This is a genomic window from Aeromicrobium sp. (assembly GCF_032084975.1).
Taxonomy (GTDB): domain Bacteria; phylum Actinomycetota; class Actinomycetes; order Propionibacteriales; family Nocardioidaceae; genus Aeromicrobium.
Genome location: NZ_DAMDLR010000006.1, coordinates 1 through 57,671, shown reverse-complemented (window position 1 = coordinate 57,671; position 57,671 = coordinate 1). Strand labels below are relative to the sequence as shown.

Annotated in this window: 50 protein-coding genes (1 of these 50 running past the window's edge); 23 read left to right on the top strand and 27 right to left on the bottom strand. The window is 69.0% G+C overall.

Features of this window, described 5'->3' with window-relative positions; all coding sequences use genetic code 11:
- Both RT323_RS02710 and ccsA read left to right on the top strand, forming a co-directional pair.
- On the top strand, positions 1-984 hold the 3' portion of the coding sequence (locus RT323_RS02710) for a cytochrome c biogenesis protein ResB (RefSeq protein WP_313404794.1). It extends 474 nt beyond the left edge of the window; the window shows 984 of its 1,458 coding nt (coding positions 475-1,458); its start codon lies beyond the left edge, outside the window; it ends in the stop codon at positions 982-984.
- Positions 981-1,901, top strand: a complete 921-nt coding sequence (gene ccsA, locus RT323_RS02705; protein ID WP_146825596.1) for a cytochrome c biogenesis protein CcsA — start codon at positions 981-983, stop codon at positions 1,899-1,901. Before RT323_RS02710 ends, ccsA begins: the two co-directional genes overlap by 4 nt.
- Positions 1,902-1,940: 39 nt before the next feature.
- On the opposite strand, the gene lnt is transcribed toward ccsA, so the two are convergent.
- The 13 genes from lnt to RT323_RS02645 form a co-directional block, all read right to left on the bottom strand.
- The gene (lnt, locus tag RT323_RS02700; RefSeq protein ID WP_186813787.1) at positions 1,941-3,455 is read right to left on the bottom strand and encodes an apolipoprotein N-acyltransferase; all 1,515 of its coding nucleotides are present in this window, start codon (positions 3,453-3,455) and stop codon (positions 1,941-1,943) included.
- 10 nt (positions 3,456-3,465) lie between these two features.
- Positions 3,466-4,179, bottom strand: coding sequence for a DUF3152 domain-containing protein (locus tag RT323_RS16680; protein WP_222593362.1), 714 nt, complete (start codon positions 4,177-4,179; stop codon positions 3,466-3,468).
- A 100-nt stretch (positions 4,180-4,279) separates the two neighbouring features.
- Entirely contained in the window at positions 4,280-4,900 is a 621-nt protein-coding gene (locus RT323_RS02695; RefSeq protein WP_146825601.1) for a TlpA disulfide reductase family protein, read from the bottom strand.
- A 14-nt stretch (positions 4,901-4,914) separates the two neighbouring features.
- The gene (locus RT323_RS02690) at positions 4,915-5,691 is read right to left on the bottom strand and encodes a cytochrome c biogenesis CcdA family protein (RefSeq protein WP_146825603.1); all 777 of its coding nucleotides are present in this window, start codon (positions 5,689-5,691) and stop codon (positions 4,915-4,917) included.
- A gap of 7 nt (positions 5,692-5,698) precedes the next feature.
- On the bottom strand, positions 5,699-6,310 hold the full coding sequence (locus RT323_RS02685; RefSeq protein WP_146825605.1) for a vitamin K epoxide reductase family protein: 612 nt from the start codon (positions 6,308-6,310) through the stop codon (positions 5,699-5,701).
- A 2-nt stretch (positions 6,311-6,312) separates the two neighbouring features.
- Positions 6,313-6,966 carry a thioredoxin domain-containing protein gene (locus tag RT323_RS02680; RefSeq protein WP_222593363.1) on the bottom strand — a complete coding sequence of 218 codons (654 nt, stop codon included), beginning with the start codon at positions 6,964-6,966 and terminating at the stop codon, positions 6,313-6,315.
- 118 nt (positions 6,967-7,084) lie between these two features.
- A complete protein-coding gene (locus RT323_RS02675; protein ID WP_313404787.1) occupies positions 7,085-7,711 on the bottom strand; it encodes a copper resistance protein CopC in 627 nt (208 codons plus the stop codon).
- Positions 7,712-8,028: 317 nt separating this feature from the next.
- Entirely contained in the window at positions 8,029-8,991 is a 963-nt protein-coding gene (locus RT323_RS02670) for a M56 family metallopeptidase (RefSeq protein ID WP_146825610.1), read from the bottom strand.
- A complete protein-coding gene (locus RT323_RS02665) occupies positions 8,988-9,353 on the bottom strand; it encodes a BlaI/MecI/CopY family transcriptional regulator (protein ID WP_146825612.1) in 366 nt (121 codons plus the stop codon). The genes RT323_RS02670 and RT323_RS02665 overlap by 4 nt, the downstream gene beginning before the upstream one ends.
- 90 nt (positions 9,354-9,443) lie before the next feature.
- Positions 9,444-10,511: a Dyp-type peroxidase gene (locus RT323_RS02660; RefSeq protein WP_186813788.1), complete on the bottom strand. Its 1,068-nt coding sequence runs from the start codon at positions 10,509-10,511 to the stop codon at positions 9,444-9,446.
- Between the two features lie 230 nt (positions 10,512-10,741).
- Complete coding sequence (locus RT323_RS02655) at positions 10,742-11,242, bottom strand: copper chaperone PCu(A)C (protein ID WP_146825615.1); 501 nt, start codon at positions 11,240-11,242, stop codon at positions 10,742-10,744.
- A gap of 9 nt (positions 11,243-11,251) precedes the next feature.
- Positions 11,252-11,881 carry an SCO family protein gene (locus RT323_RS02650; RefSeq protein ID WP_146825617.1) on the bottom strand — a complete coding sequence of 210 codons (630 nt, stop codon included), beginning with the start codon at positions 11,879-11,881 and terminating at the stop codon, positions 11,252-11,254.
- A gap of 275 nt (positions 11,882-12,156) precedes the next feature.
- Entirely contained in the window at positions 12,157-12,528 is a 372-nt protein-coding gene (locus RT323_RS02645; RefSeq protein WP_146825619.1) for a helix-turn-helix transcriptional regulator, read from the bottom strand.
- Positions 12,529-12,706: 178 nt separating this feature from the next.
- Here RT323_RS02645 and arsB point away from each other — a divergent pair, with 178 nt between their 5' ends.
- Together arsB and RT323_RS02635 are read left to right on the top strand one after the other, a co-directional pair.
- Complete coding sequence (gene arsB, locus RT323_RS02640) at positions 12,707-13,813, top strand: ACR3 family arsenite efflux transporter (RefSeq protein WP_146825621.1); 1,107 nt, start codon at positions 12,707-12,709, stop codon at positions 13,811-13,813.
- Positions 13,806-14,225, top strand: coding sequence for an arsenate reductase ArsC (locus RT323_RS02635; protein WP_313404779.1), 420 nt, complete (start codon positions 13,806-13,808; stop codon positions 14,223-14,225). The genes arsB and RT323_RS02635 overlap by 8 nt, the downstream gene beginning before the upstream one ends.
- Positions 14,226-14,286: 61 nt before the next feature.
- Here the strand turns inward: RT323_RS02635 and RT323_RS02630 are convergent, their stop codons facing one another.
- On the bottom strand, positions 14,287-14,634 hold the full coding sequence (locus tag RT323_RS02630; protein ID WP_313404776.1) for a metalloregulator ArsR/SmtB family transcription factor: 348 nt from the start codon (positions 14,632-14,634) through the stop codon (positions 14,287-14,289).
- A 90-nt stretch (positions 14,635-14,724) separates the two neighbouring features.
- Between RT323_RS02630 and RT323_RS02625 the strand changes: the two genes are divergently transcribed.
- Positions 14,725-16,059 carry an FAD-dependent oxidoreductase gene (locus RT323_RS02625; protein WP_313404774.1) on the top strand — a complete coding sequence of 445 codons (1,335 nt, stop codon included), beginning with the start codon at positions 14,725-14,727 and terminating at the stop codon, positions 16,057-16,059.
- A gap of 474 nt (positions 16,060-16,533) precedes the next feature.
- Here the strand turns inward: RT323_RS02625 and RT323_RS02620 are convergent, their stop codons facing one another.
- Positions 16,534-16,959 (bottom strand): DUF309 domain-containing protein, encoded by a 426-nt coding sequence (locus RT323_RS02620; protein WP_313404772.1) that lies wholly within the window; start codon positions 16,957-16,959, stop codon positions 16,534-16,536.
- 220 nt (positions 16,960-17,179) lie between these two features.
- Here RT323_RS02620 and malQ point away from each other — a divergent pair, with 220 nt between their 5' ends.
- From malQ to mgtE, 9 genes are all read left to right on the top strand, one after another.
- Positions 17,180-19,126 carry a 4-alpha-glucanotransferase gene (gene malQ, locus RT323_RS02615; protein ID WP_313404770.1) on the top strand — a complete coding sequence of 649 codons (1,947 nt, stop codon included), beginning with the start codon at positions 17,180-17,182 and terminating at the stop codon, positions 19,124-19,126.
- A gap of 28 nt (positions 19,127-19,154) precedes the next feature.
- Positions 19,155-21,266, top strand: a complete 2,112-nt coding sequence (gene glgX / locus RT323_RS02610) for a glycogen debranching protein GlgX (protein ID WP_313404768.1) — start codon at positions 19,155-19,157, stop codon at positions 21,264-21,266.
- The gene (gene treY, locus RT323_RS02605) at positions 21,263-23,545 is read left to right on the top strand and encodes a malto-oligosyltrehalose synthase (protein WP_313404766.1); all 2,283 of its coding nucleotides are present in this window, start codon (positions 21,263-21,265) and stop codon (positions 23,543-23,545) included. Before glgX ends, treY begins: the two co-directional genes overlap by 4 nt.
- On the top strand, positions 23,542-25,227 hold the full coding sequence (treZ, locus tag RT323_RS02600) for a malto-oligosyltrehalose trehalohydrolase (RefSeq protein WP_313404764.1): 1,686 nt from the start codon (positions 23,542-23,544) through the stop codon (positions 25,225-25,227). Before treY ends, treZ begins: the two co-directional genes overlap by 4 nt.
- Before the next feature lie 99 nt (positions 25,228-25,326).
- Positions 25,327-27,303, top strand: coding sequence for a maltotransferase domain-containing protein (locus RT323_RS02595; protein WP_313404763.1), 1,977 nt, complete (start codon positions 25,327-25,329; stop codon positions 27,301-27,303).
- A gap of 1 nt (position 27,304) precedes the next feature.
- The gene (gene treS / locus RT323_RS02590) at positions 27,305-29,140 is read left to right on the top strand and encodes a maltose alpha-D-glucosyltransferase (RefSeq protein WP_313404762.1); all 1,836 of its coding nucleotides are present in this window, start codon (positions 27,305-27,307) and stop codon (positions 29,138-29,140) included.
- Entirely contained in the window at positions 29,137-30,516 is a 1,380-nt protein-coding gene (locus tag RT323_RS02585; RefSeq protein WP_313404760.1) for a maltokinase N-terminal cap-like domain-containing protein, read from the top strand. The genes treS and RT323_RS02585 overlap by 4 nt, the downstream gene beginning before the upstream one ends.
- 4 nt (positions 30,517-30,520) lie before the next feature.
- Positions 30,521-32,455, top strand: a complete 1,935-nt coding sequence (gene glgB / locus RT323_RS02580) for a 1,4-alpha-glucan branching protein GlgB (RefSeq protein ID WP_313404759.1) — start codon at positions 30,521-30,523, stop codon at positions 32,453-32,455.
- Positions 32,456-32,585: 130 nt separating this feature from the next.
- Positions 32,586-33,923: a magnesium transporter gene (mgtE, locus tag RT323_RS02575; RefSeq protein WP_313404757.1), complete on the top strand. Its 1,338-nt coding sequence runs from the start codon at positions 32,586-32,588 to the stop codon at positions 33,921-33,923.
- A gap of 13 nt (positions 33,924-33,936) precedes the next feature.
- Here mgtE and RT323_RS02570 read toward each other — a convergent pair whose 3' ends face one another.
- Entirely contained in the window at positions 33,937-35,286 is a 1,350-nt protein-coding gene (locus tag RT323_RS02570) for a hypothetical protein (protein WP_313404756.1), read from the bottom strand.
- Positions 35,287-35,299: 13 nt separating this feature from the next.
- On the bottom strand, positions 35,300-36,946 hold the full coding sequence (locus RT323_RS02565) for a S8 family peptidase (RefSeq protein ID WP_313404755.1): 1,647 nt from the start codon (positions 36,944-36,946) through the stop codon (positions 35,300-35,302).
- A gap of 203 nt (positions 36,947-37,149) precedes the next feature.
- Between RT323_RS02565 and RT323_RS02560 the strand changes: the two genes are divergently transcribed.
- Positions 37,150-38,751: an FAD-binding oxidoreductase gene (locus tag RT323_RS02560; RefSeq protein WP_313404752.1), complete on the top strand. Its 1,602-nt coding sequence runs from the start codon at positions 37,150-37,152 to the stop codon at positions 38,749-38,751.
- A 35-nt stretch (positions 38,752-38,786) separates the two neighbouring features.
- Here RT323_RS02560 and RT323_RS02555 read toward each other — a convergent pair whose 3' ends face one another.
- The 5 genes from RT323_RS02555 to RT323_RS02535 all read right to left on the bottom strand — a co-directional run bounded on the left by RT323_RS02555 (position 38,787) and on the right by RT323_RS02535 (position 44,041).
- Positions 38,787-39,599 carry an ABC transporter permease subunit gene (locus RT323_RS02555; RefSeq protein WP_313404750.1) on the bottom strand — a complete coding sequence of 271 codons (813 nt, stop codon included), beginning with the start codon at positions 39,597-39,599 and terminating at the stop codon, positions 38,787-38,789.
- On the bottom strand, positions 39,596-40,516 hold the full coding sequence (locus RT323_RS02550) for an ATP-binding cassette domain-containing protein (RefSeq protein ID WP_313404749.1): 921 nt from the start codon (positions 40,514-40,516) through the stop codon (positions 39,596-39,598). The genes RT323_RS02555 and RT323_RS02550 overlap by 4 nt, the downstream gene beginning before the upstream one ends.
- Positions 40,517-40,619: 103 nt before the next feature.
- Positions 40,620-41,537 (bottom strand): HAD family hydrolase, encoded by a 918-nt coding sequence (locus RT323_RS02545; protein ID WP_313404748.1) that lies wholly within the window; start codon positions 41,535-41,537, stop codon positions 40,620-40,622.
- On the bottom strand, positions 41,534-42,487 hold the full coding sequence (locus RT323_RS02540) for a formylglycine-generating enzyme family protein (RefSeq protein ID WP_313404744.1): 954 nt from the start codon (positions 42,485-42,487) through the stop codon (positions 41,534-41,536). Before RT323_RS02540 ends, RT323_RS02545 begins: the two co-directional genes overlap by 4 nt.
- 21 nt (positions 42,488-42,508) lie before the next feature.
- Positions 42,509-44,041: an arylsulfatase gene (locus RT323_RS02535; protein WP_313404741.1), complete on the bottom strand. Its 1,533-nt coding sequence runs from the start codon at positions 44,039-44,041 to the stop codon at positions 42,509-42,511.
- Positions 44,042-44,150: 109 nt separating this feature from the next.
- Here RT323_RS02535 and RT323_RS02530 point away from each other — a divergent pair, with 109 nt between their 5' ends.
- The 5 genes from RT323_RS02530 (at position 44,151) to RT323_RS02510 (ending at position 50,720) form a co-directional block, all read left to right on the top strand.
- A complete protein-coding gene (locus RT323_RS02530) occupies positions 44,151-44,981 on the top strand; it encodes a hypothetical protein (protein ID WP_313404740.1) in 831 nt (276 codons plus the stop codon).
- 157 nt (positions 44,982-45,138) lie between these two features.
- Entirely contained in the window at positions 45,139-45,780 is a 642-nt protein-coding gene (locus tag RT323_RS02525) for a hypothetical protein (RefSeq protein WP_313404739.1), read from the top strand.
- Positions 45,777-47,150 carry a glutamate decarboxylase gene (locus RT323_RS02520; RefSeq protein WP_313404738.1) on the top strand — a complete coding sequence of 458 codons (1,374 nt, stop codon included), beginning with the start codon at positions 45,777-45,779 and terminating at the stop codon, positions 47,148-47,150. Before RT323_RS02525 ends, RT323_RS02520 begins: the two co-directional genes overlap by 4 nt.
- Before the next feature lie 29 nt (positions 47,151-47,179).
- Complete coding sequence (locus tag RT323_RS02515) at positions 47,180-49,456, top strand: helix-turn-helix transcriptional regulator (protein ID WP_313404737.1); 2,277 nt, start codon at positions 47,180-47,182, stop codon at positions 49,454-49,456.
- Between the two features lie 43 nt (positions 49,457-49,499).
- The gene (locus RT323_RS02510) at positions 49,500-50,720 is read left to right on the top strand and encodes an MFS transporter (RefSeq protein WP_313404735.1); all 1,221 of its coding nucleotides are present in this window, start codon (positions 49,500-49,502) and stop codon (positions 50,718-50,720) included.
- Positions 50,721-50,727: 7 nt separating this feature from the next.
- On the opposite strand, the gene RT323_RS02505 is transcribed toward RT323_RS02510, so the two are convergent.
- The 5 genes from RT323_RS02505 to RT323_RS02485 all read right to left on the bottom strand — a co-directional run bounded on the left by RT323_RS02505 (position 50,728) and on the right by RT323_RS02485 (position 55,186).
- Complete coding sequence (locus RT323_RS02505; RefSeq protein WP_313404733.1) at positions 50,728-51,417, bottom strand: hypothetical protein; 690 nt, start codon at positions 51,415-51,417, stop codon at positions 50,728-50,730.
- 61 nt (positions 51,418-51,478) lie between these two features.
- Positions 51,479-51,931 (bottom strand): hypothetical protein, encoded by a 453-nt coding sequence (locus RT323_RS02500; RefSeq protein WP_313404731.1) that lies wholly within the window; start codon positions 51,929-51,931, stop codon positions 51,479-51,481.
- Between the two features lie 49 nt (positions 51,932-51,980).
- A complete protein-coding gene (locus RT323_RS02495) occupies positions 51,981-52,397 on the bottom strand; it encodes a hypothetical protein (RefSeq protein WP_313404729.1) in 417 nt (138 codons plus the stop codon).
- A 34-nt stretch (positions 52,398-52,431) separates the two neighbouring features.
- Entirely contained in the window at positions 52,432-52,941 is a 510-nt protein-coding gene (locus tag RT323_RS02490; protein ID WP_313404726.1) for a putative immunity protein, read from the bottom strand.
- A gap of 112 nt (positions 52,942-53,053) precedes the next feature.
- On the bottom strand, positions 53,054-55,186 hold the full coding sequence (locus RT323_RS02485; protein WP_313404724.1) for an MMPL family transporter: 2,133 nt from the start codon (positions 55,184-55,186) through the stop codon (positions 53,054-53,056).
- 132 nt (positions 55,187-55,318) lie between these two features.
- On the opposite strand from RT323_RS02485, the gene RT323_RS02480 reads away from it, so the two are divergent.
- The 3 genes from RT323_RS02480 to RT323_RS02470 form a co-directional block, all read left to right on the top strand.
- Positions 55,319-56,464 carry a histidine kinase gene (locus tag RT323_RS02480; RefSeq protein WP_313404721.1) on the top strand — a complete coding sequence of 382 codons (1,146 nt, stop codon included), beginning with the start codon at positions 55,319-55,321 and terminating at the stop codon, positions 56,462-56,464.
- 23 nt (positions 56,465-56,487) lie between these two features.
- Positions 56,488-57,129: a response regulator gene (locus RT323_RS02475; protein WP_396171776.1), complete on the top strand. Its 642-nt coding sequence runs from the start codon at positions 56,488-56,490 to the stop codon at positions 57,127-57,129.
- 224 nt (positions 57,130-57,353) lie between these two features.
- Positions 57,354-57,671: hypothetical protein (locus tag RT323_RS02470; protein ID WP_313404719.1), on the top strand; the 318-nt coding region annotated here is incomplete at its 3' end.

Below are 57,671 nucleotides of genomic sequence, written 5' to 3'. Positions count from 1 at the left end.
GTGCTCCTCGTAGGCGTGGCCGGCGGCAAACTGTTCGGCTTCGAAGGTCGTGCAGCTTTGGTCGACGGTGCGACCTTCACCAATCTTCGGTCGTCGTACGACGAGTACTCCCCAGCCGCACTCACGCGAGCGGACGCGTTCACGCCGTTCTCCGTCACGTTGGACAAACTGCAGGCAGAGTTCGAGTTGGCCGGTCCTCGTGCGGGCGAACCACGCGAGTTCGACGCGGAGGTGACCTACACGCTGGGCGACGGGACCACTGGGTCAACCAGCATCAAGCCGAACCATCCGATGGACGTTGATGGCACCAAGCTCTTCCTCACCGGGCACGGGTACGCCCCGGCGGTCACGGTTCGCGACGGCACGGGGGAGACCGTCTTCTCGGGTCCTGTAATCTTCTTGCCGCTCGAGAACAACTTCACGAGTGATGGGGTCGTCAAGGTGCCGAATGCCGAACCCACGCAGCTGGGGTTCGAGGGCCTGTTCCTCCCGACCGCGCCGACTGGGGATGGAGACCGATCACAGTTCCCCGGATTGATCGCCCCACGCTTGGATCTCACCGCGTACACCGGCGACCTGGGCATGAACGAAGGTGTTCCGCAGTCTGTCTACAAGCTCGAGCGCAGCGGCCTGGAAGAGGTCGCGGTGGGGAGCTTGCGCGTCGGCGAAACGATGGCTCTTCCCGAAGGCGCCGGCAGCATCACGTTCGATGGCGTCTCGCGGTTTGCGAACTTCCAAATCGCGTATGACCCCGGCAAGGAGATCTCCTTGGTGGCGGCGATCGCGCTTCTGATCGGTTTGACGGCGTCATTGGTCATTCGCCGGCGACGGCTATGGCTCCGCGTCACGAAATCAGATCACGGACTCACGGCCGAACTTGCGGGTTTGTCCGTCACTCGACGAGAACTCCCGACGAGCGATCTGGACCATCTCGAACGGGAACTACTCGGACTCAATGAATCGCCAGAACGGAGCATGTCATGACCTGGGCTCGTCTCTCCGACGATCTTGTGATCGCCGCAGTCATCATTTTCGCCATCGCTTTCTGCCTCTACGCCGTGAGCCTGGCGCTTCACAGCGCCGGGAAGCGGGGGAAGTCGGTGACATCGTCCGCCACCCGAGTCGGCTCGCCGTCCTCGGGTGGATCAGGGACGGGTGTGAACGATCTGCCAGCCGAGCCTTCGCACGGGTATCGGTTGACCACACGCATCGCCTCCGTGCTGGTCGTCATGGGCTTTCTGCTGAACGTGATGGCGGTGGTGGCACGCGGGCTTGCTGCCGACCGCGCGCCATGGGGGAACATGTACGAGTTCGCGATCGTGGGAGCCGCAGCGATCACTGGCGCCTATCTCGCGGGACTGCGCAGATATCCCATCGAACGACTGGGCATCTGGGTGGTGGGTGTGGTGCTGGTGGCACTCGGCTGTGCTGTCACCATCCTGTACACCCCGGTGGACGCATTGATCCCCGTTCTCAAGTCCTACTGGTTGGCCATCCATGTTGGTGCCGCGATCATCGCGGGCGGGGCGTTCACGGTGGCGGCGGTGATGTCGGTGGTGCAACTGGTCGGCCGAGGCCGAAATGGTGAGCGCGACGCACTGATGGAGAGAGTGTCCTATGGACTGATCGTCTTCGCCTTCCCGATTTGGACATTCGCCGTCATCGCAGGTGCGGTGTGGGCTGAGGCGGCCTGGGGCCGGTACTGGGGTTGGGACCCGAAGGAGACGTGGGCCTTCATCACGTGGGTGTTCTACGCCGCTTACCTTCACGCTCAGTCGACCGCTGGCTGGAGAGGGCGTCGGGCAGCGTGGTTCAGTGTGCTCGGATATCTGGCGTTCCTGTTCAACTTCGTGGGCGTCAACATGTGGGTGGGCGGACTGCACTCGTATGCAGGTGTGTGAGGAGGTCCCTGGGTAGTTGAGGCGGTGGAAGCCGAGGTATCAGAGCCGACGTGGACGTCGTCCGTGCGACGCGATGACCCACGCCCAGCCAAGCCCCAAGAGGGTTCCCGCAGTGATCACGAGATCCCGGGGCATCCGGTAGCGGACGGCAGGTGTGAGCGCATCGTGCAGGTCCACATCGTCGACGAGCACGCTTGCACTGTTGGAGGTGGTCTGGGCTCGGACCTCGCCGTTGGCGTCGATGATCCCCGAGATCCCATTGGTAGACGCCACCACGACGGCGCGTCCGAGTTCGACTGCTCTCGCACGAGTGATCTGGAACTGCTGCGCTGGCTGCGAGGTTCCAGTGAACGTCGCATTGCTCGTCTGGACCACGACCAGACGCGCCCCGTCCTGGACCTGCGAGGGCAGCACATCGTCGTAGGCGACATCGAAGCAAATCGCATCGGCGATCGTCAATCCGTCGACCTCCAGCGGTCCTTCGTCGTTACCAGCCAGCATGTCGCGCGGTATCTCATCGAATCGTGGGAACCAGTCGCCGATGACCTGTCGCCACGGGATGTACTCACCGAATGGCACGGGGTGGGACTTGGTGTAGAAGTCCGAGGCCGAACCATCAGGAAGCCAAAGGATGCCGCGATTGAAAGCGGTCTGTTCGTTCGGTCCCTCGGTGATGGCACCGGCAAGCAGCGGCGCCCCAACCGCTCGTGCAGCACGTTGAATCTCGCCACGGGCGATGGAGTCGTCGAAGGGATCCACTGCCGTCGCATTCTCCGGCCAGACCACCAAGTCGACCGTTCGGGCCTGCATGGTCAGCGACTCCGCGAGACTCTGCGTAGCCTTCGTGTGGTCGCGCGTCACCTCCCGGTGGTGTGCGGCGAGATCGGTGCCGTCACCCGGCACACCGCCTTGGACGGCCGCCACGGCCGCGGAACCGACTACAGGGAGTCGGACGGGGATGCTGATGGCGAGAAATGCTCCGGTGGCCAAGACCACCAGGGAGCCCCATGTGAGCGCAGTCCGTTGGGACACGATCTGCGCCGTCGCAAAACCCACGCTGGCGACCAGCACACCGGTTCCGGAGATCCCTGCGTACGCGAGTAGCGGCGCCCATGGTGTGTCAATGGCAGTAATGCCCAGTCGGCCCCACGGCATCCCGCCCAGTGGCCAGTTGCTTCGGAGCGTCTCGACGGTGACCCAGACGAGGCCTCCCCAGAGCGGTGCGCCCGGGATGGCACGGACCGAGTGGAGCCCCACGGCACCCGCGGCAAGCATCAGCGCCTGGGCACAGCCGAGCGCGAGCCACGCGGCGAAACCGATGGACGCTCCCAGCCACCACATCAGCGGGAGCATGAACGCAACACCGAAGCAGAGGCCCACCGCAGCTGCCCCCCGGGCGGTTTCGCGCTGAATGCTCCACCACAGCAGCCCCATGGCCAGCGGAGCGGCGACGCCGAAGCCCACCGGCTCGAAGGAGGCTGCTGCGACCAATCCACCTGCGAGAGCTGCAAGACGAGAAGCGCCGACGCGGCCGCGAAGCGTCCTCAGAGTCATGGCGAACCGTTCAACCACCGCTGGGCCAGACATTCCGGCGGCATCCGTCGAGTCCGTACGTCTGTTGCTGCATGACCGGGGCTGGCAATCCTTGACCAGGGCACTCCTCATGGCCGCGTCCCAACAGATGACCGACCTCATGGTTCACCAAGTAGATCCGGTAGGACAGGACGTCGTCGCGGTAGCTGTCAGTGGCATGTGCCCAACGTCGAGCGTTCAGGACCACAAGGTCACCGTTGCGGCAAGAGACCTTTCCTCTCGTCTCCAAGGGAGCGCACAGCTTGTCGGTCGTCGCCGGACTTGCGAGGAGGATCCGCGCAGCGCCGTCTCTGGATACTCGATGAAGAGGACGATTCTCGATCGCCCCCCAGCTTCGGGAGTCCGCCAGGATGTCGTCGATGGTGAGCGCGGTCTCGCGAGGAGGAAGAGGAAGCTCTCGCTCCACTTCGACCGTGTAGGTGAGTGGGCTGGATCCAGGGTCCGGGGGAGTGGGGCTCTGGGCTTTCACCACCCGGAACGTGCCGGATCCAGCGTCCGGAATTCGTACGCGTTGAGCCTCAAGACCTTTCGCACCCTTCGGCGGGCGCGAAGTCGGGCCGCGCCGCGTCGGCGGTATCGCCGGAGGAGTCGATTTGTCGGCCGGCAACGTGAGATCGATCCGGCCCGATCCGCCGGCCGAGGGGCCAGGTGAGAGGCCGTCCGGATCAGTTCCCGAACTGCTCATGTCGACACCGACCCACGCAGCGAGGGCCAAGGCACCAAGGGATACGCCGGCCCGTCGCCAGCGTCGTCCGGTGGTGCCGGGCGGGAGCGGAGCGCGGCGACTACCGCGTCGAGTTCGCACTGTCATCGGACTCGGCCAATACCGGCGCGATCAGACTCCGCAACGTCGCTGCCGTCACCTTTCCGATGACACGAGCGGCAACGCGCCCCTGCCGGTCCACGACAAGCGTCGTCGGCACAGCGGCTGAAGACAGAGCGCCGTTGAAGGAGAGGGTCGCTTGGGCAGAGTCGTCTGCCACCGCACTGTCGTAAGGGACCTCGTACTCGCGCTCGAACGCTCTGGCGGCGGCCTCGTTGTCGCGGATATTGAGGCCGACGAACGTCACGTCCGACTCGAACTGGTTCGCCACCTCGACCAGATCTGGTGCTTCCTCCGCACAAGGAACGCACCAGGAACCCCAGACGTTGTAGACCACGACCGCGCCTCGCAAGCTAGTTGTGTCGAGCGTCTCGCCACTCAGCATCTTCGCTGTGAAGGACCGCGTCTGAATGCGGCGGTCGCCGTCGAACTCCTCGATCACCGCGCTTCCATCTCCTCGAGCCTGGCTCTTCTCGGACGTTGGGTTCGTCAGGAACAAAGCCAGGCCCACGCCGATCAACACGACGACGAGACCGACGAACAGTCGTTTGCCCGAGACGCGGGGACGGACGAGTTTGATCACGTGCACATTCGCTTTCAGATGGGAGGTTGCCAAGAATTCATCAGGCCTTGCGTTGCTGCCATCAACTCGGACCAAACGCCCGTGAGTTGCAGGATGCCAAGCAGGATGAGGAATCCGCCGCCGGTGCGTGCGACGAGGGACGCATGCTGGCGTGCCCAGGCGAAGCGGCGCATCCACTTGGTGACCGAGAGGCCTGCCAGTAGGAACGGAATTCCCAGTCCGAGGCTGTAGGCGAACGCCAACATGGCTCCTCGTCCCGCAGTGGCCGAGGTCGTGGAGAGCGCCAACACGGCAGCGAGGGCCGGTCCGATGCAGGGGGTCCAACCCACACCGAACACGACACCGAGCAGGGGCGCTCCCACCAAACCAACCTTCGGACGATACGAGAGGCGGAACGAACGATTGAACAGCAAGAGACGAGAACCTGAGAACGCGAAGACCAGCCCTAGAAAGACCGTGAGGATCCCCGAGTAGCGGATGATCTCGTCCTGGTATTGGACGAGACGCGACCCAAGCGCTCCGAACAGTGCCCCATAACTTGTGAAGACCGCCGCGAACCCCAGGACGAAGAGCCCGGCCCCCAGAAGGGACCGTCGGCGACCGGTCGTGGCCTCGCCTCGCAGTTCGCGCACGACCGACGACTCTTGGCCGTCCACGCCGGCAACGTAGGACAAGTATGCGGGCACGAGGGGAAGTGAGCAGGGGGAGAAGAAGGAGACGACCCCGGCGACGATCGAGACCAACAGTGCCGGGAGAAGCGAACCCGACAGGATCAGTTCTTGGAGGTCCATCAGGTCTTCACGATCCGACCAGGGTCGACCAGTAGAACCAGAACTGGTGGGCGATCAAGCCCACAATCGACAGGTAAGCGATGGTCAGGATGAGCGATTCCCACCTCCACAGCGTTTTGAAGAATGGCGACTCGGCAACCCATCGGCCCAAATCACCTGACGTCGCGTTCCGTCGGGTGACGAACCAGAAGACGGGCAACATCACCGCCCACACGACCATGCAATAGGGGCACAGGGCCCCGATCCTGAAGATGCTCTGGAAGATGAGCCAGCTGACGAAGGCCAACCCGAAGAGGACGCCGCCCTGTAGGCAGACCCAATACCACTTGGCGAATCGTGCCCCCGCGAGGAGCGCCGCACCGGTCGTGGCGACCACGGTGAATCCCACGATGCCGATGAGCGGATTGGGAAAACCGAAAGCAGAGGCCTGCGAGGTCTCCATGACCGAACCGCAACTCACCAGTGGACTGAAGTCGCAGGAAGGCGTATGGCTCGGGTCGGTCAGAAGGGCCAGCCTTTCGATGATCAGCGCGAGAGCCGCGACGCAACCCGCGATCCCAGCACCCAGTAGGAACGTAGCCAGGACGCGTCCGTTGTCATGTCGAGTGCGGTTGTCCATGGCTATTCAGCGAGGGCTTCGTCGATGGCGGTGCTGAAATCCTCCACGGCGGCCGGCTCGAATCGTTCACCGTTCAGAAAGAAGGTCGGTGTGCCTTGGACGCCGAGGGCGAGACCATCATCCACGTCGCGTTGGACGCGGGCAGCGACCTCGGGCGACGCATAGTCGACGTCGTACCGGTCCATGTCGAGTTTCAACTGCACTGCGAACTTGCGGAAGGTGTCGTCGGCGGGCTCTTGCTTCTCACCCCAACTGGTTTGGGTCTCGTACATGAGTCTGTACATCTGCTCCAGCTTGCCCTGCCGGGCAGCCGATTCCACGGCTCGCGCCGCGCGCTCGGCGTTGAAGTGCCCGGGCAAGGGAAAGTAGCGTGCGACGAAGGTAACCCGACCGTCATACTTCTCGCGAAGATCCTCGACCACGGGATAGGCCGCGCCGCAGGCTTCGCACTCGAAGTCCAGAAACTCCGCGAGGACGACGTCGCTGCTGCCCTTCTTCCCGAGGATGCGGCTGTCCTCACGAACCGTCAGGTCCGCGGCGCCCGCGCCATCGGCCGTTCGGCTCGGTGTGTCGCGGCCGGCAGTCAGAAGTAGTGCGCCGAGAACGGCCATGAACACCACGACGGCCAGTACAGCCAATTTGGATTGGATCCGCACGGGGACTCCTCGCATCAGACAGATACTAACTAGGTTAGTAGAAGGTGTGCAACTCGCCGACGGTGGGTGGTGGTGAAGTGGGCCGATCAACAACCGCACTCGACGTGACACCGGACATTCAGGCGTCCGGAGAACGGTCCTTGGGGCGTCGCCGCCGCAGAATGCCGGCCATCAGCACGCCGAGCGAGACCGCGCCGATACCCACGAGCGCGAGCGTGAGGCCTGGGCCGGCGCCGCTGCTCTCGTCGTTAATCTCGCTTGGCTGCCGTGATTGCTCGGTCGAGGAGTCGGTCGGCTGTCCCAAGGATGACTGTGGCTGCGCGGTGCCCGTCGGCTCGGTCGGCGAGGGTGCCGGTGCCTCGAAGCTCAGTTCTCCAGCGACCGGGTGTCCGTCGGCCGAGACAACGCGATAGGCGATCTTCCACGTCACCACTGCCGGCGACGCCGAAGTGCCCGGGAGTACGGCAGGAATCACAGCGCTCACCTCGTTTCCGTCGGTGTCCGGCGTGAGAGTCACCGCTTCGCGGTCGCCAACAGTGAGACTCAGGGAGCTGAAATCCGCCGACATCTTGTCGGTGAATGCCAGTGTGACCTCGTTCGGAGGTTCTGCGAGCGACGCTCCGGGTGCGGGATCGGTGGATGTCAGTTCGGTGTGAGCACTTGCCGGTGGGGCCGGTGCGAGCAGTACCGCCGCGGTTGCCATCGCCGTCAGCAGGGCGGAACGAGTGATCGATCGTGTGACCAAGATTCTTCTCCTGTGGATCTGGATGGGGCACGGCGCGCCGCCACGCTAGAGAGATCGCTGCTGAGTGATTGGTCTTGTTGCTTCGCCCTCCACTGATGGGCGAAATCGCAGGAAGACTTGTTCATTCGCTTTCTCCCAGTGTCGAGCTGAGTTTCATCACCAACACGATCTACTAAGCAAGGTAGTACATGGCGATCGGGGCCCGTCGGCGGGTCAGTGCGCGTGTGGTGAAGACGCCGAAATGTCTCGAATCCCCGGGCTCAAGCCACCAGACTTGCTATGCCACATCGATCGAACGGTTGTGGCGTCGCCGACGACTACTGGACGCAGCAATTGTGGAAGAGAGTGTCATCAGAAGGAACCAGCGCGAGGGCTGCCGGTGCAGCACCCACGGCGACGATCGCAGCGACGACCAGCGCGGCGCTGGTGCGCTTCAGGGGTACGTACGGCAACACCAGCCTGCGTGCCCGCATCGTGGCTCCGGCACCGCCGGCGCCCAGCGCTCCGGACGGTGCTCCCGCGATCCCGCCCCCAGCCAATCGAAAGAGAGCCACTGCCAGTGTGGGTCGATCCTTGGGTGCGACGGCGTCGTCTGCATGCATTTCGACCAGGTTGCTGATCTGCTCGTGAACCGTTCGGAAGAACGGGAGCCAAGGAAGTGCGTCCGCCAGTGCCCGGGACCTGAGAACGAGTCGGTCATGTCGTGACCGAAGGTGAGCGCGTTCATGGCGGAGCACCAATCTGAGCTGCTCGTGGGTCAGAGCCTCGCGTGCACCTCGCGTCACGACGACGGCTCCAGTCGCGGGTCCCCGTCGAGGGTCTGCGACACAGTACACCGCGGCCGCGTCGTGATCGAGGTGGAAGACGTTGTCACCGGTGGGCCTCGCAACCTTCGCCAGCGCTATCAGATGGCGCGTCCGCGCTCTTTGCGCTTCCTTTTGACGCGACCACAGTGCCCGAGCCACTCGCCCGAAGAGGATCGAGAGCAGGACGATGCCCACCGAACTGACGACGGCGCCGGCCACCGAGGAGTACTGGTGGGACAGCTCCACCACACAGACGCGGATGATCTCACCCAAGGTCTCGACGACGGACATCCCCGGCAGTGTCAAGGCGACGCAGGCGAGCAACAGAGAAACGACTGTGGCTCCAGACAACGCCTGCCACAGGGCGATTCCGAGTCGCGGTGCACGCCGTGGCCACTCAGCCGACTTGAGGCCGAACTGGCCTGCCAACATGAACGCGCCTGCCAGCAGGAGGAATCCCAGGGCAATGTTCATGACTGCCGGTCGTCTCCGCGCAGGGGGTCTTGCACGATCTGCCTCAGCGACTCCAAAACGTCTTCATCGAGCCGATCCACGAAGCGCATCAACACTCCGTGCCGGTCGCCGCTCTCGGCGAGGACGTCCTCAAGGAGGGATGCGGTGTACTCCTCGTGGCTCTCCTTCGGGCTGTAGATGTATGCGCGCCCGTGGCGTGACCTGGTGAGGAGGCCCTTCTTGTGAAGGTTGTCCATGACAGTCATCACGGTGGTGTAGGCGATCTCTCGCTCGGTCGCGATGTCCTCCTGGACGTCGCGCACTGTCTGTGGCGCGTTCTTGTCCCAGAGGCGCTGCATGACTGCTGTCTCCAGTGGGCCCATGCCAGACCGCCTTCCTTCATTTGTACTAAGAACGATCGTACCTCCCGGCGTACGGGTGCCTCGCGCAGAGTCAAGCACCACTGGCGCGCGTCAGGTACCGAAGAGCTCATGCCCCACGTAGGGATCACCGGACCGAAGTGGTGGTACCGCGTAGACCGCGCTACCGACATGCTTCGCATGTGCGCTCAACAGGTCGCCGCCGTCATCGAGCGCTTGTTGGATGGGGATGAAGCCACGGCGAGGGTCGGCCTGCCAAGCCACGAAAAGCATGCCAGCTCGACGACCTTCGGCCTGGGGCCCATGATCGAAATTCCATGAGCGTCGATAGATTCGCTGGCCGGCGACGTTCTGGGCGCTACTGAGTCTGATGTGAGCGCGCGGATCGATGAGCAACTCGCCGGCGGCGTCGCGGCGGGCGAGTTCCACCGGATCGTGCTCGCGCGAATGACCCAACGCAGCACCCGTGACGGTGCTTCGCCCCATCGCCGTGTCGCGCTCCGGCATGGAGAGCGCAAACCAGCCGTCCAGGTCGATGTGGATCTGTCGAACCACGGCATAGCTGCCGCCGTCCATCCATCTCGCGGGTCCGACACCTTCGCGGGCTGTGACCACGGTTTCCCAGAGCGATGAACCACGTTCCGGATTGTTCGTTCCGTCGCGCTGACCCATGATGTTGCGGGGAGTTTGACGAACGTCTGATGCCGATGCCGCGCTCTGGCTGAATCCTCGAACAGACCAACGCACCTGCGCGCGATTCTTGAGCGTCGACAGCACAGCCTGCACCGCTCCAGCGAGCCGCATCGGGTCCTCGGCGCCCAACTGAATCAAGAAGTCCCCGTCGCACTGGTCCGGAGCGAGTCGATCGACGTCGAACGCGGGAAGTGGTACGAGGGGCTTGGGAATTCGCGCGCCCAGTCCGCAGCGCTGTAGAAGGCTGGACCCGATGCCGATCGTGAACTCAAGGCTGGCGGCCCGCAGGTCCGCACCTGCCGCGGCGGTCGTGCTCGGCGCGGCGCCAGGTGCCAACTGCTGGGCGAGTCTGCTCCATTCGATCAGCAGCTCTCGCGCAGCCACTGCCAGGTCGGACGGTGTCTGGCCGGGATCGTCGGAAAGGTCGATCGACAGGATGTGACCACATGCGGGAATCGGGGCAGCCACTCCCGCTGGCAGGGCAGAGCGCGTTGACGCGACTGACTCCGAACGGGCAAGGCGCGCAGCCAGGGCCTCCGACGTTGCACCAGAGGCGGGACTGATGCTGCGTCCGCCGACCAAACCGGCCACCCCACCCACCCCAGCCGCTCCGACAAGACCGACCAGCGACCTACGGGAGATCCTCCGTCCGGCCGAGGGCTCGTACTTGTCGTGGGCAGCGCCGGGATTCTCCACATTCACGGCCGGTCGGCCCGATCAATCACAGGAACCCGCATGTCCATCTCGGAGCCGCTCTCGAACACGAACCGGACATCGATCGACGTGCCCGCCACCAGGTCGTCTCGAGGGCCGATGAGCATCAGGTGAAGTCCGCCCGGCTTCAAACTCACACTGGACCCGGCAGGGAGGTCGACTCGTTCGACTTCCACCATCGAGCCGGAGTTCCCTGAAGTGACCGTCTCGTGAATTTCGATCGCGCGAACAGCGTCACTTGAGACACGAATTAATGCGTCATCCTCGTCGCTGCTGTTCTTGATGTCGGCATAGGCGACGCTCATCGCCGCCTCGGGGTCGACCGCTGTCGAAAGGTCGATGGCGGCTGCCCATGCGGACGTGATGCTCAGATCGTCGCCATCATGCGGTTGCGGAGCGGCGGTCCCGCCGCAACCAACGAGGGCAACGAGACAGAAAAGAACGAGAGCCGCACGGAGTGCTGCGGTCGAGCTGGATTTCAGCACCGTCCCACCTCAACCATGCCGCTCGAGGAGCCCGGGCAGTTCCTCGACGTAGGTATCTACGCCGACTGTCTCGCGGAAGTAGCCGACCATCCCTCCGCCGGGTTTGAGCACGATCAACTGGGCACCGTGGGTCACCTCGTAGGAGTCGTCGGTCACGGTGGGTGCCTCGACGTTGATGCCGTAGGACAATGCCGCGTCGATCACACTCTTGATGGGACCACGCACTCCCGTGAAATCGGGTTCGATTGCACCGAGCCACGTGTCGAGTTGCTCAGGAGTGTCACGACGGGGGTCGGTGCTGACGAGAGCAACGTCGATCCTCGCGCGGACGTCAGCGTCGAGTCGCTCCAAGGCGACAGCAAGGTCTGCCATCGTCAATGGGCAGACGTCGGGACAACTGGTGTAACCGAAGTACACCAACCGGATGCGACCTTCCTCCACGTCGGTGAAGGACCAGGGCTTTCCGGTCGTGTCCTGCAGTACTTGCGTCGACGGACCCAGCGGATCGCCGGATATCTCGCCGTAGCCGGACTCCTCTCCATAGCCCGATGAGCTCTGCGACGGCACCTCGTCGGGCGCGCAAGCCGCCAGGCTCACCATCCCCGCGACGACTAGGACAACGCCGGGCAGCCAACGCATTGCAGGTCTCCACTTCACGGTTTGGCACTTCTTCCAGTCTCTTGGACGCGTCAGTCACCGGCGGGCGGCCGGCGGGTCATGAACGGGTACGTGGTGAAATACTACGGTGGATAGTACTGGGTGCTTCAGGCCGCCCGTCCGCGTTTCACACTCCCATGAATTCAGGAGGCCGATGTGCCATCGCGTTGGTGAGGCTGTCTCTGCGTCGCGAGGGAACGAGGAGCCTCGGACGTCCGCTGTCGGTCCCTGCGAACTGTCCCGATCCACCCTGGCGCTCAGCCCTTGACGAGGCCTTGGGTCTCTCGCGCGGTCGGGTCTCGCAGCACGTCGGACAGGTGGCCCAGCGCCCCGGGGACGACGGAGTAGAACGCCCACGTGCCACGCTGTTCACGCGCGAGCAGGCCGGTCTCGACGAGGATCTTGAGGTGGTGGGACACCGTCGGCTGGCTCAGCCCCACGGGCTCGGTGATGTCGCAGACGCACGCCTCGCCGCCCTCGTGCGCCGCCACGAGTGAGAGCAGCCGCACGCGCGTGGGGTCGGCGAGAGCCTTGAACTTGCGTGACAGCTCGGTCGCGTCGTCCGGCGTGATCGGAGCGGCGGTCAGAGGGATGCAGCAGCTGGCATCCTGTCCGGCGGGGGTGACCATGGACCCAGTATGTCCCCATTCGGCAAGGCGGAACGGCAAAGGTCGCGGAGGTCTCCAGCGGGTCCGAACAGTTCACGGGGCGTTCACTCGGCATGGCAAGGTCGACCGGAAAGGCGGGGTACGCTCGCACTAGATAGACAACCGTCGATGCAGGACCGAGGTCCTCGAGGAGCCGCACGTGACGTCCGCACCCGCCGCAGACAGTAGGTCCGAAACCGAAGTCGTCGCCCACCTGTCGAGGCTGGACCGCTTCCTGCCGGTGTGGATCATCCTGGCGATGGCGCTGGGTCTGATTCTCGGTCGCACGGTCGATGGACTGGACGAGGCGCTGGACGCGGTGAAGATCGGCTCGGTGTCGTTGCCGATCGCGATCGGCCTGCTCGTGATGATGTACCCGGTGTTGGCGAAGGTCCGCTACGACGAGACGCAGCGCGTCACGGGCGACCACAAGCTGCTCGGTGCTTCGTTGTTCATGAACTGGATCCTGGGGCCGGCGTTGATGTTCGCGCTCGCCTGGCTGATGCTGCCGGACCTGCCGGAGTTCCGCACCGGGCTGATCATCGTCGGCCTCGCGCGCTGCATCGCGATGGTGCTGATCTGGAACGACCTGGCGTGCGGAGATCGCGAGGCCGCAGCGGTGCTCGTCGCCGTCAACTCCGTCTTCCAGGTGTTCGCCTTCGGAGCGCTCGGCTGGTTCTACCTGCAGACGCTGCCGAGCTGGCTCGGGCTGGAGACAACGTCGGCGGAGTTCTCGTTCTGGTCCATCACGGTGAGTGTGCTGGTGTTCCTCGGCATCCCACTGGTTGCCGGGTTCTTGACCCGAACGATCGGGGAGAAGGCCAAGGGGCGCGAGTGGTACGAGGACACGTTCCTGCCACGCCTCGGTCCCTGGGCGCTCTACGGACTGCTCTTCACCATCGTGGTCCTGTTCGCCCTGCAGGGCGACGCGATCACGAGCCAGCCGTTCGACGTCGTGCGCATCTCGCTTCCGCTGCTGGTCTACTTCACGATCACGTTCGGTCTGGGGATGGTGCTCGGCAAGGTGCTCGACCTCGGCTACGCCAAGACGGCCACCCTGGCGTTCACTGCCTCTGGCAACAACTTCGAGCTCGCCATCGCGGTCGCGATCGGCACGTTCGGCGTCACCTCCGGCCAGGCGCTCGCCGGTGTGGTCGGGCCGCTGATCGAGGTCCCCGTTCTCGTCGGGCTCGTCTATGTCGCTCTCTGGGCCCGCAAGTTCTTCACTCCCTCCACCACCTCAGACCAAGGAGCACCGCATGTCTGATCGTCCCTCCGTCCTGTTCGTCTGCGTCCACAACGCCGGCCGCTCGCAGATGGCCGCTGGCTTCCTGACCGCGTTGGCCGGCGATCGCATCGACGTCCGCTCCGCGGGCTCCATGCCCGGAGACCAGATCAACCCGGTCGCCGTCGAGGCGATGCGCGAGGTCGGCATCGACATCGCCGGCGAGCAGCCCAAGAAGCTCACCGAGGACGCCGTGAAGGCCTCCGACGTCGTCATCACGATGGGCTGCGGCGACGAGTGCCCGTACTTCCCGGGCAAGCGCTACGAGGACTGGGTCCTGGAGGATCCGGCCGGTCAGGGCATCGACGCGGTGCGCCCGATCCGTGACGAGATCCGCAGCCGCATCGAGGAGCTCATCGCCTCGCTGTCACACGAGAATTCCGAGCGCGCCTGACACCCACACTTCTCGTGTCGATCATCGACGTCGAGGCGGGGACGGGTGATCGCCTGAGGGCTCAGGCGTCCAGAGCGCGGGAGAGGGTCGCCATCGCGCCCGGGACGAGAGCGTAGAAGGACCACTGGCCGCGCTTGGTCCGGGTCAGCAGTCCGGCCTTGACGAGGATACCCAGGTGATGGCTGACCGTCCCCTGGCTCAGGTCGAGCGACTCGTTCAGGTCGCAGACACACGCTTCACCCGTCTCGGTGGCGGCGATGAGGGACAGCAGCCGTAGGCGGCTGGGGTCGCCCATCGCCTTGAACCGGGCGGCGAGGCTCGTGGCCTCCGCATCGCTCAGGACGCCGCCGGTGACGGGGGAGCAGCAACTCGTCGCGACCGGTTCCAGCACGGTGAGTTCGGTGACCATGACACCACCCTAGATCGTCCATTGACATTCTTCAATGAGAAGCTAGAGTCGAGACATCGACAATCGTCAATGTACGCGAGGAGCGTCCTGATGTCTGAGCTTTCCGACCTACCAGTCGTCGTGATCGGCGCGGGCCCCGCCGGCCTTGCGGCCGCCGCCCACCTGCGTGGCCGTGGAATGGACTTCATCGTCCTGGAAGCGGGCGACGCCGCAGGTGCGGCCGTCCGGGAATGGGGCCACGTGCGGCTCTTCTCCGCGTGGTCCGAGCTGATCGACCCCGCGGCCGAGAAGGTCCTGGCCGACGCCGGGTGGACCCCGCCTGACCCGAAGCGCTACCCCACGGGTGCCGACTGGGTGGCCGGCTACCTCCAGCCCCTGGCCGATGCGCTCGGTGGCTCGGTCCGCTTCAACAGCACGGTGACGGCCGTGGCCAAGCAGTCGCGCGACCGCTTGGTGAGCTCGGGTCGCGACGAGGCCCCGTTCACCGTCCACGTCACCACGCCCCTCGGGGCCGAGCACCTCACCGCCCGTGCGGTGGTCGACGCCTCCGGCACCTGGAGCGGTCCCAACCCGCTCGGCGGGGACGGCGTCCCGGCCATCGGTGAGCACGAGGCAACGAACCGCATCTCCTACCGGATCCCGAACCTCGGCAACGCCGGAGAGCTCGACCGCTACGCCGGAAAGCATGTCGTCGTCGCGGGGACGGGCGCTTCGGCGAAGGGTGCGCTGATCGGGCTCACCGCCCTGGCCAGGACGGCGCCCGAGACGCGCATCACCTGGCTCGTCCGGCGCGCGAGCGTGGGGGAGGCGTTCGCCGGCAGCGGCCAGGACGAGCTGCCGGCGCGGGGTGAGCTCGGTCAGCAGGCCCAGGCAGCAGTCGAATCCGGGCCCGTGACAACGATGAACGGCTTCCGGACATCGCGCGTCTCTCGGCAGGACGACGACAGGCTCACCATCGAGTCCTTCGACGGACAGATCGTCACCGACGTGGACGAAATGGTCGTCCTGACCGGGTTCCGCCCCGACCTGCAGATGCTGTCGGAGATGCGACTGGACCTCGATCCGGTGCTGCAGGCACCTCGCGAGCTGGCGCCGCTGATCGACCCGAACGAGCACTCCTGCGGCACCGTCTACCCGCACGGCGCCAAGGAGCTCGCCCAGCCCGAGAGCGGGTTCTACCTGGTCGGCATGAAGTCCTACGGTCGTGCGACGTCCTTCCTCGCGCTGACGGGCTTCGAGCAGACGCGCTCGGTCGTCGCGGCCATCGCCGGCGACCACGAAGCCGCGGAACGCGTGGAGCTGACGCTTCCCGACACCGGCGTCTGCGGTGGTGCCCGACTGTTCGACGACGAGAGCGCCGAGGGCGGGAGCTGCTGCGCCGCCCCCGAAGAGCCCGAACTGATCGCTCTGGGCAAGAGCATCTGACTTCGCACCGTGAGCACGCGCGGCTCCACGATTGCCGCCGTCCCGGAGGCCCCTCCGACAGCGATGGCGCCGCCCGCGAGGCCGGTCCCGTCGGCTGAATGTTTACGGTGGGCTCCGTTGATGGGTTCGGGCTCATCGTCGGCTTACCGGGACGACCAGGTGGCCACGCGCCGTTCGCCCTTGCGATTCTGTCCCGTCTGCTGTTGCCAGATGGGACCGGCCGCGCGTGCCGGTGGTCGTTTTGTGGCCTGATTGGCCCAGCGTTCGTTGTGGGCAGTCGGGTATCGTCGGAAGTGACCTAGAGGGATCCTCCCAACCATTGGAGGGATTTCCGCAGTTCTCGGTACCCATCGTCCCGGCTCGTATGGCGCTCGGACTCGACAGGGGGTCGCAGGTTCAAATCCTGTCAGCCCGACCGTGAGGTACCGGGAATTCCAGCGGAATTCCCGGTACCGAGGAAGACCGGCGAAGGCGTCAGTCAGCGTCGGCCGCGAGACGGATCCGCGTCCGGAACTCGGTCAGGTCCAGCCCGTACACCGGACCGCCCGTCGCGGCGTAGCGCTCGAGGCGGCCGTTGCCGCGCTCGAGCAGCCGCTCTGCGCCGATGGTGTTGCCGCGCAGCGCGTGGGTCAGCCCGACGCACAGCTGGGCCAGCCCTTGCCAGAGGTCGTGCTCGGTGGCGGGGGAGTCCTTCCAGCGGGCCTCGAAGACCTCATGGGCCGAGAACGGACGGCCCTCGTCCAGGAGCTCGAGGGCGAACCGCACCGTCTCCAAGGGCGGCAGCGGGTCTTCGGAGACGGGCTCGACCCCCTGCGCGCCGTACGGCAGCGGTCGGCCGAGCTCGTCGCGCGGCCTCGCCTGACGCGGTCGGCCCTCTTCGTCGCGGTCCCTGGTCACCATGGGGCCACTGTGTCGCCCCGCGCTCGCCGAGACAAACCGGGGTCGACTTTGCGCGCTGGGAACGGCCGCTGAGTCACCGGCTCGGCACGGCCGACGTGGGGCGGTGAATGAGCGTCCGAACTCGAGCAGGAACGGACGCTGGGTCACCGCTCCCCAGCGACCCCCGGCGCCATCCGGCCCTCGGCTGGCGAGGCCGGGTCGAGACCACCATGCTGGACGCGTGACGACTTCCCGCGAGCTGGCGGAGCTGGCTGCCGCCCATCACGTCGCGACGGAGTACCGCGGGTCCGATCGCCAGATGGTCGAGGTGGACACCGAGGTCGTCGTCGCGGTCCTGGCGCAGTTCGGTGTGGACGCGAGCAGTTCTGCCTCGATCCAGCGAGAGCTCGACGCCGTGCGCCGCGAGCAGGCGCAGGCCACGCTGCCGCCGACGATGGTCCTGACTGCCGGCACGGCGCGAGACCTGGGGGTCACGGCGACGCTGGTGCTCGAGGACGGAACGTCGTCGCACGTCGAGCGTCTCGCCGACGACCTCCCACTGGGGTGGCACCGGCTGGTCACCGACACCCAGGAGGTGACGCTGATCGTCGCTCCGGGCCGGATGCTCGAGGTTCCGCGCACGTGGGGCTGGATGCTGCAGCTGTACGCCCTGCACTCGGACGGGTCCTGGGGCATGGGGGACTACGGCGACCTGGCCGAGATGGCGCGACGAGCCGGGACCGAGCAGGGCGCGGGCGTCCTGCTCGTGAACCCGGTTCAGGCGTTCATGCCGTCGCGACCGCTGGAGCGCTCTCCCTACTCCCCGTCGAGCCGCCGGTACGCCAACCCGCTCTACCTCCGGGTCACCGAGACCGCGGAGTTCAGGGCAGCGGACGACGAGACACGTGGAGCAGTGCTGGCGCTGGCGCCCGGCGTCGGCACCGGCTTGATCGACTACGACCAGATCTGGGCCGCCAAGCTGACCGCCTGCGAGATGTTGTGGGCGACGGGCGTCGAGGACCAGTCGGACATCGATCCTGACCTGAGGATGTTCGCGACCTTCTCCGCCCTGGCTGAGGTGCATGGCGCCGACTGGCGTGAGTGGCCCGAGGACCTGCGGGACCCGACCGGCGAGGCCGTCGCCGAGGCGGCACGCTCACTCACCGATCGCATCGCCTTCCACGCGTGGCTGCAGCGACTGTGCCGGGAGCAGCTCGACGCCGCCAGGTCGGCGGCGCGGGACGCCGGGATGGCCGTCGGCATCGTGCACGACCTGCCCGTCGGGGTGCATCCGGGCGGCGCCGACGCCTGGGCACTCCAGGAGTCTTTCGCCTCGGACGTCCGCGTGGGCTGTCCCGCCGACGCCTTCAACCCGCTCGGACAGGACTGGGGACTGCCTCCGTGGCGCCCCGACAGGCTGGCCGAGTCGGGCTACGCACCCTTCCGCGACGTGATCCGCAGCGTCCTGCGCCACGCCGACGGCATCCGCGTCGACCACATCGCCGGCCTCTGGCGTCTGTGGTGGATCCCGCCGGGCGAGCCGGCGCACCGAGGCACCTACGTCCACTACGACGCGGACGTCATGCTCGGGATCCTGGCCCTCGAGGCGTACCGGGCCGGCGCGGTCGTCGTCGGGGAGGACCTGGGCACCGTCGAGGACGAGGTGACCGAGACGATGCACGAGCGCGGGATGCTCAGCTCGGCCGTCCTGTGGTTCGAGCGCGACTGGGAGGCGCCGGGCCAGCCGCACGTGCCGCCCGAGCAGTGGGAGCCCGAGACGATGGCCAGCATCAGCACCCACGACCTGCCGACGGTCGCCGGCTGGCTGCAGGACGAGCGCGTGCGCGTCCAGGCGGACCTCGGCCTCCTCGCGGGGACGGCCGAGGAGGCCTACGCCGACGCCGAGGCCGACCGCGAGGCCATGCTCGACCTCGTGCGCGCCGAGGGCGTGCCGGACGACGATCTCGTCGTCGCGCTGCACGCGCTGATCGCGCGCGCCTCGTCCCGGCTGGTCCTCAGCTCTCCCGCCGACGCGTCCGGTCAGCTGGAGCAGCCGAACCTGCCCGGTACGGTCGACGAGTACCCCAACTGGCGGATCCGCCTGCCGATGGACCTCGACGGGTTCTTCGCCGATGAACGGGTACGTGCCTGCACAGCCCCTTTGCAGGCTTCGCGCCCGTCCACGTGACCGACACCCCCACTCACAAGGAGAGCTCGTGCAACCCTGGCCTGGATCGTCCTATCCGCTCGGCGCCACCTTCGACGGGACCGGTACCAACTTCGCCGTCTTCTCCGAGGCGGCCGAGTACGTCGAGCTGTGCCTGTTCGACGAGGCGGGCACCGAGACGCGAGTCCGCCTGGAGGAGGTCGACGGGTTCGTGCACCACGGGTTCCTCCTCGGCGTCGCTCCCGGGCAGCGCTACGGCTTCCGCGTGCACGGACCGTACGACCCGGAGAACGGGTGCCGGTGCAATCCCGCGAAGCTGCTGATCGACCCGTACGCCAAGGCGATCTCGGGATCGGTCCACTGGGACAAGTCCCTGTTCGCCTACGACCTCGACGATCCCGAGCAGATGAACGACGACGACTCGGCGGGTCACGTCCCGTACTCGATCGTCATCAACCCCTACTTCGACTGGGCGAACGACCGGAAGCCGCGGACGCCGTACAACGAGTCGCTGATCTACGAGGCTCACGTCAAGGGCCTCACGATGACGCACCCCGACATCCCCGAATCCCTGCGCGGCACGTACGCCGGCATCGCCCACCCGGCCATCGTCGAGCACCTCAAGTCGATCGGCGTGACCGCCATCGAGCTGCTGCCCGTGCATCAGTTCCTGAACGACCACTACCTGGTCGAGAAGGGCCTGACCAACTACTGGGGCTACAACACGATCGGCTTCTTCGCGCCGCACGCGGACTACGCCGCCCACCCGGGCCGCCAGGTCGAGGAGTTCAAGGGGATGGTGCGTGCGCTGCACCAGGCCGACATCGAGGTCATCCTCGACGTCGTCTACAACCACACGGGGGAGGGGAACCACCTCGGCCCGACCCTGTCGATGCGCGGCATCGACAACTGCGCCTACTACCGGCTCGTCGAGGGCGACGAGCAGCACTACATGGACTACACCGGCACCGGCAACTCGCTGAACGTGCGGCACCCGCACACGCTGCAGCTCATCATGGACTCGCTGCGCTACTGGGTCACCGAGATGCACGTCGACGGCTTCCGCTTCGACCTCGCCGCGACCCTCGCCCGGGAGTTCTACGACGTGGACAAGCTCGCGACGTTCTTCGAGCTCGTCCAGCAGGACCCGGTGGTCAGCCAGGTCAAGCTCATCGCCGAGCCGTGGGACGTCGGTCCCGGCGGCTACCAGGTCGGCAACTTCCCGCCGCAGTGGACGGAGTGGAACGGCCTCTACCGCGACACCGTGCGCGACTTCTGGCGCGGTGAGCCCGCGACGTTGGGCGAGTTCGCCTCGCGGATCGCCGGATCGTCCGACCTCTACCAGGACAACGGCCGTCGGCCGTACGCCTCCATCAACTTCGTCACGGCGCACGACGGGTTCACCCTCAACGACCTCGTGAGCTACAACGACAAGCACAACGAGGCGAACGGCGAGGACGGCCGTGACGGCGCGGACGACAACCGGTCGTGGAACTGCGGCGTCGAGGGGCCGACCGATGACGAGGAGGTGCTGGAGCTGCGCCGTCGCCAGCGCCGGAACCTGATGGCGACCCTCCTGCTGTCCCAGGGCGTGCCGATGGTGCTGCACGGGGACGAGCTCGGCCGGTCGCAGGGCGGCAACAACAACGTCTACTGCCAGGACAACGAGGTCAGCTGGGTCGACTGGGACTCGCGCGCAGAGGAGCGCGCCCTGTTGGAGTTCACCTCCGCCCTTGCGGCCTTCCGCCAGCGTCACCCGGTCTTCCGTCGCCGCCGGTTCTTCGAGGGCAAGCCGGTCCGCAAGGCCGACGAGCTGCGTGACATCGAGTGGTTCACTCCCTCGGGCGACGAGATGGAGGAGCAGAACTGGGAGGACGAGCTCGGCAAGTCGATCGCGGTGTTCCTGAACGGCGACGCGCTCGCGGACCGCGACGTGCGCGGCGTGCGGGTCACCGACGACTCGTTCGTGCTGGCGTTCAACGCCCACAGCGAGCCGGCGGAGTTCACCCTCCCGCCGGAGGACTACGGCGCCGGCTGGAAGGTCGTCGTGGACAGCTCGACCGGCGCCGTCGAGCAGCCGGGCGCCGAGACGTTCGGCCCGCACGACCGGTTCACCACTCCACCGCGCTCACTCGTCGTGCTGCAACGGGTCGGGTCATGACCGCACCCTCCTCGACCTACCGGCTGCAACTGCGGCCCGGGTTCGGCTTCGACGAGGCACGCGCGCTGGTGGACCAGCTGGCGACCCTCGGGGTCGGGGCGCTCTACCTGTCACCGGTGCTGGAGGCGACACCCGGCTCGACCCACGGCTACGACGTCACCGACCCGACGCGACTCCGTGAGGAGCTTGGTGGGCAGGACGCCTTCCGCGCCCTCGCCGAGACCGCGCGCGACGCCGGCCTCGGGGTCGTCGTCGACATCGTGCCGAACCACATGTCGGTCGAGGTGCCCGAGGCGAACCCGTGGTGGCACAGCGTGCTGCGCGAAGGTGAGGCCTCCCCGTACGCCCACCACTTCGACATCGACTGGTCCCGCGGACGCGTCCTGGTGCCGGTCCTCGGTAGTGACAGCGAGGTGGCCGAGCTGACGGTCGAGGGCGACCAGCTCGTCTACTTCGACCACCGCTTCCCGTTGGCGGACGGCACCGGTCACGGCGATCCGCAGGAGGTGCACGACCGCCAGCACTACGAGCTGGTCGACTGGCGCCGCGGCAACACCGAGCTCAACTACCGCCGGTTCTTCGACATCACGAGTCTCGCCGCGGTGACCGTCGAACAGCCCGGGGTGTTCGAGCAGGCCCATCGCGAGATCCTCGGCTGGGTCGAGGCGGGCGCCGTGACCGGGCTGCGGATCGACCACCCCGACGGGCTCGCCGACCCCGGCGCGTACGTCAAGCGGTTGAGGCAGGCCGCACCCGACGCCTGGATCGTGGTCGAGAAGATCCTGCACCCGGGGGAGCAGCTGCCCGGCAGCTGGCCGGTCGAGGGCACCACGGGCTACGACGCGATGCGCGAGGTCTTCGGGGTGCTGCTGGACCCGGCCGGCGAGCAGGCGTTCACGTCCCTGGCCGACCGGCTCGATGTTCCGACGGACTACGCCGCGGTCGAGGAGGAGGCCCGGCGCATGGTGACCGACAGGATCCTCGTCGCCGAGGTCCGCAGGATCGCCGCCCTGGTCGAGGGCATCGGGACCGATGCCGCTCGCGCGGCCGTGGCCGAGACGATGATCGCGTTCGGGGTCTACCGCTCGTACCTACCCGAGGTCGGGTCGACGTGGTCCGACGCGATCGAGGCGGCCAGGTCGCGGCGTCCGGACTTGAGCGAGGCCCTCGGTGCGCTCGACCAGCAGGTGCGCGACGATCCGCACGGAGAGCTGGCGACGCGCATCCAGCAGACGTCCGGCATGGTCGTGGCGAAGGGCACCGAGGACACGACGTTCTACCGGTACACGCGCTTCGGTGCGCTCAACGAGGTCGGCGGCTCGCCGCAGGTCTGGGGCATCGGAGTCGATGAGTTCCACCGCCTGGCGGCCGCCCGCGAGGCTGGTCAGCCGTCGACGATGACCGCGCTGACGACCCACGACACCAAGCGCTCGGAGGACACGCGCGCCCGGATGGCGGTGCTGGCCGAGATCGCCGACGACTTCGCCGCGAAGGTCGTCGAGTGGACCGAGCGGTGCGGCCTCGACGAGCCGTCCCTCAACCTGCTCGCCTGGCAGACGATCGTCGGCGCGTGGCCGATCAGCGATGAACGGCTGGTGGACTACCTGCTCAAGGCCGCCCGGGAGTCCAAGCTCCGGACGACGTGGACCGAGCCGGATGAGGCGTTCGAGAACGCGATCGCCGACTGGCCGCGCGCGGTGCGCGAGGTGCTGGGCCGACAGATCGAGGACTTCGTGGCCCGCATCGCCGCGCCGGGGTGGAGCAACTCGCTGAGCCAGAAGCTGGTCCAGCTCACGACGCCGGGCGTCCCCGACGTCTACCAGGGCACTGAGCTCTGGGACTTCTCCCTCGTCGATCCCGACAACCGTCGTGCGGTCGACCACGACCTCCGTCGCGAACTGATGCGCCGGATCGACGAGGGGCTGGTGCCCGAGGTCGACCAGTCCGGGGCGGCGAAGCTGCTCCTCGTCCAGCGGACGCTGCGACTGCGGCGTGACCGGCCAGAGCTCTTCAGTGGGTACCGCCCCCTCGCAGCGGAAGGTCCGGCGGCCGATCACCTGCTCGCGTACGCGCGCAGCGACGACCTCGTCGTGCTGGCGACCCGGCTGCCGGTGGGACTGGAGCGTGCGGGCGGCTGGTCCGGGACCACGCTGGACCTGTCCGAGGGCGGCTGGACAGATGTCCTCACCGGCGACGCCTTCGACGGGGGACGTGCGGAGGTCGAGTCCGTCCTGCGTCGCTACCCGGTGGCACTCCTCGTGCGCGGTGAGAACCGATGACGCTCTCGGTGTGGGGACCCGACCACGAACGGGTGCAGGTGCGGATCGACGGGGCCGACCACGAGATGCGGCAGGCGGCCGACGGCTGGTGGCACTCCGACGTCACGGTGCCGGCCGGCACCGACTACGCGTTCCTGCTGGGCGACGATGACACGCCGTTGCCCGACCCGCGCTCGGCCTGGCAGCCGCACGGAGTGCACGGCGCCTCCCGCGTCTACGACCACGATGCCTTCACCTGGAGCGACCAGGACTGGGCGGGCCGCTCCCTCGCAGGCTCGGTGATCTACGAGCTGCACATCGGCACCTTCACGGTGGGCCGGACGTTCGATGCCGCGATCGAGCGCCTCGACCACCTCGTCGACCTGGGCATCGACCTCGTCGAGGTGATGCCGGTGAACTCGTTCGACGGCACCGCCGGCTGGGGGTACGACGGCGTGCTGTGGGGCGCGGTCCATGAGCCCTACGGGGGACCGGACGGCTTCAAGCGCTTCGTCGACGCGTGCCACGCGCGGGGACTCGGCGTCGTCCTGGACGTCGTCTACAACCACCTCGGGCCGTCCGGCGCCTACCTCGACCGCTTCGGTCCCTACTTCGCCGGCCAGAACGACTGGGGGCCCGGCCTCAACCTCGACGGGTCGCAGTCCGACGAGGTGCGCCGCTACGTGCTCGACAACGCGATGGCGTGGTTCGAGCACTTCCACGTCGACGCGCTGCGACTCGACGCCGTGCACGCCCTGGCCGACACTCGAGCACTGCCCATCCTCGAGGAGCTGTCCGTTGAGACGGCGCGGATGGCGGAGGCCCTGGGCCGGCCGCTCACCCTGATCGCCGAGTCGGACCTCAACGACCCTCGTACGGTCCGCCCGCGATCCAGCCACGGTCTGGGCATGGACGCACAGTGGTCCGACGACCTGCACCACGCGCTGCACGTTCGCCTGACCGGCGAGACCGACGGCTACTACGCCGACTTCGCCGCGCCGGACGCGCTGACCAAGACCCTGCGCGGCGCGTTCTTCCACGACGGGACCTGGTCCTCGTTCCGCGGACGTACGCACGGCAGGCCCGTCGACGTCGAGGAGCTCCCCGGCACGGCCTTCCTGGCCTACGTCCAGAACCACGACCAGATCGGCAACCGGGCCACGGGCGACCGCATCTCGGCCTCGGTCCCGCCGGACCTGCAGGCCTGCGCCGCCGCGATCGTGCTGCTCGGTCCCTACACACCGATGGTGTTCATGGGCGAGGAGTGGGCGGCGGCGACCCCGTGGCAGTTCTTCGCGTCGTTCCCCGATCCTGAGCTGGCCGAGGCCGTCCGCACGGGCCGACGCCGCGAGTTCGGCCGGCACGGCTGGGGCGAGTCCGAGGTGCCCGACCCGATGGACCCCGCCACCGTCGAGCGCTCGACGCTCGACTGGGACGAGTTGGCGGGCCCCGAGCACCGCCGGATGCTCGACGTCTATCGCTCCCTGATCGCGTTGCGGCGACGGCATCCGGAGCTTCGCGACCCGTCCCTGGCCGACCTGGAGGTCGAGTCGGCCGCCGACGGCTCCTGGCTCGTGATGCACCGAGGCCGCTTCCGCGTGGCCTGCCGATTCGGCGACGAGGAGCCGCCCGTGCACGGCGAGGTCGTCCTGGGCCTGGAACGCGTGACCGTCAGCACGATCGAGCCAGCCTCCGTCAGTTGACGAAACGGCCACCGCCGAGCCTGCGTGTTGCGGGCCGGCGGGGGGTGCACCACGGTTGGTAGGAGCATCGAGACGATCAACGTACGGGGGTCCCAGGGCATGACAGGCCGAATTGGCATCGACGACGTCCGACCCCTGTCCGGGGACGGCACCCACCCGTCGAAGGCGGTCGTGGGCGAGCACGTGCCGGTCACCGCGACTGTCTGGCGTGAGGGCCACGACGCCGTCGGGTGCGACGTGATCTGGCGCGGACCGGGGGAGCGGCGCGACCGCAGGGTCCGGATGCACGAGGTGGACGAGGGCACCGACGCCTTCGGTGCCGTGATCGTCCCGGACGCCGTCGGTTCGTGGACGTTCCGTGTCGACGCGTGGGGCGATCCGTGGGCGACCGTCGTCCACGCCATCGAGGTGAAGCTCGCCGCGGGCCAGACGGCCGCCGAGCTCGCCAACGACCTCGAGCTGGCAGCGCGGCTGCTCGACGAGGTGGCTGCCCGCCAGGAGCGCAAGAAGGACAAGCCGGCACTGGAGGGAGCCGCGACGGCACTGCGCGCCGCCGACCTCCCGCTGGGCGCCCGGACCGGGCCGGCGCTCGCCCCGGAGGTCCGCCGGCTCATGCACGACTTCCCGGTGCGCGAGGCGCTCACCCGTGGCCCGACCCGCACGATGTGGGTCGATCGGACCCGCGCGGCGTTCGGGTCCTGGTACGAGTTCTTCCCCCGCTCGACCGGTGGCGTCGACGAAAAGGGCGAGCCCGTTCACGGCACGTTCGCCACGGCGGCCGACGAGCTCGACCGGGTCGCCGCGATGGGATTCGACGTGGTCTACTTCCCGCCGATCCACCCGATCGGCCGGGTCAACCGCAAGGGACCCAACAACACGCTGACGCCGGGTGAGCACGACCCGGGCTCGCCCTGGGCGATCGGTGCGCGCGAGGGCGGACACGACGCGTTCCACCCCGAGCTCGGTGGCGAGGAGGACTTCGCCGCCCTCGTCGCGAAGGCGGGCGCGCTGGGCATGGAGGTCGCCCTGGACCTCGCACTGCAGGTCGCACCGGACCATCCGTGGGTCGAGGCGCATCCCGCGTTCTTCACCACGCTGCCCGACGGCACGATCGCCTACGCCGAGAACCCGCCCAAGAAGTACCAGGACATCTACCCGCTCAACTTCGACAACGACCGCGAGACGATCTACGCCGAGATGCTGCGGGTGACGCTGCACTGGGTCGAGCGGGGCGTCCGGATCTTCCGGGTGGACAACCCGCACACGAAGCCGCCGGACTTCTGGGCGTGGCTGATCGACGCGGTCAAGAGCGAGCATCCCGACGTGCTGTTCCTGTCCGAGGCGTTCACGCGCCCGGCTCGCCTGTGGGGGCTCGCGCGACTCGGCTTCACCCAGAGCTACACGTACTTCACGTGGCGGACGACGAAGCAGGAGCTGATCGAGTTCGGCGAGGACCACCGCGACCGGTGGGACGAGGGCCGGCCGAACCTCTTCGTGAACACTCCCGACATCCTTCCCGAGCACCTGCAGGTCGGGGGACCGGGCATGTTCGCGCTCCGGGCGGCGTTGGCCGCGACGCTGGCGCCCACGTGGGGTGTGTACTCCGGCTTCGAGCTCTACGAGCACCAGCCGCTCGGGCCCGGCAAGGAGGAGTACCTCGACTCGGAGAAGTTCCAGCTGCGCCCCCGCGACTACGCGGGCGCCCTGGCCGAGGGCCGCTCGCTGGAACCGTGGCTCACTCGGCTCAACGAGATCCGTCGCGCCCACCCGGCGCTGCAGCAGATGCGCACGCTGCGCTTCCACGAGGTCGACCACGAGGCGCTGATCGCCTACTCCAAGCAGGACCCGGCGTCCGGTGACACGGTCGTCGTCGTGGTCTCCCTCGATCCGCACGAGGCGCGCGAGGGCACATTGTGGCTCGACCTGCCGAGCCTCGGCTTCGCGGCGGGCGAGCACCTGGTCGCCCATGACGAGGTCACCGGGGAGTCGTACGACTGGACCGACGCCAACTACGTTCGCCTCGACCCTTCCCGGGCCTGCGCGCACATCATCAGCCTGCACAGGTCGGAAGGATGACATGACGGACGAGACGACCCGCGTGACGACAGCACCGGACGCGGCCCTGACCGGACTGGACGACACTCCGCACACCGGCGAGTCGATCGCCGACGACGGGACCCTGACGGAGCCGCAGGCCGACGAGTTCGGGCACGCCGAGCAGGCACCCAGCAACCCCGAGTGGTTCAAGCGAGCCGTGTTCTACGAGGTCCTGGTGCGGGCGTTCGCCGACTCCAACGGGGACGGGACGGGGGACCTGCGAGGACTGGCCGAACGGCTCGACTACCTTCAGTGGCTCGGCGTCGACTGCCTGTGGCTCCCGCCCTTCTACGCCTCGCCGCTGCGCGACGGTGGGTACGACATCAGTGACTTCCGCGCCGTGCTGCCCGAGTTCGGCACCGTCGAGGACTTCGTCTACCTGCTCGAGGAGGCGCACAAGCGCGACATCCGGGTCATCACCGACCTGGTCCTCAACCACACGTCCGATGCGCACCCGTGGTTCCAGCAGTCGCGCAACGATCCCGACGGACCCTACGGCGACTACTACGTGTGGCGCGACGACGACTCGGCCTACAGTGACGCGCGCGTGATCTTCGTCGACACCGAGGCGTCGAACTGGACCTACGACCCGGTGCGCGGACAGTTCTTCTGGCACCGGTTCTTCAGCCACCAGCCGGACCTGAACTTCGAGAACGAGGAGGTCCAGGAGGCGATGCTCGACGTCCTGCGCTTCTGGCTGGACCTCGGGATCGACGGTTTCCGGCTCGACGCCGTGCCGTACCTGTTCGAGGAGGAGGGCACGAACTGCGAGAACCTCCCTCGCACGCACGAGTACCTGCGCCGGGTCCGCGCGGCCGTCGACGCGGAGTATCCGGGCCGGATCCTGCTGGCGGAGGCGAACCAGTGGCCTGCGGACGTCGTGGAGTACTTCGGCGATCCCGAGCTGGGCGGCGACGAGTGCCACATGGCGTTCCACTTCCCCCTGATGCCGCGGATCTTCATGGCCGTGCGGCGCGAGTCGCGGTTCCCGATCTCGGAGATCCTGGCGCAGACGCCGGAGATCCCCAGCGGTGCGCAGTGGGGCATCTTCCTGCGCAACCACGACGAGCTGACCCTCGAGATGGTCACCGACGACGAGCGCGACTACATGTACCGCGAGTACGCCACGGATCCGCGGATGAAGGCCAACATCGGGATCCGGCGCCGGCTGGCGCCGCTGCTCGACAACGACCGCAACCAGCTGGAGCTGTTCACGGCCCTGCTGCTGAGCCTGCCCGGCTCCCCGGTCCTGTACTACGGCGACGAGATCGGCATGGGCGACAACATCTGGCTCGGCGACCGGGACGCGGTGCGCACGCCGATGCAATGGTCGCCGGACCGCAACGCGGGCTTCTCGCGGTCCGATCCGGGGCGCGTCTACCTGCCGCCGATCATGGATCCGACCTACGGCTACGAGGCGATCAACGTCGAGGCGCAGCAGGGCAACGCCGCGTCCCTGCTCAACTGGACGCGGCAGATGATCGCGGTGCGCAAGGAGCACCTGGCATTCGCCGAGGGCGAGTTCGTCGACCTCGGCGGCTCCAACCCGAGCGTGCTGGCCTACAAGCGGGTGTGGGCACGGCCGGACGGGGAGCTGGACGTGGTCCTGTGTGTCAACAACCTGTCGAGGTTCCCGCAGCCGGTCGAGCTCGACCTGTCCGAGCACCTCGACCACACGCCGGTCGAGCTGACCGGGAGCGTGCGGTTCCCCAGGATCGGCGAGCTGCCGTACCTGTTGACACTGCCGGGTCACGGGTTCTACTGGTTCCAACTGGTCGAGACCGGCGACGAGGGCGAGCGGAGGAGCCAGATATGAGCGGACACGACGAACTGGCGGCCGAGGTCGCGGCCGCCCTGCCGCAGTGGCTGCCGTCGCAGCGGTGGTTCGGCGGCAAGGACCGCGAGATCGACTCGGTGAGCCCGGTCTCGTGGACCACCCTGCTCGATGGCGACCCGTTGCTGCTGCACCTGATCGTCCGGGTCGAGCAGGGTGACCGTCGTGACCTGTACCAGCTCCTGATCGGCAGCCGGCAGTCCCAGCTCCCGGAGGTGCCCGCATCGGCCTCGATCGGGCTCGAGGACGGACGTACCTGCTACGAGGCCAGTGGCGACGCCGACCTGACCGCGTGCCTGCTGGACCTCATCGCCGAGGGAGCGCGCATCGGCTCGATGTCGTTCGAGCACGAGCCAGGCGCCGAGCTCACGACCGGCCTGCGCGGTCATCCCATCACGTCCGAGCAGAGCAACACGTCGTTGGTCTACGGTCACCACCACATCCTCAAGCTCTTCCGGAAGCTCGGTCCCGGCGTGAACAAGGACCTGGTGCTCCATCGCGCCCTGCACGAGCTCGGCTCGCAGCAGATCGCCGAGCCGTTGGGATCGATCAGCGCCGAGATCGACGGCGAGGACGTCACGATCGGCATGCTCCAGCGCTTCATGCCTGACGCGGCGGACGGCTGGGTCATGGCGACCACCAGCGTGCGCGACTTCATGGCCGATCCGACCGGACTCCCGCCCGAGGAGCTGGGCGGCGACTTCGCCGGCGAGGCCTATCGGCTGGGCAAGGCGGTCGCCACCGTGCACGCCGACCTGGCGCGTGCGCTGGGCACCGAGCAGGCCGGCGCCGACGACGTCCGGCGCACGCTGGACTCCATGCTCGAGCGTCTCGAGCGCGTGTCGGCGCAGGTGCCGGCGCTCGCCCAGCACGCCGACGCGCTGCGCCCGGTGCTCGAGCGGATCACCGGCGTCGCCGTCCCCGTCCCGACGCAGTCCGTCCACGGCGACCTCCACCTGGGCCAGGTCCTGCGGACCGTCCACGGGTGGCTGTTGCTGGACTTCGAGGGCGAGCCCGCAGCGAGCGTCGCCGAGCGCTCGGCGCTGGCGTCTCCGTTGCGCGACGTCGCGAGCATGCTGCGCTCCTTCGACTACGCCGCGCAGCAGCTGCTCGTCGGTCATCCGGACGACCCGGAGAGGACCGCGAGCGCGATGAGCTGGGCGCGGCGCAACCGGGCGGCGTTCTGCGACGGCTACGGCAAGGTCGCCGGCCAGGATCCGCGGGACAGTGCCGACCTGCTGAGTGCCCTCGAGCTGGACAAGGCGGTCTACGAGGTCTCGTACGAGCACGCCAACCGTCCGGACTGGCTGACAGTGCCGATGGCATCGATCGAACGGATCCTGAGCGAAGGTGAGTGAGCGCGTGAGTGACACCTATCCCTGGCCGCCGTCGGTGGGCGAGCTGGACCTGCACCTGATCGGCGAGGGCCGGCACGAGCGGCTGTGGGAGGTGCTCGGCGCGCACGTGCGCACGGTCGAGGGCCCGGACGGCCCGGTCGAGGGCACGTCCTTCGCGGTCTGGGCGCCCAACGCGCAAGCCGTGCAGGTCACGGCAGACTTCAACGGCTGGAACGGCGGCGACCATGCGATGCGGTCCCTCGGAGCACCCGGCGTGTGGGACCTGTTCGTCCCGGGCGTCGGTGCGGGCACCCGCTACAAGTTCCTCATCCAGGACCGCAGCGGTCACTGGCACGAGAAGGCCGACCCGTTGGCCTTCGGCACCGAGGTCCCGCCGGCCACCGCCTCGGTGGTCGTCGAGCCGGGTCACGTCTGGGCCGACGACGCGTGGGTCAGCCGGCGCGACGCGACGGTGTGGCTCGATGCGCCGATGAGCATCTACGAGGTGCATCTTGGCTCGTGGCGTCCCGGACTCGACTATCGCGAGCTGGCCGACGCACTGGCGAGCTACCTGGCCGAGACGGGGTTCACGCATGTCGAGCTCATGCCGGTCGCGGAGCACCCCTTCGGCGGATCGTGGGGCTACCAGGTCACGTCGTACTACGCGCCCACGTCGCGCTTCGGGTCCCCGGACGACTTCCGCTGGTTCGTCGACCACCTGCACCAGCGCGGCTTCGGCGTGATCGTCGACTGGGTGCCGGCGCACTTCCCGCGCGACGAGTGGGCGCTGGCCCGCTTCGACGGCACGCCCCTCTACGAGCACCCGGACCCCCACCGCGGCGAGCAGCCCGATTGGGGAACCTTCGTCTTCGACTTCGGCCGACCGGAGGTGCGGAACTTCCTGGTCGCCAACGCGCTGTTCTGGCTGGAGGAGTTCCATCTCGACGGGCTGCGCGTGGACGCGGTGGCGTCGATGCTCTACCTCGACTACTCGCGCAACGAGGGCGAGTGGGTGGCCAACAAGCACGGCGGACGCGAGAACCTCGAGGCGGTCCAGCTGCTGCAGGAGCTCAACGCGACCGTCTACAAGCACCACCCGGGCGTCGTCATGGTGGCCGAGGAGTCGACGGCGTGGCCCGGCGTCAGCAGCCCGACCAGCAGCGGCGGCCTGGGCTTCGGCTTCAAGTGGAACATGGGCTGGATGCACGACACCCTCTCCTACCTGGGCCACGAGCCGATCCACCGGTCCTACCATCACGGCGAGCTGACGTTCTCGATCGACTACGCCTGGAGCGAGCACTTCATCCTGCCGCTGTCGCACGACGAGGTCGTGCACGGCAAGGGGTCGCTGTGGCAGCGGATGCCCGGCGACGACTGGAACAAGGCGGCCGGAGTCCGCGGGCTGCTGGCCTTCATGTGGGCGCACCCGGGCAAGCAGATGCTCTTCATGGGCGGCGAGTTCGGCCAGGCGAGCGAGTGGGCGGAGTCGGGCTCGCTGGACTGGGCCGCGCTCGAGGAGCCGTTGCACGCGGGCATCCTGCGCCTGGTCGGCGACCTCAACCGGCACTACCGCGCGGATCCGGCGCTGTGGTCCGCGGACAGCCGTCCCGAGGGGTTCCGCTGGATCGACGCCAGCGACACGAGCGGGAACGTCGTCTGCTTCCTGCGCGTCGGGGCGGACGGATCGCAGCTGGCGTGCATCGCCAACTTCTCGGGCGGCCCGCATCACGACTACCGGGTCGGACTGCCGGAGGCCGGCACTTGGAACGAGGTGCTGAACACCGACGCCGAGATCTACGGCGGCTCCGGGGTCGGGAACCTCGGCTCGGTGCAGGCCACCGATGAGTCGTGGCACGGCCAGCCGGCGTCCGCCGTGCTCCAGCTGCCGCCCAGCGGGGTCGTGTGGCTGCAGCCGGCCAGACGCGCGGTCAGCGGACGGCGGGCCCGTACCGGGACGTGACGCCGTCGGGCGCGACGTTCGGGTCGTGGCCAACGGTCCCCACGACGCCGGACACCGGCGCGATACGGTCAGGTCGCGTACGTAGGGACCGGTCGGTCTCGTGGGTCCACCATTCGTCGTCCGGAGGGTCATGAGCCAGCCTGTCCTTGAGTCCCTGCGGAGCTCGCTGTCCGAGGAGGACCTCGCCGCCGCTGCAGACCTGTTGGCCGGCGTGGCGCCGCAGGAGGTCGCGGCAGTGCTCAGGCGTCTCCCCGATGACATGGCGGCAGTCGCCTTCAGGCTCCTCGCGAAGGAGCGTGCGTCAGAGGTGTTCGAGCGGGCGGGCCGTTCCGCCCAGCGCCAGTTGATCGAGCAACTCGGTGAGAAGGAGGTGCTCGACGTGTTCGCGGGACTGGACCCCGATGATCGCGTGGAGTTGCTCGACGAGCTGCCGGCGCGGGTCGCCACGCGACTCCAACGAACCATGCCCGACGACGCCCGTCCCGCGATGTCCGTCGTGCTCGGATACGCACGGGGCTCGGTCGGCCGCCGGATGAGCCCGGAGTTCCTCAGCGTCGAGCCGCAGGACTCCCTCGGGGAGGCGCTCGAGAAGGTTCGGCGCCGCGGTGATGACTCGGAGACGATCTACACGGTCCCCGTCGTGGATGCGGACCTGCGGCTCGTCGGGGTGGTCAGTCTTCGGACGCTTCTGCTGCGTCCGCAGGCGGAACTCGTCCGTGACCACATGGTCCCTCCCATGGTGGCCCATGCCGACGAGGACGCCGAGACCGCTGCTCGACGGTGTGTCGAGCGCGGTGTGCTGGCCTTTCCCGTTCTCGACCGCGAGGACGGTCTGGTGGGTCTGCTGACGCTCGACGACGCCATCCGGATCGTCGAGGACGCCCGAGATGAGGACGAAGCCCGGGCCGGCGGCGCGGAGCCACTGCGTCGCCCGTACTTGCTGACACCGGTGAGGATGTTGGCCCGCTCGCGGATCGTGTGGCTGATGGTGCTCGGGGTCTCGGCGATCCTCACCGTCAACGTGCTGGAGCTGTTCGAGTCCACTCTGGAGCAGCGAGTGACGTTGGCGCTGTTCATCCCGCTGCTGACCGGTATCGGAGGCAACACCGGCTCCCAGGCGGCCACGACGGTCACCCGTGCGCTGGCCATGGGTGAGACCGGCGCCGGGGATCTGGGACGAGTGGCGCTCAAGGAGGTGCGAACCGGGTTCGTCCTGGGAACGATCATCGGCCTGGTCGGTTGGCTGGTCGCCACGGCGATCTATGACCTCGACATCGGGCTCGTGATCGGCCTCACGCTGGTGGGCATCTGCACGTTGTCGGCCACCGTCGGGGGCACGATGCCCTTGCTGGCCAAGGCCGTGAGAGTCGATCCCGCCGTCTTCTCCACGCCCTTCATCTCGACCTTCTGTGACGCCACGGGCCTGATCATCTACTTCATGATCGCCCGCGCCGTGCTGGGGCTGTGAGACGTGTTCGCCCTCAGTCGGCTCCCGCGGCGCTGAGGATCGCGTAGGCCACCTGCAGGCCGCGCACGTCGCCGTGACTGGAGATGAACTCGTCCGCGAGCAGGTTGTAGACCTGACCCTGCTCGAACCCGTAGTCGTGGCCGACGGCGGCGAGCGAGGTCGCGTTGCCCTCGGCCTCCTGCGTCCGCTGGGCGCCGTTGCGACCCATGCCGCCGTACGGGTCGTCCTTGTCGCCCAGCCCTGCGGCGTTCTGGCGGCCGATCCGCGAGGCGAGGGGGTAGGCGACGCCGACGGCACGATCGCGCTTCGTGTGGGTGATGACGATCGGCCCGGACGCCCGGCGATTCCCCAGCACCGCGCGGAACCCGCCGGGCCTGCCCGCATCGAAGTCGGCCGAGAGGCCGTTGTGCGAGAACGCGGCCTGCAGCAGGCTCAGCGTCACGTGCTCGGTGTCGTCGTCGAGTGCGGACGCGGCCGCCGTCACGAGTCGCCCACCGAAGCTGTGGCCGACGAGGTGCAGGCGCACACCCTCGTGCTTCCGGCGCACCTCGAGCAGCACCGGCGCAAGCCCCTCGCGACCGACCTTCCCGGCGCGCGCCTTCATCCGCAGGTACGTCGTGAGGTTCGCCAGCCGTCGCGCGGCCGCGGACGCACCGGTGAGCAGTTCCCGGAGCCCGGCGGCGCCACCTTCGTCCGACCCCGCCTCGCCGGCACCGCCGCCGAGCGACGTCGCACCGCCGGCCGGCGGCGGCCCCGGAGCGGTCACGGGACCCTCGAGTGCCGCGAACAGCGTCGCGGCGTCGTCGTCGAAGAAGGCGGACGTGCCGTCGTCGTCGGAGTCGTCGTCCTGCTCCGTCAGGGTGCGCAGGATCCTCACGTAGTCCGCCCGGGCCTGCGGATCGGAGTCGAGCCGGGGGAGGAGCGCCTTGGCCTCAGCGACGGCCGCCGCTCGCTCGGGAGTCGTCCCGCTCCCGCCCAGGCGCTCGGGGTCGTCAGCGAGCTCGTCGAGCATCCGCTCGAGCGCGGCGTCGTTGGCCGCCTCCGCGCTCGCCGCGCCGCCGCCCGGAATGAGGTCCTCGTCAGCGAACCTCTTGCTCGGCCAGAACAGGCGCAGGACGGCGAACGTACGACCGTCGAGCCGCCGCAGGGCCGAGGGCGCCTTGGGGTTCATGCGCAGGTCCAGCAGCCGGTCCACGTTGGCGAGCAGCTCGTCGTAGAGGTCCGTGGCCTCGCGGACGTCGTTGTTCCAGCCGTGCGCGACCACGATCAGGTCCGTCGCATCGAGGTCGTCCACGAGGGACCGGACCTGGTCCCGGTCGAAGACGGCCGCGTCCTTGGTGAACTCGAGGTCGAACGTGCGCATGGCGGGTCTCCGGTCAGACGGATTGGATGGCGCGGACGAGATCCACGAGACCGTGTCCCTCGAAGTACCGCTCACGACCCAGCGGCGAGGCCGTGGACGTGAAGATCTGCTTCACCTCGCGGGGCTTGCCGATGAACTCGCGGCGGATGGACAGGAACGCGGCGATCGCTCCCGAGACGTGAGGTGCGGCCATGCTCGTGCCGCTGTCCTCCATGTAGTCGGCGAACACGGTGTCGTCCTCACCGGCGGCCTCTGCCGACCTCAGCGCCTCCTTGAGCCGGACCCCGGCCCCGCAGGAGGTGATGCGCTCGCCGGGGGCGACCAGGTCGGGCTTGAGCCGCCCGTCCCCGGTGGGGCCCTTGGACGAGAAGTACGAGACGCCGTACATGTAGGGAGCGTCGCGATGGGTGGCGCCGACCGTGATGGCCAGCTCGGCGTTGCCCGGGTCGTTGATGGTGTTCGACAGCCCGGCCTTGGTGGGGCGCACGCTCGACGCGACCGACCCGTACCCGGTGTTCCCGGCGGCCGCGACGACGACCACCCCCGACTGGACCAGCCGGTCGACCTCGGCGCACAGCGGGCTCTGCCCACACGCGAACATCTCGGCGTCGAACTCGTAGCCGACGCTCAGATTGACCCCGTGGACCCGCAGCAGCTTCGGGTTGTCGTTGAGCTTCTCGCGGACGTACTCCAGCGCCCGGATGACGTCGCTCGAGCGGCCCTCGCCCAGGTCGTCGAGCACCTTCAGGCTGACGAGCCGGCACCGCAGCGCGACACCGTGCAGGTGCTCGACGTCGTGGAAGCGGGTCATCACCGCGCTCGTCCGCTCGAGCTCGCCCTGGGCATCGGGACGGTCCACGCGCTCGAAGAGCCGGACCCGGCCCGCCTGCTCGTTGAGCGGCGCCGACCCCGCGATGATGCCGGCGACGTGGGTGCCGTGCCCGAAGTCGTCGGTCAGCGCCGCGGTCCGGTGCGCGTCGATGCGGCGCGTCCGCTCGACCGTGTCGATCCCCGGCTCGTCGGGGTCGGCCAGTTCCTCCGCCGCCATCGGGATGCCGGCGAGCTCGGTGGGCTGCGCGACGAAGCTGCGGTGCAGGTTGCGCACGCCCTCGGTGTCCAGCGTGCGGTGCTGCGCGAAGTGGGGATGGGTGCCGTGGATGCCCGAGTCGATGACCGCCCAGACGATGCCCTGTCCCTCGGCCTCGTACGACCGGCGCGCCGCGTTGGCCTTGATGGTCGGCAGGGAACGGTACATCGTGCTGCTGACGGGGAAGTCCGGCCACAGCTTGTAGATCGCCCGGAAGCGCATCGAGTTGACCTCGGCATCGCCGGCCTTGGCGACGGCCTGCAGCTCGTCCTGGCGCAGCAATCGCTTGCACTCGTCCCACGACAGCCGGCACAGGTAGTACGTGCGGGAGATCGGCATCGGCGCGGGCGCCTCGCCCGCGACCTGTGCGTGGAGGTCCTTGAGGGCCGCGACCGACCCGAGCAGACCCTCGGTGTGCTGCAGGTTCAGCTCGACGATGTACGGGCCGCGCCCACCCGGCTCCTCGTCGAGGCGCCACGCGCGGCGTCGCTCCTCGTCGTACAGCTCGGAGGGCGCGAACGTCCTCGCGAACTGCTGTCCCACGCCATGGTCCGGCGGTTCGGAGTTCGTCATCGAGGCCTCCTGGCAGCGACGCCCGTGGCCGTGCCGAGAAGGCGTGCTCCTTCCTTGATAGACCCCCGCGGCGCGTCCTGTCTGCCCTTTGGCGGATGAACGCCGGTTGAGAGACGGTTGACCGCCGGCCCGGGGACCGCCAAGGTGACGCGAGGGGCTGCTGCGCCCGTTGTGGCCCCAGATCACCGCTGGAGGAGCGCGCGATGTCATCGAAGAACCGGTCCTGGTGGGGATGGGGCCACGTCGAGGACGCCGTGGTCGGCGCCGAGCGCACGGCCCTGCGCGATCGCGTCGCGGGCTTCCTGCCCGGCAGCGAGCTGGCCGACCACGAGCCACCGCCGATCGAGGCCTTCGGGGTCGATGCGCCTCGGATCGCCGCCCCGGACAGCCTCGGCGCCCTGGCGTCTGCCGACGTGCGCGACCGGCTGGCCCATGGGCACGGCCAGGCGTTCCGCGACGTGGCGCGGACCCTGCTGGCGGACCTTCCACACGTGCCCGATCTCGTGGTGCGCCCCGAGTCCGAGGACGACGTCGTGCGGGTCCTGGACTGGTGCAGCGACGCGCGGGTCGCGGTGATCCCGTTCGGCGGCGGAACCTCGGTCGTCGGCGGAGTGGAGCCTCGGGTGGGCGACGACTACCGCGGCACGGTCAGCCTCGACCTGACCCGGCTGGACCGCGTACTCGAGGTCGACCCCACCAGCCGCGCCGCCCGGATCCAGGCCGGCGCGCTCGGCCCCGACCTCGAGGAGCAGCTGCGCCCGAGCGGCCACACGCTGCGGTTCTTCCCGCAGTCCTTCGAGTTCTCCACGCTCGGCGGGTGGCTCGCCACCCGCGCGGGCGGCCACTACGCCACCCTGCTGCCGCACATCGATGACCTCACCTCGTCCATGCGGGTCGTGACTCCGGCGGGCGTCCTGGAGACACGGCGACTGCCGGGGTCGGGCGCCGGGCCGTCGCCCGACCGGATGCTGCTGGGCTCGGAGGGCTCGCTCGGCATCATCACCGAGGCCTGGATGCGCCTGCAGCACCGGCCTCGCTGGCGTGCCGCGGCGTCGGTGGGCTTCGCCGAGTTCGACGACGGCGTCGCCGCCGTGCGCGCGCTGTCCCAGTCGGGGCTGTACCCCGCGAACTGCCGCCTGCTGGACCCCGTGGAGGCGTTCATCAACGCCGGCGCGTCCTCCGCGGTCCTCGTGCTGGGCTTCGAGTCGGCGGACCATCCGGTGGACGCCTCGATGGAGCGTGCCCTCGAGCTGTGCCGCGACCATGGCGGCACGCTCGACGAGCCGGCCGCGTACACCGACAGCGCCGAGCAGGTCGCACGCTCGGGTGCGGCCGACACGTGGCGCTCGTCGTTCCTGCGGATGCCGTACCAGCGCGACGCGCTGGCCGCGCACGCGATGATCGTCGAGACGTTCGAGACCGCCTGCACGTGGGACCGGTTCGACGCCCTCCGCTCGGCCGTGGACAGCGCGGCGCAGGAGGCGATGCGCGACGTCGGTGCGCCGGGCGTGGTCACCTGCCGGTTCACGCACGTGTACCCCGACGGTCCTGCGCCGTACTTCGGCATCTTCGCGGCCGGTCGCTGGGGAGACTCGGTGAGGCAGTGGGACCACATCAAGGCGGCCGTCTCGGACGCGATCATCGCCAACGCCGGCACGATCACCCATCACCACGCCGTGGGCCGGGACCACCGGCCCTGGTACGACCAGCAGCGGCCCGACCTGTTCGCCACGGCGTTTCGCGCGGGCAAGGCCGCGCTCGATCCCGCGGGGATCATGAATCCCGGCGTGCTGCTGGACCCCTGACGCCCGCCTCGCGGCGGACGTCAGGGGTCACGGCGTCACTTCACTTCGGAACGCAGCAGCGCCCGGGTGCCCAGCGCCAGTGGGACGACCAGCCACAGCAGGGCCGAGGTGCCGATCTGGGCCCACATCTCGCCCGTCATCTGGTTCTCGAAGAGCTGCATCGAGGCCCAGTTGAGGTCGAACCAGGGCGCGTTGTCCGCCCACCACTGCTGCGTGCTCGCCAGGGCGTTCGAGGCGCCGGGCAGCACGAGGGAGTAGACGAAGTACGCGACGATCGCCCCCGGTGAGCTGCGCAGGACGATGCCCAGCATGAGGCCCATCAGCATCCCGATCTCGTTGGCCACGATGATCCCGGCGAACTCGCTCACGCTGATGTTCCACGACGGGTCGACACCCGCGATCGCCGAGCCGACGACGTTGCCGACGGCCCCCACGACGCCCGCGATCACCATCGAGACGGCGCCGATCGCCACCGTGACCAGGGCCTTCGCCGCCAGCACGCGCCCCCGCTGGGGGACCAGGGTGAAGGTCGTCAGCGCGGTGCGCTGGCTCCATTCGCTGGAGACCGCGAGGATCGCGATCATCGGCAGGATGACGGACATCGGTGCCCCGACCGCGCTGGCGAAGTGCTCGTAGGTCAGGTCGTCGGCATCGACGAAGATGAGCGTCGCGACGGTGGCGACCACCGACAGCAGCACGACGCTGGCCATCAGCCAGAAGCCCGAGCGGGTGTCGAACATCTTGCGCAGCTCGACACGCAGGATGCGGGCGAACGGCGTTCGTGACGGAACCGGGCGATCGTGGCTCGTGGCCACGTCGCGCGCTTCGGACGTGATGATGGTGCTCATGCTGCTGCTCCTTCGGAACGGTGCTCGACGCTTTCGCGCTGGGTGTCGGCGGTGAGGGACAGGAACATCTCCTCGAGCCGTGCGCCGTCGGCGGCGCGCAGCTCCAGCAGGGCGATGCCCGCCTCGAACGCGGTGGTGCCGACGGTGGTCAGGTCTGCTTCGGCCAGGACCGCGCCGCCGGTGCTCGGGGTGGCGGTGATCCCGGCCGACTGCAGTGCCGCCGCGAGGGCCACGCCGTCCGCGGCCCGGACGAGGGTGCCCGCGCTGGCCAGGAGCTCCTGCTTGGTGCCCTGGGCGACGATCCGGCCGTTGCCGATCACCACGAGGTCGTCGGCGATGACCTCGATCTCGTGCAGCAGGTGGGACGAGAGCAGCACCGTGCCGCCGTCGTCCGCGAAGCCGCGGAGCAGGTCGCGCATCCAGCGGATGCCGGCCGGGTCCAGCCCGTTGGCGGGCTCGTCGAGGATCAGCACCTCCGGGTCGCCCATCAGGGCGGTCGCGATGCCGAGGCGCTGGCGCATGCCGAGCGAGTAGTTGCGCACCCGGCGGCCCGCCTCGTGCGGCGTGAGGCTGACTCGCTCGAGCATCTCGTCGACGCGCGAGCGGGACAGGCCCATCGTGACCGCGGCGACGGTCAGGATCTCGCGGCCCGTCCGGCCGGCGTGCTGGGCCGAGGCGTCGAGGAGGACTCCCACCTCGCGGCCCGGGTCGGGCAGGTCGCTGAATCGCCGACCGAGGACGTGGACGTCGCCGCTGCTGGGCGGGGTGAGCCCGACCATCACCCGCATCGTCGTGGACTTGCCGGCGCCGTTGGGGCCGAGGAAGCCCGTGACGCGGCCAGGACGGGCCGTGAAGGACACCTCGTCCACCGCGGTGTCGCCGCCGTAGGACTTCGAGAGGGAATCGACTGTGATCATGTCGCACAGCGTCGCCGCCCGGTGCGGTGCAGCGCATCGGGCGCGACCCCGAAACTCGCCCTGAGACGACCCTGAGTCCGCTCGGGGCGCGCGCCATCTCTTCTCAGGGCAGGGGAGAAGGGAAGACCTCGTCCCAGTCACGGGCCATGCTGACCAGCGTCCAGCCCCGGCGGCGCGCGACCTCGTCTATCGGCTCTTCCGGGGACGCGCTCTCGCCCGTGCCTGGGTAGGAGAACTCGCGCGTCGCATCGTCATGGTCGACCAGGAGCGCCATCGACGGTCCGTCCGCAGTCTCGGCCCAGGTGAGCATCTCGCGGTCGCCCGTGGTGTTGCCGGCCGCGAACACCGGACGGCGCCCCAGCTGCGCCTGGATGTGGCTGACCTTGTCGGGACCGTCGTTGATCGTTCCCGAGACGCGGCCGCTCCGGGTCAGGACGGGACCGTCGTCGCCGTCGGCGAGGTCGTACTCGAGGAGGGTGCCCACGACGCTCTCCGGAGCCACGCCGTAGAGCTCGCGGCCGACCGCGCGGACGAACTCGGTCCCGCCTCCGGTCACCACCGCGATCGAGAAGTCGCGTCGTCGCAGCTCGTCGATGAGCTCCAGCATGGGGAGGTAGACGCACGCGCGGTGGGGCCGGCCCAGCACCGGGTTCTCGGCCGAGGACATGAACTCCCGCACCAGGGCCCTGAACCGGTCGGCGGACAGGCCCGTGAAGAGGTCGGTGAGGGCCAGCGCGATCCGGGGCAGCCCCACCTGCTGGACGGCCGAGCCGTCGCCGGACAGCACCGCGGCGAACTCCGGGGTCTCGGCCAGCGCGGGATCGGCGGACACGCGCTGCCGCAGGTGGTGCAGGAGGAACTCCAGCTGGATGTACCGCGGCCGCTCGCACCACAGCGTGCCGTCGTTGTCGAAGCAGGCGAGCCGGTCCTCCGGCGGAATCTGGTCGCTCACCTCGAGGAACGCCGCGATCTCGTCGCGCGCGCGTCCGGCGCGCCAGCTGGGCAGGAGGTCGCTGGTCATCCGTCCACTCCTTCGCCGGAGGCGTCCCGTCGCACGCACCGGAACCCCAGATGGCTGGTACCGGTGTCGATCATCTGGGGCCGACGGGCCGCGGGCCGGTAGCGCCGGCAGTAGGTGTCGGCGCACAGGTGCGACCCGCCCTTGACGGTCTTGCGCCCGATCCGGAACTGCGGTTGGGCGGTGTCGTAGCTCGTCTCCAGGGCTCCGGCGCGCGGATCCTGCGGGACGCAGCACGCACTGGCGGCGTCGTCGGGATGGACGGCCGTCCACCAGTCCGACGTCCACTCCCACACGTTCCCCGCCATGTCGGACAGTCCGTAGCCGTTGGCCGGGAAGCTGGCGACCGGTGACGTGCGCTGCCAGGGCGTCTCTCCGGAGCGGCGCCACGGGAAGTCCGGCCCCTCCCACGTGTTCGCCATGATCTGCCCGCCCGGTCGCTTCTCATCGCCCCACGTGAAGGCGGCGCCCTCGAGACCGCCTCGCGCGGCGAACTCCCACTCGGCCTCCGTCGGCAGATCGGCACCGACCCAGTCGGCGTAGGCCTGCGCGTCGGCGTGGGAGACGTGGACGACGGGGTGGTCCTGCCGTCGCTTGACCGAGCTGCCCGGGCCGGCCGGGGCGCGCCAGCAGGCACCCGGGGTCCAGGTCCACCACTGACTGATGTGCCGCAGGTCGACCGGACCCGGCGTGGGGGTGAACACCAGCGATCCCGGTTGGAGGTTCGCCGCCGGGGCATCCGGGAAGTCGGCCGGGTCCGGAGGCCGTTCGGCCTCGGTGACGTACCGCGTCGCCCGCACGAACGCGGCGAACTGGGCGTTGGTGACGGGAGTGCGCTGGATGGCGAAGGGACTCACGCGGACGCGATGGGTGGGTGCCTCCTCGGGATAGTGGCGGTCCGAGCCCATCGTGAACAGGCCGCCGGGCAGGCTCACCCAGGTGTCCGTGGCCACGGGAACGGTGGTCGACACGCGTCAGTGGCTTCCGATGCCGGCCTGCAGCTTGCGCATCATCGACGTGATGCTGAAGTCCGCGGGCTCCTGGCGTGGCGGGAACTCCTTGAGTGTCTGGAGCATCCGCGCGACGAAGGTCTGGGCGGGGACGACGGCCCACGCGTGGTCGAGGAGCCAGTCGTAGTACGTGTTCGACGTGATGTCGGCCCGCTCGTAGGGATCGGTGCGAAGGTTGAAGATCTTCGGCACCCGCAGCACGGTGTACGGCTCGGCCCACACGTTGAGCGTGCCGGGGGAGCGCTGCTCGAGGAACACGAACTTCCAGTTGTCGAAGCGCAGGGCCGTCAGGTCGCCGTCGTCCGAGACGTAGAAGAAGTGCTGGCGCGGGCTGGTGTCGCTGGCGCCGGTCAGGTAGTCGAGCTGGTTGTGACCGTCCAGGTGCACGCGGAAGCTCGTCCCCGCCAGGTCCGCCCCCACCTTCAGCCGCTCGGCGACGGTGTCATCGCCGGCCGCGGCCAGCAGGGTGACGAACCAGTCGTTGTGGCTCACGATCCCGTTCAGCACCTGCCCGGCAGGGATGCGGCCGGGCCACCGGACCATGGCGGGCACGCGGTAGGCGCCTTCCCAGTTCGAGTTCTTCTCGTTCCTGAAGGGCGTCATGCCGCCGTCGGGCCACGTGTTCATGTGCGGCCCGTTGTCGGTGGAGTAGATGACGATCGTGTCCTCGGCGAGCCCCTCGGAGTCGAGGAAGTCCAGCACCTCGCCGACCAGGTCGTCGTGGTCGCACATCGTGTCGTGGTACGCGGACTGCCAGCGTCCCGCCCGGCCTCGGCTGCCGTCCTTGACGTGGGTGCGGAAGTGCATGTGCGTGGTGTTGAGCCAGACGAAGAACGGGGTCGTGGCGTCGCGGGCGTCGGACATGAAGCGCAGCGCCTCGGGCAGCACCTCGTCGTCGATCGTCTTCATCCGCTCCTTCGTCAGCGGCCCGGTGTCGTCGATGCGCTGACCGCCCTCGCCGTCGGCCCACGAGTGGATCACGCCGCGCGGGCCGAAGTTCTTCCGGAAGTCAGGAAACTCCGCCTCGTCGGGGTAGTCGTCCAGCTCGGGCTCCTCCTCGGCGTTCAGGTGGTAGAGGTTGCCGAAGAACTCGTCGAAGCCGTGCTGGGTGGGCAGGAACTCGTCGCGGTCGCCGAAGTGGTTCTTGCCGAACTGGCCGGTGGTGTAGCCCTGCTCCTTGAGCGCCGTGGCGATCGTCGGATCCTCCGCACGCAGGCCGATGTCGGCGCCCGGCATGCCCACCTTGGTCAGGCCCGTCCGGTAGGGGTTCTGTCCGGTGATGAACGCGGCGCGCCCCGCCGTGCAGCTCTGTTCGCCGTAGTAGTCGGTGAACCGGGCGCCCTCGGCGGCGATGCGGTCGATGTTCGGGGTGCGGTACCCCATCAGCCCGTCGCTGTAGCAGCTGAGGTTGCTGATCCCGATGTCGTCTCCCCAGATGACGAGGATGTTGGGCTGGTCCGGCATGAGTCCTCCCGGTGCGCGCGCGACGTCGTTCACGCGACCGTAGGTCGGGACGCGGACGGCTCACATCACCCGCGTCGGATGAGGACCCGCGGACGCGGGCGACCTAGCCTCGGGGTTCGTCCGGACGTGCGGGAGGCCCTCGGTGAACGTGCTCGTGGCGGTCGCAGCGCTGGCCCTGGCCACGATGGTCGCAGCGGGGCTCATGCTGTTCGCGCGCACCCGCGCCCCGGAGGGGAGCCGCTTCTCCGACGGGGACCGGGCGTCCGGCGTGTTCGGCGCCGTGGCCACGGGTTTCTCGGTGCTCCTGGGCTTCCTGATCTTCCTGGGCTTCAGCTCCTACGACGCGTCGCGCCAGGGAGCCGAGACCGAGGCGGTCCTCGTGCTGCAGCAGGCGCAGACCGCGCAGTTCATGGCGCAGGACGTCTCGTCGGACCTGTCCGGCCAGCTCGTCTGCTACGCCCGGTCGGTGGCGACCACCGAGTGGGACTCGCTCGACGATGGCCGGCTCGGCGAGCGGGTGAACCCCTGGGGCGCCGAGCTCTTCCTGACGATGTCCGACGTCACGCCCGGGACGGCGACCGAGCAGTCGGCCTACGACCGCTGGATGGACCAGACGGCCGCGCGCGAGGAGGCGCGCCTGACACGGGTGCACGGCATGGAGGGCATCGTCCCGCTGCCGCTGTGGGTGACTCTCGGGGTGCTCTCCCTCGTCCTGCTGGGCTTCATGCTGCTGTTCGCCGACCCCGCCGAGGGAGCGGGGACGCAGGTGGCGCTGATCGGGAGCGTCACCGTGGTCATGGGCGCCCTGGTCCTGCTGCTGGTGTTCTTCGATCACCCTCACGGTGACGGGCTCGGCCGGCTCCAGCCCACCGCGATGGAGCGCACGCTGCGCCTGCTCGACACCGAGTTCACGGTGGCCGGGGTCACCGTGACGCCGCCGTGCGACGGGCGTGGACGTGCACTCCGAGGGTGACGACGCTGGCGGGGGCCGGCTGGGGCGGACCAGACGCTGGGCTGGATCGCCACGTTCCCCGTCAGCATGGACGTCTGAGCCCAGGCTCATCCGTCCGGGGTGATGGCCGGTCCCGGATCGGCACGGACGATGGACTGCGGAGCGAGGGGAGCAGACCATGGTCGGTGTGCTGTCGACGCGTGGCACCGTCCGGCTCAATCTCCTGGCCGCCGGCGCCTTCGTCTGCGGCGGCTCGCTCTTCGCCGCAGGCGCGGCCATGGCGCAGCGGGACCTCAGGGACCCGCTCGCCGCGACGGTCACCTACCTCGTCGGCGGCTTCTTCTTCAGTCTCGGCGGCTGGCTGTCGGTGCTGCTGGCGGGGCGAGCGCGGTCGCGAGCGCGGCTCAGCGCGGTCGTGCTGTTCGTCGGGACGCTCTTCTTCGCCGTGAGCCTCGTGGCGGCGTTCGCCAGCGGCCTGACGCCACGACAGTCGAACGGCTGGATCTGGCTGCCCGACATCATCGGCTGCCTCTGCTTCCTCACCTCGGGCCACCTGGCCCTGCTCGACGTCGGACACGGGCGGCTCGCCCTCAGTACCGGCGTCCTCGCATGGTGGGTGGCGGCCGTCAATCAACTCGGTTCCGCGCTCTTCTTCCTCGCCGGGCTGACGGCCTTCACCCGGCCCGCGACCGATCAGCTGGTCAACGCGGAGCTGGTCAACTGGGGGACCTTCACCGGGGCGGTCTGCTTCGTCGTCGGCGCGATCCTCCAGGCCTTCGACACACCCACTTCCACACGAACGGTTGGTGCGCACCCATGACACTCACCCCATCGCAGGCCGAGGCTCTCTACGGCAATCGCTTCCTGACGGAGGCCTCGCCCTCGACCAGCTTCCCCTCCAGCGGGATGCACCCGACGGACGCGTTCCGGCTCCTCGCGGAGGACCTGAACCTCGAAGGCGATCCCCAGCGCAACCTCGCGACGTTCGTCACCACCTGGATGGAGCCCGAGGCACAGCGGATCATCGCCGAGAACCTCCACCGCAACTTCATCGACCATGCCGAGTACCCGATCTCGGCCGAGATCGAGCAGCGGTGCGTGCGCATGCTGGCCGACCTCTTCAACGCGCCGGGCGAGACCACGGGCTGCCGGACCCAGGGGTCGTCAGAGGCGATCATGCTCGGTGCCCTGTCCCTGAAGTGGAAGTGGAAGGAACGCCGCCAGGCGGAGAACGCGTCGACCGACCGGCCGAACCTCGTCTTCGGCGCGGACGTGCACGTGGTCTGGGAGAAGTTCTGCCGCTACTTCGACGTCGAGCCCCGGATCGTGCCGCTGGAGGAGGACAAGTACACGATCGGGCCGGACGACGTGGCGCCGCACCTCGACGAGAACACGATCGGTGTCGTCGGCGTCCTGGGCACCACGTTCACCGGGCACATGGACGACATCGTCGGCATCAACAGGCTGCTCCTGGACGTCAAGCAGAAGCGCGGCCTCGACATCCCGATCCACGTCGACGGCGCCAGCGGCGCGTTCGTCTGGCCGTTCCTGTACCCGGACACCGCATGGGATTTCCGGCTGGAGCAGGTCAGGTCGATCAACGTCTCGGGACACAAGTACGGGCTGGTCTACCCCGGCATCGGGTGGCTCGTCTTCCGCGAGACCTCCGACCTGGCCGAGGACCTCGTCTTCTACGAGAACTACCTCGGCAAGACCGACGCGACGTTCACGCTGAACTTCTCGACCGGCGCGGCCATGGTGCTGGCGCAGTACTACAACTTCGTCCGGCTCGGCCGTGACGGTTACACGTACGTCATGAGACAGATGCAGCAGAACGCCGAGGCCTTGGCGGCGAACCTGCAGGCCGGCGGGCGCTTCGAGGTGATCGGCGCCGACCTGGAGCAGCTCCCGCTCGTCGCGTTCCGCCTGAAGGGGGACCACGAGGGGTACGACGAGTCCGACGTCGCCTGGCAGCTGTCGGCGGAACGCGGCTGGATGGTGCCCGCCTACACGCTTCCTCCGCGCGCCGAGCGAGTGAAGATCATGCGTGCGCTGGTCAAGGAGACGATGAGCCGCGAACAGGTTGAGCGGCTCACCCGTGACATCGAGGAGGCGTGCACGACGCTCGACGCCAAGGGCGGCACCCACCACCGTGAGCGTCAGGAGACGAAGATCGGGACCGGCTACTGACCCGTCCGGGACTTGTTAGCCTGACGGCCATGCGTCCCCGTCGTCCTGCCGTGTGGGTCGACCGGCCCGTCCACATGGCCAGGCTCTCCTCCGAGCACGCGGTGGCGATCGTGGTGGGGCCGTGGCGCAGCGGGAAGACCACGCTGCTGGCGGCCTGGAGCGAGACCGCCGCCGATGTCGTCTGGATGGATGACGAGACGATCCCCGACGTGGACCGCGGGGTGATCGTCGTCGACGATGCCGATCGCCTCTCGGCCCGGACGTGGACCGAGCTGGGGCGCCGGATGGACGCGTGCCCGGGACTGCGGCTGCGCCTCTCGTCGACGACGGCGGACGTCGTGCCGCCGAGCTGGGACGCCGAGGTGGTGGGCGACCTCCACTTCACGATCGACGAGACCGCGTCCTACCTGGAGCGCGCCGGCTCGCCCCTCGAACCGCGGCTCGTGGCCGCCGCGACACGGGGTCATGCCGGGTCCGTCAGGGAGCTGGCACGGCCCGGGATCCGTGACGCCGGCCGGATCCCCGCCGTCCTGGCCCAGGCCAGCGCCGGTCGCCGTCTCCCACCGTCGGAGCGTTGGTACGCCGTCCCCGACCACCTCACGGAAGAGCTCGTGCGACGGTGGGGCGGACCTGACACCTTCCTGGACGATGCCGTCCGCGCGGGACTGGGGGCCTGGTCGACCGATGCGAGCAGCCGGGTCTTCAGCCTGGTGCCCACGGTGCGTGCGGCGACGCGGGCGCACTCGGTGGTCCCACCGTCCCGGGAACGGGCACTGAGGCTCGAGGCCGCGGGCGTGTTCCTGGCACAGGATGCGCCGTTCGCAGCGTTCGTCGAGGCCGTGAGGGGAGACGATCTCGATCTCGCCGTCGCGGCGTTCAAGGCGGGAGGAATGCCCCTGCTCGTCGAGCACGGTGTCCTCGTGGGCGACCTGCTGAGGCCGCTGTCGCTGAACCGCCTGCGCCGCCAGCCGGTCCTCGCGCTCGCGCTGGCCCTGGTCCTCAACGCGCGTCGCCAGAACCGGCTGCGCGCGATCGAGCTGTTCGGCGTCGCGGTGCTCGGCGCGCGACTGGGCGCGGGACGACCCGTGGACCGCGCGCTGATGCAGGTGGTGGAGAGCGCCGCACTGCGCGTCGTGGGTGCGGCGGACGGCGGGCTCGCCGCGGCTCGCCGAGCGACGCGAGCGCTCCGGTCCGCCGAGCCCGAGGACCTCGAGTCACTGGGACGGGTGACCCCCCACCTGCACCTGCACGCAGGCATCAGCCTCCTGTACGGGGAGTGCCACGACGAGGCGCGCGAGCAGTTCGAACTCGCGCTCGCCGCCGGTCCCCAGATCGCTGCCGAACTGTCGGCCATCGGCGGCCTGGCACTGGTGGACGCTCTTGAGGGCGAGACCGACGCCGCGGACCAGTGGCTCGCGCTGGCCGCGAGCCGCGTGTGGCCGAAGGAGCGCCTCGACGAGTACCCCGGCAGCATGCTGCGGCTCGCCCAGGCGCTCGTCGCCGTCGACGCGAGCGACTTCGACGGCGCGGCGGAGGCGCTCGACACGATCTGGCCCATCGTCGACACGATCGAGCACTGGGCCCTGATGGCGCACGTGCGGGCGCTGGTCGACATCGGCACCGGTCGTGGCGTCGAGGGCCTGGAGCGCTTCCGGTCGCTGCGACGCTCACGTGAGGGCCGGTTCGGGGCGATTCCGTCGGTGCGCCGGCTGCTCTCCGTCACCGAGAGCCTGCTGCTGCTCGCGTCCGGGCTTCCGGTCGAGGCCCGCGAGGCGATCGGCGATCCACAACAGCATCCGGGCTCGCTCCTCGCCGCCCTCCGGGTCGCGCTCGTCCTGCGCGACACCGACCAGGCGCTCGCGCTGCTCGTCCACATCGTGCCGCGAGGGCCCCGCGACCGCGTGACGCTGCAGGCCTCGGAAGCCGTCCTGCTCCGCCTGCTGGGGCGCTCGGGCGACGCCGAGGACGTGGCGGCGAAGGCCGCGGCTCTGGTGGCGACCCATCGGCTCCGATCGCCGTTGATGCTGCTGCCGCCAGGCCACCTGGACCTGTTCGGAGCGGCGGGGGAGGGGATCGTCGAAGGGCTCGCGCACGACTCCGTGGCCCCTCCGGCGCTCACCCCGCGCGAGCTCGTGGTCCTGCGCGAGCTGGCGAGCACGTCGAGCGTCGAGGACATCGCGGCCTCGCTGCACGTGTCGAGCAACACGGTGAAGTCCCAGCGCCGTTCGCTCTACCGGAAGCTGGGGGTCCACTCGCGCGAGGACGCGCTGGTCGAAGGGCTCCGGCATGGTCTGCTGACGGACTGAGCGTGGGAGGGTGACTGGAACGAGACGAGCTGGGGGGAATGACGTGTCCGGAGCAGCACGGCCCGACGACGGGCGACGACTGCTCTGGTCCCTGTTGATCGCCAGCCTCGTGCTGAACGCGATGTACGCCGGCCTTGCCGGAGTCGTGGTGCCGGCGCTCGTCTCGCGTGCGGATGAGGCGAACAAGGAGCTGAACCTCTCCGTCGTGATGGCGCTGTCGTCCTTCGTGACGGTCGTGGTCCACCCGCTCGTCGGGGCCTGGTCCGACCGGATCCGCACGCCATGGGGATCTCGCTCGCCGTGGATCGTCGCTGGGGCCGGCTGCGCGGCAGTGGCCATGATCGCCCTGGGCCAGGCATCGAGCGTGGTGGCGGTGGGTCTGGGCTGGCTTCTGGTGCAGCCGCTCCTGAACGTGGTCGAGGCGCCGCTCGACGCCGTCCTGGCCGACCGGGTCCGGCCGTCGATCCGCCCGCGAGCGTCGGCCAGCTACGGAGCCGGCGCGGCCCTTGGCCTCGCGGCCGGCGCCGTGGTGGCCGGTGCGATGGTCGATCGGATCGAAGCTGTCACCACGCTGTTCGCGGTCGCGCTGGTGGTCGTGATGTCGGGCTTCGTGATGCTCAATCCCGACCCGATGACGGCCCGTCGCCGCGAGGGCCTGCCGTGGCGGCGGGCGTGGAGCGACCGCGACTTTCGGCTGGTGTTCCTCGGCCGGCTGGTGCTCGTCCTGGGCAGTCAGCTGGTGATGGGCTACCTGCTGTACATCGTCATGGACTTCGCGGACGTGAGCGAGTCCGGTGCCGGTCGCCTGGTTCCCCTGCTGGTGGGAGCCCACGTGCTCTGCCTTGCGGTGGGCGCGGTCCTCGCGCTCAAGTGGTCGCGCCTGGGGCGCGTGCCGGTGGTGCTGGGCGCCACCACGGTGGTCGTGGGCGGGCTCGTCATCCCGCTGGCCTGGCCGACGGTGGAGGGGCTGGCGGCGTACGCAGTCGTCTCCGGACTCGGCCGTGGCGCCTACCTGACCGCCGACCTGGCCCTCATGCTCGACGTGCTGCCCTCGGGCGATGACCACGGCCGGGACCTGGGCGTCCTCGGACTCGCGACGATCCTGCCGCAGACCCTCGCGCCTGCGCTCGGGGGAGTCCTCCTGACGGTCACGGGCGACGAGTACCGAGCGCTGTTCGCGGCGGCGATCGTCGCCGTGCTGGTCTCGATGCCGATCATCGCCCAGGTCGGCAGGACGGCTGCCGGCGTCGGCGCCCAGCGGTGATCAGGAGCTAGACGTCCTGGGCAGGACGCTCGTCCGCCCCGGCCCGGCTGAGCTCCAGCAGCGCGGCGCCCACCCGGGCGGGCTCGTGCAGGACATGCAGGTGGCCGCCGTCGAGTGTGATCGTGGGCCAGCCGGCGCGCTGGGCGAACCGTCGCTCCTCGGCATAGGTGTCGCCGAACGCCAGGTACGCAGAAGGACGCTCGCTCCAGCCGGCCGGAACCGGGACTCGGCTGGTGAAGTAGTCCAGCGACAGCCGTGGCTGCTCGCGTTCGACCGCTCTGCGAGCCGCGGCGTCGGGGAACAGTCCGTAGAGGTCGTCCCACCACTGAGTCCACGGCGGGAGGAGGCCGTCCTCGTCGGCGAGCGTCCCGAGGAAGTCGAGGAAGGTCGCCGGAGCGAGCGCGACATCCCCGGCAGCCGTCATCGGCAGCGCGGCATCGACGTACACGGTCATCCGGACGTTGGCCGACGTGGTGATGTGTGGCGCGTAGTAGCCGGCGTTGCTGTGGGGGACCAGCACGACCGGCTCGTCCGCTGCGCGCGCGGCCGCCACGACGGCGTCCGTCACGTGGTCCGGGTGGCGCGAGCCGGTCCCGAAGTCCACCACGTGCACGCGCTGTCCCCGGTCGCGCAGCCAGTCCTCGACCCGTCGCCACGTGGCGGGCCCCAGCAGCGGACTGGGGACGAGGAGCATCACCAGACCATCATGCGCGCTACGAGCGCCGCGCCCAGGAGGCTGCGACATCGGGTCGCGTGGCTCAACCGGTCGAGACGGCGCACGCAGCGGCGAGGAAGCCGGCGTGCCACTGCGCTTCCGCACGCGTCTCGGAGTCGACGTAGCTGGCCGGGAGATCGGTGTGGTCGATCAGGGCGCCCACGTGGTCGCGAAGCACGTCGGGTCCGGAGTACGCGACTGTCATCAGGACGTTCTGCAGCTCGAAGAGGACCTCATCACCCAGTTCGCTGGTCGGCCACTCGACGGCGAGCGCCGGGAAGTCGTACCGGTCGAACAGCAGCGCGCACGCCTCGGGCATCGTACGAACGGGTGTCATGCCGGACTTGAGCAGCATCTCGTCGGGCATGTCGAGTCCGACGAGGGACCCTTCCTCAACAGCGTCGCTCGTGGCGGCGGGCTCCGGAGGGTCGTCGGTGTCACCAACGCAGCCGGACATCATGAGGACGAGGGCCAGCAACCCGATGATCCGACGCACACCCACATCCTCACGCACGTCGAGTCACGAGGGGCGCAGTACGGCGTGATCAGGCCGCGTTGCGCGAGACGTGCTGACGACGAGCGAACCTGGCACGCAGCTCGAGACCGAGCACCAGGAAGAGGAAGGCCGCCACCATCGCGAGCGGGGTGAGTCGCCACACCCACACGCCGCTGAGCAGGGGTCCCGCGAACAACAGCGCGCCCAGCAGCGCCAGGCCGCTGAGCATGACCAGGTTCCTGCGTGAAGCCGCTCCCCGGGAGACGCGCCACAGGCGAGCTGCGTTCTGGGCGGCGAACCACAGCAGGGTGAGCCCGACGAGGCACATGGCCGCGCCCACCAAGGCATGGACGAGGTTCCACGGAGCCCCGGACTCCCGCAGCGGCATGAGGAATCCTGAGCCGAAGAAGGTCTGGACGAAGACCAGGACGGTCAGTTCCGAGGTGGTCCGTGAGCCCGCATCCATGAGCGTCACGTTAGCGCTGGCAGGGCGGGACGGTTCAGTCGGAGAAGACCGACCAGCAGATCGCGTCGCGGCGGGCCTGGTCCTCGAGGACGAGCTGGCGGATCGGCTCAGCGAGTTGAGCGTGCTGCCAGTCCCGTTCGGCCCGGCCAGCCCCTGGGTCACGGGGATGCGCGCTGCGAATGGCCTTGATCGCGTAGGCAGCGGCTCCGAGATCGTGATCGGCGACGTGCCCGACACAGGCTGCCTGTCCGGCCGAGTAGGCGGCGAAACGGGCTGCCCCGGTCAGCTGCCGAGCGGCGCCCATCGCGTGACCCCCGACCGCACGAGCCTGCATCATCGGCATGTCGCCCTGCGCCCACGCGCGGGCGGCCGCGATCGCGTCCCGTGGGCGCGGGTCGTCTGGCTGTTCCCGCTCAAAGTGGCCGAGAACGTGCTCGGCGCACTGGGCGGCCCAGAGCGCGAGCAGCTGATGGTGCTCGTCGGTCAGGGTGCCGCCACGGCGGATGGTCACCGTGCGGGGATCACGGACACTCGGCAGGATCATCGCTGCTCCGAGCAGCGCTGCCAGGTGGTGTGCACCGACCGACTCTACGACGCATCGCACGTCCAGGCCGAGCCCCGCGCTGCTGGCGAGGGGCTCGGCCTGGACACCGGTACTAGGAAACCAGGGGCGGAGCGCCTGCCGGTTCGCTCACCGGCTCCTGCGCCACGGCGGAGTCCACCTCCGGCAGCAGCCGGTCCAGCCACCGCGGGAGCCACCAGTTCGCGTCACCCAGGAGCTTCATCGTGGCTGGGACGAGGACCAGCCGTACGACGGTCGCGTCGAGGAAGATCGCCGTGGCCAGTCCCACTCCCATCATCTTCACCACGGGGTCACTGCCCAGGATGAAGCCCGAGAACACGGCCACCATGATCAGCGCGGCTGCCGTGATGGTGCGTCCGGTTCCGGCGATTCCCTCGATGACCGCGCGGGCGTTGTCGCCATGACGGCGATACTCCTCGCGCACCCGCGACAGCAGGAACACCTCGTAGTCCATGGAGAGACCGAACAGGATCGCGAACATGAACAGCGGGATGAACGACACGATCGGCACCGTCGACTCCACCCCGATCAGGCCGGCCCCCCAGCCCCACTGGAAGACCATCACGAGCACGCCGTACGCCGCTCCGACGCTCAACAGGTTCAGCAGGACCGCCTTCAGCGGCACCAGGACCGACCGGAACAGCACCATGAGCAAGAGGAACGACAGCACCAGCACGGCCACCACGAATCGCGGCATCCGCTCCTGCACCCGGTCACCCAGGTCGGCGAAGGTGGCGGTCTGACCGCCGACATGGGCGGTCGCCGCGGTGCCCTCGAGCACCGTCGGGATGACGTCGCTGCGGAGCCTCGCGACGGTTCCCTGGGTGGCCTCGTCCTGGGGCGACGTGGTCGGCTGCGCCACCAGGGTCGCGACGCCCGCGGTGGAGTCGACGATCGGCTCGCCGACCGAGGCGATGCCCGGGTCGGCTGCCATCGCCGTGGCCAGGGGCGCCACGACGGACTCGCCCCGGGAGATGTCGATCGCGATCACCAGTGGTCCGTTGGCCCCGGGGCCGAACCCGTCGGCGATCAGGTCGTAGGCACGGCGCTCGGTTCTCGACTCGGGCTTGGTTCCGTCGTCGGGGAACCCAAGGTTGAGCGCGAGGACGGGCGTGGCCAGGGCGACCATCAGGACTGCTCCGCCGGCGAGGTACTCCGTCGCGTTCTGGGTCACGTGAGCGCCCCACCGGTACCAACCGGTGCTCGGCCGGTGTGCCCCATCCGTGCCCCGTCGCCGGCGTCCGTTGATCCGGTGCCCCACCAGTCCGAGGAGTGCCGGCAGCAAGGTGACTGAGGCGAGCACCATCACGAGCACCATCGCGGAGATGGCGATCCCGCCGCCGGTCACGAAGGGAATCCCGGCGAACAGCAGCCCGAGGATCGCCACGACGACCGTGCCGCCGGCGAAGATCACGGCCTGTCCCGCGGTGGCCAGGGCTCGGCCGACGGCCTCGGCGACCGGCATCCCCATGGCCAGGTTCTCGCGGTGCCGGGTGACCATGAACAGCGCGTAGTCGATGCCGACGCCGAGCCCCACCATGGCGGCGAGCTCCGGCGCCCACGCCGGGATGTCGATCAGGTACGTCACCAGCTTCATCGAGGTGGCGCCGACGACCAAGCCGAACAGCGCCATCCCGATCGGCAGACCCATCGCCACGAAGGAGCCGAAGGCGATCAGCAGGACGACCATCGCGACGACGATGCCCGCGACCTCGCCCAGCCCGGTGGGTGCCTCCTCGAACGCGAAGAACAGGTCGCCCCCGGTCTCGAGCGTCAGTGACGACTCAGAGCGCAGATCGGCGACGGCGTCCTTGAGGTGGTCCAGGTCGGACGCATCCAGGTGCTCGACTCCCGGGTACTGCACGCGCACCAGGGCGACGCCGCCGTCCGGCGAGACGCTGCTGCTCGTCCCGACCACGCGGGGGAGTGCGTCGAGGGCGGCCTCCACCGGCGGCAGCTGCGTCGCAGCGTCCTGCGCCTCGAGGACGACGTGGGCGGTGACGCCACCCTCGTCGGCCTGAGCCTTGGTGAGCAGCTCGGCAGCCTGGTGGGAGTCGAGGCCGGGTGCCTCGAAGCTCTCCTCGAGATCGCGCCCGAAGGCGACCGAGGAGGTGACGACGACGACTGCGAGGACGACCCAGGCGCCGATGGCGATCCAGGGTCGGGTGGCAGCGGACCGGCCGAGCCGGTAGAGGAGATTCGACATGCCTCCACGCTGGCCCGGCGGCGAGCGACGCACATCGGGCGCAGGAACGGGGGAGTCCTCGGCCGAAGGGACTAGACGAGACTCATGCTTGAGCCCGGTACGAGGAGGGTCGCCGATCCCTAGGCTGTGGACGTGCTTCCCGCCTTCATACGCTCGATCCTGGTCGAGCCCCGTGCCCCACACCCGCCTGCGCGGATGTGGTGGGACTGGGTCCTGGTCGGCGCCCTGCTGGTCGCGGCCGCGGGCGAGGCGATCTTCCGATCCGACGTGCCGGTGCGGCCCCTGGCCACCGTCGTCGCGTTCCTGGTGATCCCGGTCCTGCTCTGGCGGCGCACCCATCCACTCCTGGCCACCGCGGTCGGCTTCGGCGGTGCGATGGTGCTGCACCTGCCGTTGATCCTCGACGGCGTCGCCGACGCCGGGCTGTACTCCATGATCGCCGTCCTGCTGTTGCCCTACTCGCTGTACCGCTGGGCGTCCGGCCGCGAGGCCCTGATCGGCACGGCGCTCGTCGCCGTGCCGGTCGTCTTCGGTCTCGCGACCAGCCAGACGCTCGGGGACCTGATCGGCGGCACCACCGTGGTGGTCGCGTCGTTCGCCCTCGGTGCCGCGATGCGCTACCGCGCGGTGGCGCGCCAGCGCGAGGTGCAGCAGGTCCGGACGCTCGAGCGCGGAGAGCTCGCTCGCGAGCTGCACGACACCGTCGCGCACCACGTGTCGGCCATCGCGATCCAGGCCCAGGCAGGCCGGGCGGTGGCAGCGGTCGACCCGGCTTCGGCGGTCGAGGCGCTGGCGGTGATCGAGGCGGAGGCGTCGCGGACCCTGTACGAGATGCGCACGATGGTCCGGGTGCTTCGCGACGGCGAGGGAGCCGAAGCCGGCCCGGTCGATTTTGGCCCACAGCGGGGCATCGGCGACCTGGACGAGCTGTCCCGGATGAGCCCACTGGTGCAGGTGCACTGCAGTGGCGATCTCGCCGGCCTGCCGCTGCCGGTGGAGGTGGCGGTCTACCGGATCTGTCAGGAGTCGGTCACCAACGCGATCCGCCACGCGCTGAACCCCACGGCGGTCACCGTTGAGGTCAGCGGTGACGTCAGCGTCGTACGGTTGCGTGTGCACGACGACGGAGAGGCTGCCCGCCCCGCGACGACGGGCGGCTACGGCCTGCTCGGGATGGCGGAGCGAGCCAAGCTGCTCGGCGGCGCCTGTCAGGCAGGGCCGGACCCGGCCGGCGGCTGGACCGTCGAGGCGACTCTGCCGCGTGAGGTACCCCAGTGATCGGTTCTGCGACCATCCGGGTGGTGGTCGCCGATGACCAGCTCCTGGTCCGCACCGGGCTCACCATGATCCTCAACGCCCAGCCCGGGATCGAGGTCGTCGGCGAGGCGACGGACGGTCACGAGGCGGTGGCCGTGGCACGTGAGCTGCGTCCCGACGTCTGCCTCTTCGACATCCGGATGCCCGGCATCGACGGCGTCGAGGCCACCCGCCAGCTCGCCGGGCCGGGTGTCGAGGACCCGATGGCCATCGTCATCATCACGACCTTCGATCTCGACGAGTACATCCATGGCGCCCTCAAGGCCGGCGCTCGAGGCTTCCTGCTCAAGGACGCCGGGCCCGAGCTGCTGGTCCAGGCGATCCACGCCGCCGCGAACGGCGACGCGCTCATCTCACCCGACATCACCCGGCGCCTGCTCACCACGCTGGCCGGACTGGAGCGAACGTCCCGGCCGGCCCAGCCCATCGAGCCGCTCACCGAGCGCGAGGAGGAGGTGCTGCTCACCGTCGCCCGCGGCCGCACCAACGCCGAGATCGCCGACGAGCTGCACATCACCCTGAGCACGGTGAAGACCCATGTCGGCGCGCTGATGAACAAGATCGGCGCTCGCAACCGCGTCGAGGTCGCGATGTGGGCGTACGAGACCAAGCGCGTCAGGGGATAGGCCGACGGGATCTCCGATCGCCCTTCGCGCTCAACTACCGGGGCCAACCAAAGTAGGCCAAAAGCCGGACACGGGCGCCGAGCGCTGTCTAGGGTCTGTGGAGTTGTGTCGCACCACCTCGGAGTGTGCAAGACAGGCTTGACTCCCTCGTCCCGCACGTCGGGCGGGGTCGGTCGATGACCGAGGCGATCCCAACTTCCCTCTCCTCACGATCCGGAGCCCGCATGCCCCTCAGCACCCGCCCGCGTCTGTCGCGACTGCTGCGAGCCGGGGTGACCCTGGCGGTCGCGGCGCCGGCCCTCGCGCTCACCGCGACCCCCGTCTCGGCGGCCCCCGAGGCCGCCCCGGTGTACCTGCCCGCTGAACGCGCGATGGCGAGCACGGTGACGTTCCCCTACACCGGCGCCGAGCAGCTCTTCGTCGTTCCCAACGGCGTCCAGGAGCTCGAGGTCGTGGCCGTCGGCGCTCCCGGCGGTGTTGCCGGGACGGTCGACCCGACCACCGGTGGCGGCCGGGCCGCACGGGTCACGACCGAGCTGTCG

Bases quoted from the DNA above. Each gene is read 5' to 3' on its own strand.
- RT323_RS02550 (WP_313404749.1), bottom strand. From the start codon at position 40,516: ATGATCACAGTCGATTCCCTCTCGAAGTCCTACGGCGGCGACACCGCG.
- RT323_RS02490 (WP_313404726.1), bottom strand. From the start codon at position 52,941: ATGATCCTGCCGAGTGTCCGTGATCCCCGCACGGTGACCATCCGCCGT.
- RT323_RS02545 (WP_313404748.1), bottom strand. From the start codon at position 41,537: ATGACCAGCGACCTCCTGCCCAGCTGGCGCGCCGGACGCGCGCGCGAC.
- RT323_RS02565 (WP_313404755.1), bottom strand. From the start codon at position 36,946: ATGACGAACTCCGAACCGCCGGACCATGGCGTGGGACAGCAGTTCGCG.
- mgtE (WP_313404757.1), top strand. From the start codon at position 32,586: ATGAGCCAGCCTGTCCTTGAGTCCCTGCGGAGCTCGCTGTCCGAGGAG.
- RT323_RS02525 (WP_313404739.1), top strand. From the start codon at position 45,139: ATGGTCGGTGTGCTGTCGACGCGTGGCACCGTCCGGCTCAATCTCCTG.
- RT323_RS02650 (WP_146825617.1), bottom strand. From the start codon at position 11,881: ATGCGTTGGCTGCCCGGCGTTGTCCTAGTCGTCGCGGGGATGGTGAGC.
- RT323_RS02635 (WP_313404779.1), top strand. From the start codon at position 13,806: ATGTCTGATCGTCCCTCCGTCCTGTTCGTCTGCGTCCACAACGCCGGC.
- RT323_RS02495 (WP_313404729.1), bottom strand. From the start codon at position 52,397: ATGGATGCGGGCTCACGGACCACCTCGGAACTGACCGTCCTGGTCTTC.
- RT323_RS02665 (WP_146825612.1), bottom strand. From the start codon at position 9,353: ATGGGCCCACTGGAGACAGCAGTCATGCAGCGCCTCTGGGACAAGAAC.
- RT323_RS02685 (WP_146825605.1), bottom strand. From the start codon at position 6,310: ATGGACAACCGCACTCGACATGACAACGGACGCGTCCTGGCTACGTTC.
- RT323_RS02485 (WP_313404724.1), bottom strand. From the start codon at position 55,186: ATGTCGAATCTCCTCTACCGGCTCGGCCGGTCCGCTGCCACCCGACCC.
- treY (WP_313404766.1), top strand. From the start codon at position 21,263: ATGACCGCACCCTCCTCGACCTACCGGCTGCAACTGCGGCCCGGGTTC.
- RT323_RS02560 (WP_313404752.1), top strand. From the start codon at position 37,150: ATGTCATCGAAGAACCGGTCCTGGTGGGGATGGGGCCACGTCGAGGAC.
- RT323_RS02625 (WP_313404774.1), top strand. From the start codon at position 14,725: ATGTCTGAGCTTTCCGACCTACCAGTCGTCGTGATCGGCGCGGGCCCC.
- RT323_RS16680 (WP_222593362.1), bottom strand. From the start codon at position 4,179: ATGAGCAGTTCGGGAACTGATCCGGACGGCCTCTCACCTGGCCCCTCG.
- ccsA (WP_146825596.1), top strand. From the start codon at position 981: ATGACCTGGGCTCGTCTCTCCGACGATCTTGTGATCGCCGCAGTCATC.
- lnt (WP_186813787.1), bottom strand. From the start codon at position 3,455: ATGACTCTGAGGACGCTTCGCGGCCGCGTCGGCGCTTCTCGTCTTGCA.
- treZ (WP_313404764.1), top strand. From the start codon at position 23,542: ATGACGCTCTCGGTGTGGGGACCCGACCACGAACGGGTGCAGGTGCGG.
- treS (WP_313404762.1), top strand. From the start codon at position 27,305: ATGACGGACGAGACGACCCGCGTGACGACAGCACCGGACGCGGCCCTG.
- RT323_RS02630 (WP_313404776.1), bottom strand. From the start codon at position 14,634: ATGGTCACCGAACTCACCGTGCTGGAACCGGTCGCGACGAGTTGCTGC.
- RT323_RS02515 (WP_313404737.1), top strand. From the start codon at position 47,180: ATGCGTCCCCGTCGTCCTGCCGTGTGGGTCGACCGGCCCGTCCACATG.
- RT323_RS02595 (WP_313404763.1), top strand. From the start codon at position 25,327: ATGACAGGCCGAATTGGCATCGACGACGTCCGACCCCTGTCCGGGGAC.
- RT323_RS02645 (WP_146825619.1), bottom strand. From the start codon at position 12,528: ATGGTCACCCCCGCCGGACAGGATGCCAGCTGCTGCATCCCTCTGACC.
- RT323_RS02690 (WP_146825603.1), bottom strand. From the start codon at position 5,691: ATGGACCTCCAAGAACTGATCCTGTCGGGTTCGCTTCTCCCGGCACTG.
- RT323_RS02570 (WP_313404756.1), bottom strand. From the start codon at position 35,286: ATGCGCACGTTCGACCTCGAGTTCACCAAGGACGCGGCCGTCTTCGAC.
- RT323_RS02620 (WP_313404772.1), bottom strand. From the start codon at position 16,959: ATGGTGACCAGGGACCGCGACGAAGAGGGCCGACCGCGTCAGGCGAGG.
- RT323_RS02555 (WP_313404750.1), bottom strand. From the start codon at position 39,599: ATGAGCACCATCATCACGTCCGAAGCGCGCGACGTGGCCACGAGCCAC.
- RT323_RS02585 (WP_313404760.1), top strand. From the start codon at position 29,137: ATGAGCGGACACGACGAACTGGCGGCCGAGGTCGCGGCCGCCCTGCCG.
- RT323_RS02670 (WP_146825610.1), bottom strand. From the start codon at position 8,991: ATGAACATTGCCCTGGGATTCCTCCTGCTGGCAGGCGCGTTCATGTTG.
- RT323_RS02520 (WP_313404738.1), top strand. From the start codon at position 45,777: ATGACACTCACCCCATCGCAGGCCGAGGCTCTCTACGGCAATCGCTTC.